Source organism: Nitrospirillum amazonense (assembly GCF_029594735.1).
Classification (GTDB): domain Bacteria; phylum Pseudomonadota; class Alphaproteobacteria; order Azospirillales; family Azospirillaceae; genus Nitrospirillum; species Nitrospirillum amazonense.
The window spans coordinates 1,941,825-1,996,186 of sequence record NZ_JARPAF010000002.1 but is presented as its reverse complement, the minus strand read 5'-3'; the positions used below and the strand labels follow the sequence as shown (position 1 = coordinate 1,996,186).

General features: G+C 67.9%; 56 protein-coding genes (2 of these 56 cut by a window edge). 29 read left to right on the top strand and 27 right to left on the bottom strand.

Annotated elements, in window-relative coordinates; translation table 11 throughout:
* A protein-coding gene (locus tag P5F91_RS15170; RefSeq protein ID WP_145609178.1) for a methyl-accepting chemotaxis protein crosses the window boundary here: on the bottom strand, positions 1–1,376 show its 5' portion. The gene continues 310 nt to the left of window position 1, outside the view; only the first 1,376 of its 1,686 coding nucleotides appear in the window; its start codon is at positions 1,374–1,376; its stop codon lies off the left edge, out of view.
* A 139-nt stretch (positions 1,377–1,515) separates the two neighbouring features.
* Complete coding sequence (locus tag P5F91_RS15165) at positions 1,516–2,001, bottom strand: GNAT family N-acetyltransferase (RefSeq protein WP_277907540.1); 486 nt, start codon at positions 1,999–2,001, stop codon at positions 1,516–1,518.
* A 284-nt stretch (positions 2,002–2,285) separates the two neighbouring features.
* Between P5F91_RS15165 and P5F91_RS15160 the strand changes: the two genes are divergently transcribed.
* The 8 genes from P5F91_RS15160 (at position 2,286) to P5F91_RS15125 (ending at position 11,436) form a co-directional block, all read left to right on the top strand.
* Positions 2,286–2,567 (top strand): hypothetical protein, encoded by a 282-nt coding sequence (locus P5F91_RS15160; RefSeq protein WP_186454573.1) that lies wholly within the window; start codon positions 2,286–2,288, stop codon positions 2,565–2,567.
* A 14-nt stretch (positions 2,568–2,581) separates the two neighbouring features.
* On the top strand, positions 2,582–3,754 hold the full coding sequence (locus P5F91_RS15155) for a glutathionylspermidine synthase family protein (protein WP_277907538.1): 1,173 nt from the start codon (positions 2,582–2,584) through the stop codon (positions 3,752–3,754).
* Positions 3,755–3,872: 118 nt separating this feature from the next.
* Positions 3,873–5,696, top strand: a complete 1,824-nt coding sequence (locus P5F91_RS15150; protein WP_277907537.1) for a monovalent cation:proton antiporter-2 (CPA2) family protein — start codon at positions 3,873–3,875, stop codon at positions 5,694–5,696.
* A 205-nt stretch (positions 5,697–5,901) separates the two neighbouring features.
* Complete coding sequence (locus P5F91_RS15145) at positions 5,902–6,984, top strand: polyamine ABC transporter substrate-binding protein (protein WP_145609183.1); 1,083 nt, start codon at positions 5,902–5,904, stop codon at positions 6,982–6,984.
* Between the two features lie 363 nt (positions 6,985–7,347).
* Positions 7,348–8,475 (top strand): ABC transporter ATP-binding protein, encoded by a 1,128-nt coding sequence (locus P5F91_RS15140; RefSeq protein WP_145609752.1) that lies wholly within the window; start codon positions 7,348–7,350, stop codon positions 8,473–8,475.
* A gap of 97 nt (positions 8,476–8,572) precedes the next feature.
* Positions 8,573–9,484 carry an ABC transporter permease subunit gene (locus P5F91_RS15135; RefSeq protein WP_277907884.1) on the top strand — a complete coding sequence of 304 codons (912 nt, stop codon included), beginning with the start codon at positions 8,573–8,575 and terminating at the stop codon, positions 9,482–9,484.
* Positions 9,481–10,311, top strand: a complete 831-nt coding sequence (locus tag P5F91_RS15130) for an ABC transporter permease subunit (protein ID WP_277907536.1) — start codon at positions 9,481–9,483, stop codon at positions 10,309–10,311. The genes P5F91_RS15135 and P5F91_RS15130 overlap by 4 nt, the downstream gene beginning before the upstream one ends.
* 96 nt (positions 10,312–10,407) lie before the next feature.
* On the top strand, positions 10,408–11,436 hold the full coding sequence (locus tag P5F91_RS15125; RefSeq protein WP_277907535.1) for an agmatine deiminase family protein: 1,029 nt from the start codon (positions 10,408–10,410) through the stop codon (positions 11,434–11,436).
* Positions 11,437–11,472: 36 nt separating this feature from the next.
* Here the strand turns inward: P5F91_RS15125 and P5F91_RS15120 are convergent, their stop codons facing one another.
* Positions 11,473–11,802, bottom strand: coding sequence for a hypothetical protein (locus P5F91_RS15120; RefSeq protein ID WP_145609185.1), 330 nt, complete (start codon positions 11,800–11,802; stop codon positions 11,473–11,475).
* 332 nt (positions 11,803–12,134) lie between these two features.
* Between P5F91_RS15120 and P5F91_RS15115 the strand changes: the two genes are divergently transcribed.
* Positions 12,135–13,067 (top strand): bestrophin family protein, encoded by a 933-nt coding sequence (locus tag P5F91_RS15115; RefSeq protein ID WP_277907534.1) that lies wholly within the window; start codon positions 12,135–12,137, stop codon positions 13,065–13,067.
* Between the two features lie 50 nt (positions 13,068–13,117).
* Here P5F91_RS15115 and P5F91_RS15110 read toward each other — a convergent pair whose 3' ends face one another.
* The 11 genes from P5F91_RS15110 to P5F91_RS15060 form a co-directional block, all read right to left on the bottom strand.
* A complete protein-coding gene (locus P5F91_RS15110) occupies positions 13,118–13,462 on the bottom strand; it encodes a hypothetical protein (protein ID WP_277907533.1) in 345 nt (114 codons plus the stop codon).
* 100 nt (positions 13,463–13,562) lie between these two features.
* Positions 13,563–13,922, bottom strand: coding sequence for a hypothetical protein (locus P5F91_RS15105; protein WP_277907532.1), 360 nt, complete (start codon positions 13,920–13,922; stop codon positions 13,563–13,565).
* Between the two features lie 138 nt (positions 13,923–14,060).
* Positions 14,061–14,399 (bottom strand): ArsR/SmtB family transcription factor, encoded by a 339-nt coding sequence (locus P5F91_RS15100; protein ID WP_277907531.1) that lies wholly within the window; start codon positions 14,397–14,399, stop codon positions 14,061–14,063.
* Positions 14,392–14,850 carry an SRPBCC family protein gene (locus P5F91_RS15095; protein ID WP_145609190.1) on the bottom strand — a complete coding sequence of 153 codons (459 nt, stop codon included), beginning with the start codon at positions 14,848–14,850 and terminating at the stop codon, positions 14,392–14,394. Before P5F91_RS15095 ends, P5F91_RS15100 begins: the two co-directional genes overlap by 8 nt.
* A 136-nt stretch (positions 14,851–14,986) precedes the next feature.
* Entirely contained in the window at positions 14,987–15,799 is an 813-nt protein-coding gene (locus P5F91_RS15090; protein ID WP_145609191.1) for an anti-sigma factor family protein, read from the bottom strand.
* The gene (locus P5F91_RS15085) at positions 15,796–16,362 is read right to left on the bottom strand and encodes a sigma-70 family RNA polymerase sigma factor (protein WP_277907529.1); all 567 of its coding nucleotides are present in this window, start codon (positions 16,360–16,362) and stop codon (positions 15,796–15,798) included. Before P5F91_RS15085 ends, P5F91_RS15090 begins: the two co-directional genes overlap by 4 nt.
* Before the next feature lie 30 nt (positions 16,363–16,392).
* Positions 16,393–16,932 carry a cytochrome b gene (locus P5F91_RS15080; RefSeq protein WP_277907528.1) on the bottom strand — a complete coding sequence of 180 codons (540 nt, stop codon included), beginning with the start codon at positions 16,930–16,932 and terminating at the stop codon, positions 16,393–16,395.
* Positions 16,929–18,056, bottom strand: a complete 1,128-nt coding sequence (locus P5F91_RS15075) for a catalase family peroxidase (RefSeq protein ID WP_277907527.1) — start codon at positions 18,054–18,056, stop codon at positions 16,929–16,931. The genes P5F91_RS15080 and P5F91_RS15075 overlap by 4 nt, the downstream gene beginning before the upstream one ends.
* A gap of 115 nt (positions 18,057–18,171) precedes the next feature.
* The gene (locus tag P5F91_RS15070; RefSeq protein WP_145609195.1) at positions 18,172–19,371 is read right to left on the bottom strand and encodes an MFS transporter; all 1,200 of its coding nucleotides are present in this window, start codon (positions 19,369–19,371) and stop codon (positions 18,172–18,174) included.
* A 136-nt stretch (positions 19,372–19,507) separates the two neighbouring features.
* Complete coding sequence (locus tag P5F91_RS15065; protein WP_277907526.1) at positions 19,508–20,242, bottom strand: hypothetical protein; 735 nt, start codon at positions 20,240–20,242, stop codon at positions 19,508–19,510.
* 114 nt (positions 20,243–20,356) lie between these two features.
* The gene (locus P5F91_RS15060) at positions 20,357–20,992 is read right to left on the bottom strand and encodes an ATP-dependent Clp protease proteolytic subunit (RefSeq protein ID WP_416235224.1); all 636 of its coding nucleotides are present in this window, start codon (positions 20,990–20,992) and stop codon (positions 20,357–20,359) included.
* 210 nt (positions 20,993–21,202) lie between these two features.
* Between P5F91_RS15060 and P5F91_RS15055 the strand changes: the two genes are divergently transcribed.
* Together P5F91_RS15055 and P5F91_RS15050 are read left to right on the top strand one after the other, a co-directional pair.
* The gene (locus P5F91_RS15055; protein ID WP_145609197.1) at positions 21,203–22,012 is read left to right on the top strand and encodes an ABC transporter ATP-binding protein; all 810 of its coding nucleotides are present in this window, start codon (positions 21,203–21,205) and stop codon (positions 22,010–22,012) included.
* Positions 22,009–22,788, top strand: coding sequence for an ABC transporter permease (locus P5F91_RS15050; RefSeq protein ID WP_277907525.1), 780 nt, complete (start codon positions 22,009–22,011; stop codon positions 22,786–22,788). Before P5F91_RS15055 ends, P5F91_RS15050 begins: the two co-directional genes overlap by 4 nt.
* Before the next feature lie 162 nt (positions 22,789–22,950).
* Here P5F91_RS15050 and P5F91_RS15045 read toward each other — a convergent pair whose 3' ends face one another.
* Positions 22,951–23,466 (bottom strand): adenine phosphoribosyltransferase, encoded by a 516-nt coding sequence (locus P5F91_RS15045; RefSeq protein WP_145730052.1) that lies wholly within the window; start codon positions 23,464–23,466, stop codon positions 22,951–22,953.
* 220 nt (positions 23,467–23,686) lie between these two features.
* On the opposite strand from P5F91_RS15045, the gene P5F91_RS15040 reads away from it, so the two are divergent.
* The 7 genes from P5F91_RS15040 (at position 23,687) to bla (ending at position 30,521) form a co-directional block, all read left to right on the top strand.
* Positions 23,687–24,826 carry an MlaE family lipid ABC transporter permease subunit gene (locus tag P5F91_RS15040; protein ID WP_145609200.1) on the top strand — a complete coding sequence of 380 codons (1,140 nt, stop codon included), beginning with the start codon at positions 23,687–23,689 and terminating at the stop codon, positions 24,824–24,826.
* 9 nt (positions 24,827–24,835) lie between these two features.
* Positions 24,836–25,648, top strand: a complete 813-nt coding sequence (locus P5F91_RS15035; RefSeq protein WP_479684992.1) for an ABC transporter ATP-binding protein — start codon at positions 24,836–24,838, stop codon at positions 25,646–25,648.
* 21 nt (positions 25,649–25,669) lie between these two features.
* Complete coding sequence (locus tag P5F91_RS15030; protein WP_040846323.1) at positions 25,670–26,638, top strand: MlaD family protein; 969 nt, start codon at positions 25,670–25,672, stop codon at positions 26,636–26,638.
* The gene (locus P5F91_RS15025) at positions 26,635–27,297 is read left to right on the top strand and encodes an ABC-type transport auxiliary lipoprotein family protein (RefSeq protein WP_145609202.1); all 663 of its coding nucleotides are present in this window, start codon (positions 26,635–26,637) and stop codon (positions 27,295–27,297) included. Before P5F91_RS15030 ends, P5F91_RS15025 begins: the two co-directional genes overlap by 4 nt.
* 15 nt (positions 27,298–27,312) lie before the next feature.
* Complete coding sequence (locus tag P5F91_RS15020) at positions 27,313–28,092, top strand: DUF6969 family protein (protein WP_145609203.1); 780 nt, start codon at positions 27,313–27,315, stop codon at positions 28,090–28,092.
* 215 nt (positions 28,093–28,307) lie between these two features.
* Complete coding sequence (gene spbR / locus P5F91_RS15015) at positions 28,308–29,414, top strand: SpbR family protein (protein WP_145609204.1); 1,107 nt, start codon at positions 28,308–28,310, stop codon at positions 29,412–29,414.
* 99 nt (positions 29,415–29,513) lie between these two features.
* Positions 29,514–30,521: a class A beta-lactamase gene (gene bla / locus P5F91_RS15010; RefSeq protein WP_277907524.1), complete on the top strand. Its 1,008-nt coding sequence runs from the start codon at positions 29,514–29,516 to the stop codon at positions 30,519–30,521.
* Between the two features lie 42 nt (positions 30,522–30,563).
* Here bla and hrpB read toward each other — a convergent pair whose 3' ends face one another.
* Positions 30,564–33,071 (bottom strand): ATP-dependent helicase HrpB, encoded by a 2,508-nt coding sequence (gene hrpB / locus P5F91_RS15005; RefSeq protein ID WP_277907883.1) that lies wholly within the window; start codon positions 33,069–33,071, stop codon positions 30,564–30,566.
* A 159-nt stretch (positions 33,072–33,230) separates the two neighbouring features.
* Here hrpB and P5F91_RS15000 point away from each other — a divergent pair, with 159 nt between their 5' ends.
* Positions 33,231–33,587: a DUF1428 domain-containing protein gene (locus P5F91_RS15000; RefSeq protein WP_145609206.1), complete on the top strand. Its 357-nt coding sequence runs from the start codon at positions 33,231–33,233 to the stop codon at positions 33,585–33,587.
* A 1-nt stretch (position 33,588) separates the two neighbouring features.
* On the opposite strand, the gene P5F91_RS14995 is transcribed toward P5F91_RS15000, so the two are convergent.
* Positions 33,589–34,011: a response regulator gene (locus P5F91_RS14995; protein ID WP_145616127.1), complete on the bottom strand. Its 423-nt coding sequence runs from the start codon at positions 34,009–34,011 to the stop codon at positions 33,589–33,591.
* 357 nt (positions 34,012–34,368) lie between these two features.
* Between P5F91_RS14995 and P5F91_RS14990 the strand changes: the two genes are divergently transcribed.
* Both P5F91_RS14990 and pssA read left to right on the top strand, forming a co-directional pair.
* Entirely contained in the window at positions 34,369–35,061 is a 693-nt protein-coding gene (locus P5F91_RS14990) for a phosphatidylserine decarboxylase (protein WP_145609208.1), read from the top strand.
* Entirely contained in the window at positions 35,061–36,014 is a 954-nt protein-coding gene (gene pssA / locus P5F91_RS14985) for a CDP-diacylglycerol--serine O-phosphatidyltransferase (protein WP_145609209.1), read from the top strand. The genes P5F91_RS14990 and pssA overlap by 1 nt, the downstream gene beginning before the upstream one ends.
* A gap of 7 nt (positions 36,015–36,021) precedes the next feature.
* Here pssA and P5F91_RS14980 read toward each other — a convergent pair whose 3' ends face one another.
* The 3 genes from P5F91_RS14980 to P5F91_RS14970 all read right to left on the bottom strand — a co-directional run bounded on the left by P5F91_RS14980 (position 36,022) and on the right by P5F91_RS14970 (position 37,632).
* Entirely contained in the window at positions 36,022–36,759 is a 738-nt protein-coding gene (locus P5F91_RS14980; protein ID WP_145609757.1) for a class I SAM-dependent methyltransferase, read from the bottom strand.
* A 101-nt stretch (positions 36,760–36,860) separates the two neighbouring features.
* Positions 36,861–37,178, bottom strand: a complete 318-nt coding sequence (locus P5F91_RS14975) for a hypothetical protein (RefSeq protein WP_145609210.1) — start codon at positions 37,176–37,178, stop codon at positions 36,861–36,863.
* 115 nt (positions 37,179–37,293) lie between these two features.
* The gene (locus tag P5F91_RS14970) at positions 37,294–37,632 is read right to left on the bottom strand and encodes a hypothetical protein (protein ID WP_145609211.1); all 339 of its coding nucleotides are present in this window, start codon (positions 37,630–37,632) and stop codon (positions 37,294–37,296) included.
* 263 nt (positions 37,633–37,895) lie between these two features.
* Between P5F91_RS14970 and P5F91_RS14965 the strand changes: the two genes are divergently transcribed.
* Together P5F91_RS14965 and P5F91_RS14960 are read left to right on the top strand one after the other, a co-directional pair.
* Positions 37,896–38,573 (top strand): response regulator, encoded by a 678-nt coding sequence (locus tag P5F91_RS14965; protein ID WP_186454578.1) that lies wholly within the window; start codon positions 37,896–37,898, stop codon positions 38,571–38,573.
* Positions 38,574–38,655: 82 nt separating this feature from the next.
* Complete coding sequence (locus tag P5F91_RS14960; RefSeq protein ID WP_145609213.1) at positions 38,656–39,186, top strand: hypothetical protein; 531 nt, start codon at positions 38,656–38,658, stop codon at positions 39,184–39,186.
* Positions 39,187–39,275: 89 nt separating this feature from the next.
* Here the strand turns inward: P5F91_RS14960 and P5F91_RS14955 are convergent, their stop codons facing one another.
* Positions 39,276–41,723, bottom strand: coding sequence for a Tex family protein (locus tag P5F91_RS14955; protein ID WP_145609214.1), 2,448 nt, complete (start codon positions 41,721–41,723; stop codon positions 39,276–39,278).
* Positions 41,724–42,260: 537 nt separating this feature from the next.
* Here P5F91_RS14955 and P5F91_RS14950 point away from each other — a divergent pair.
* The 4 genes from P5F91_RS14950 to P5F91_RS14935 all read left to right on the top strand — a co-directional run bounded on the left by P5F91_RS14950 (position 42,261) and on the right by P5F91_RS14935 (position 47,166).
* Positions 42,261–42,917: a tetratricopeptide repeat protein gene (locus tag P5F91_RS14950; protein ID WP_186454579.1), complete on the top strand. Its 657-nt coding sequence runs from the start codon at positions 42,261–42,263 to the stop codon at positions 42,915–42,917.
* A complete protein-coding gene (locus P5F91_RS14945) occupies positions 42,914–44,344 on the top strand; it encodes an outer membrane protein assembly factor BamB family protein (RefSeq protein WP_246134238.1) in 1,431 nt (476 codons plus the stop codon). Before P5F91_RS14950 ends, P5F91_RS14945 begins: the two co-directional genes overlap by 4 nt.
* Positions 44,345–44,356: 12 nt before the next feature.
* Positions 44,357–45,745 (top strand): ribosome biogenesis GTPase Der, encoded by a 1,389-nt coding sequence (gene der, locus P5F91_RS14940; protein WP_145609216.1) that lies wholly within the window; start codon positions 44,357–44,359, stop codon positions 45,743–45,745.
* Between the two features lie 212 nt (positions 45,746–45,957).
* Entirely contained in the window at positions 45,958–47,166 is a 1,209-nt protein-coding gene (locus P5F91_RS14935) for a hypothetical protein (RefSeq protein WP_145609217.1), read from the top strand.
* Positions 47,167–47,214: 48 nt separating this feature from the next.
* On the opposite strand, the gene sciP is transcribed toward P5F91_RS14935, so the two are convergent.
* From sciP to P5F91_RS14905, 6 genes are all read right to left on the bottom strand, one after another.
* Positions 47,215–47,571, bottom strand: coding sequence for a CtrA inhibitor SciP (sciP, locus tag P5F91_RS14930; protein WP_425465725.1), 357 nt, complete (start codon positions 47,569–47,571; stop codon positions 47,215–47,217).
* A 120-nt stretch (positions 47,572–47,691) separates the two neighbouring features.
* A complete protein-coding gene (locus P5F91_RS14925; RefSeq protein ID WP_145609218.1) occupies positions 47,692–48,384 on the bottom strand; it encodes a flagellar hook capping FlgD N-terminal domain-containing protein in 693 nt (230 codons plus the stop codon).
* A 25-nt stretch (positions 48,385–48,409) separates the two neighbouring features.
* Positions 48,410–50,614, bottom strand: coding sequence for a flagellar hook-length control protein FliK (locus tag P5F91_RS14920; RefSeq protein WP_186454580.1), 2,205 nt, complete (start codon positions 50,612–50,614; stop codon positions 48,410–48,412).
* A 302-nt stretch (positions 50,615–50,916) separates the two neighbouring features.
* Entirely contained in the window at positions 50,917–51,411 is a 495-nt protein-coding gene (locus P5F91_RS14915) for a flagellar protein FlgN (protein WP_145609220.1), read from the bottom strand.
* Complete coding sequence (locus P5F91_RS14910) at positions 51,408–51,923, bottom strand: rod-binding protein (protein ID WP_145609221.1); 516 nt, start codon at positions 51,921–51,923, stop codon at positions 51,408–51,410. The genes P5F91_RS14915 and P5F91_RS14910 overlap by 4 nt, the downstream gene beginning before the upstream one ends.
* The gene (locus tag P5F91_RS14905) at positions 51,923–53,080 is read right to left on the bottom strand and encodes a flagellar basal body P-ring protein FlgI (RefSeq protein WP_338424076.1); all 1,158 of its coding nucleotides are present in this window, start codon (positions 53,078–53,080) and stop codon (positions 51,923–51,925) included. The genes P5F91_RS14910 and P5F91_RS14905 overlap by 1 nt, the downstream gene beginning before the upstream one ends.
* Before the next feature lie 319 nt (positions 53,081–53,399).
* Here P5F91_RS14905 and P5F91_RS14900 point away from each other — a divergent pair, with 319 nt between their 5' ends.
* Both P5F91_RS14900 and dksA read left to right on the top strand, forming a co-directional pair.
* Positions 53,400–53,822, top strand: coding sequence for a flagellar assembly protein FliX (locus P5F91_RS14900; RefSeq protein WP_145609222.1), 423 nt, complete (start codon positions 53,400–53,402; stop codon positions 53,820–53,822).
* A 245-nt stretch (positions 53,823–54,067) separates the two neighbouring features.
* On the top strand, positions 54,068–54,362 hold the 5' portion of the coding sequence (dksA, locus tag P5F91_RS14895) for an RNA polymerase-binding protein DksA (RefSeq protein ID WP_004272667.1). Its footprint extends 125 nt past the window's final position; the window shows 295 of its 420 coding nt (coding positions 1–295); it begins with the start codon at positions 54,068–54,070; its stop codon lies off the right edge, out of view.

Genomic DNA, 54,362 nt, shown 5'->3' with positions numbered 1-54,362 from the left:
TGGATTTCCGCCACCTTGGCCTGGATCTCCTCCGTCGCCTTGGCGGTTTGGGTCGCGAGGTTCTTCACCTCCGACGCCACTACCGCGAAGCCCTTGCCGGCCTCACCCGCCCGTGCCGCCTCAATGGTGGCGTTCAGCGCCAGCAGGTTGGTCTGCCCGGCGATGCCGGTGATCAGCGCCACGATGTCGCCCACCCGCGCGGCCGAGGCCGCCAGGTCGCCCATGGCGGTGCTGGTGCGGCCGACTTCGGCCACGGCGCCGGCCGCGATCTCCGACGACTGGGTGATCTGGCGGGCGATCTCATGGATGGAGGCGCTCAGCTCATCCGTCGCGGCGGCCACGGTGGCCACGTTGGCGCTGGTCTGCTCCGCGGCCGCGGCGGCCGAGGTGGTCTGGTCTTCCGCCCGGGCGGCGGCCGTGGTGGCGGCGTCTGCGCTGGCCGCCATCTCGGTCGTGGCGGCGGCGATGCCGTCCACCACCGTCTTCACGCTGCCCTCGAACTCGTCGGCCAGGCGGGCCAGGGCGGCCTTGCGCTCCCGCTCCGCCTCTTCCTTCATCCCTTCCTGGCGCTCGCGCAGGTGCACGGCCTCCGCCGAGCGGTCGCGCAGCACATTGACCGCCTGGGCCAGGGTGCCGATCTCATCCGTGCGGCTGGTGCCCGGCACGGTGACGCTGAGATCGCCGTCGGCCAGGCGGTTGGTGGTATTGGTCAGGCGCAGCAGGGGGCCGGTGATGCCCCGGCTGAGCCACAGGGCCAGGCCGAAGGTCGCCAGCGCCAGCAGCCCCACCGTGCCGGCGGTGCGATAGCCGCTGGCCCGGGCGGCCGCGTCCACGTCGTCGATGTAGATGCCGGAGGACACGACCCAGCCCCAGCCGCTGGTCAGCTTGTTGTAGGTGGCCTTGGGCGCCGGCGGCGCGCCCGTCTTGGGCGGCCAAACGTAATAGCTGAAGCCGCCACCCTCCTTGGCGCGCTGCAGCTGGTCCTGGGCATAGTGGACGCCGTTGGCGTCGACGCTGTCCATGTTGCGCTTGCCCTCCAGTGTGCGGCTTTGCCCGCTGGCCAGCGTCAGGCCCGTGTCATCGTGGATGATCAGGTAGTGGTCGCCGTCGTAGCGGAAGGCGCGGGCCAGGTCCAAGGCCAGCTCCTTGGCCTTGTCCTCCGGCATTTCACCCGCCTTCGCCTTGGCTTCCAGCGTCTGGATTTGCGATATCGCCGCCTCCACCGCCACGCGGGCGCGCGCCTGCCGCTCCTCCATCAGGGTCCGGCTGGAGGTGACGACGGTGACGGCGCCCAGCGCCGCCAGCGCGATTACGGCCAGCAGCGGAATGAGCAGGATGCGGCCGCTGATGCCGCGCAGCGCGTTCAGGAATGACATCGGTTACCACCAACCAGAAAGGGGCCCAGAAAAAGGGTGCGGCTTAACGCCGCCGCTCTAACAGCTGGCTATACCCGGACCTTGGACAAGGCACCGTTGCTATATTGACATCGTTGCCATCACGTTATGGGCGAAAGGTTTAAAGAACCCGTCGCATATAAGTGGCATCCGAGCCGTACGACGACACGTCCACTTGTTCATCCGGCGCGGGGCTGAAACCGCGCCGCCGCCAAAAGGCCCCGGAATTATTGACGGACAGCAGCCGCATCTCGCGGAAGCCGGCACTCCGCGCGTGCGCCGCCAACAAGTCCACCGCCATCTCGGCGTGACCCTTGCCGCGCGCGGCGGCGTCGATGGCGATGTCGTGGATGTAGTAGATGTCGGCGTCCGCCGGCAGGCCGCCCAGCAGGTGGTTCAGCTTGGGCACGCGGCCCCGCGCATAGGGGTGGCTGACCGCGTAGCCGGAAATACCGCCATTGGCCGTCTCCAACGTCAGGCAGCCGGCGGGGTAGGCCGCCAGCTTGTCGGCCATGATGTCCAGCGCCTCGAAGAAGTCGACATGGATGGGGCAGGCCAGGGTGAAGGCGGGGGGCAGGTCGGCCGCCGTCATGGGACGCCAAGGCATGGGATGGGCACCGGGTTGGACGGGGAGTGGCGAAGCCATGTGCGCCATGGGCGTCACGGCGTCAAGGGGGGCGTCAAGGGGGGATGGGCGCACCACCCGGCATGCGCGTCCAAACCGCTGTCTCGCACAATTATGCAGGACCTGACATGTCGCGGTGCCATTGGTGCCGGGACCGGCGCCGGCGCACCCTTCGCTGCGCGGGGATGCCCCGTTAAGCAGGGGCTTTCAGTGTGAGCCGACTGATCGGGTGCACCCCCGGTGCCAACCCTTTGGGAACCAAATCCATGAAACGCAGCCACCACATCACGTTGGCGGCCCTGGCCGCCGCGACGACGCTGTCGTTGAGCGGATGTGATTCAAAGCATGATCAGGATTGCAAGGCGGACCAGCAGGCGGACTGCCGTTCCGGCGGCGGTGGCCATGGCGGGGGCGCGAGCTATGTCGCCGGGTCCAAGTCCGGCGGCGTTGAAACCGGTGGTTTCGGCGAAAGCGCCGCCGCCCACGGCGGGGGTGGCGGTGAGGGAGGTGGCGGCCACGGCGGCGGTGGCGGTGGCGGTGGCGAGTAGGGAGGCCCGCGATCATGGAACGCGTTCGCTTCACCCCCCGGGCCGACTGGATCGCCCGTATCGAATCCCAGGGCCTGACCTATCACTCTCTGGGCCTGCCGCCCGGCAGTGAGGCCGACGGCCTGTGGTGGGATGAATCCGCCGCCTACGCCTTCACCGCCGGGGAGGTCGACAGGCTGGAGGCCGCGACCAACACGCTGCACCAGCTATGCCTGCAGGCGGTGGCGGCCGTGGTGGCGACGCCGCGCCTGATGGACCGCTTCGGCCTCAGCCCGGCCTACCGTGCCTATGTCATCGACAGCTGGCGGCGGGACGACCCCGCCCTCTATGGCCGCTTCGATTTGGCCTTCAACCCGGACCGGGAGGAACTGGCCGAACCCAAGATGCTGGAATACAACGCCGACACGCCCACCACCCTGATCGAATCGGCGGTGGTGCAATGGTTCTGGCTGCGCGACGTCCTGCCCGATGCCGACCAGTTCAATTCCATCCATGAGCGGCTGATCGCCCGCTGGCGGGAAATCGGCCGGCGCCAGCCATCCGGCGCCCTTGTCCACCTGTCGTCCTACGCCGACTATGAGGAGGAGTTGCGGACGGTGGAGTACCTGGTGGACACGGCGCGTCAGGCAGGGCTGAACGCCGCCCACCTGCCCATCACCCAGGTGGGCTGGGACAAGGACAAGACGCGCTTCGTTGACGCGGCGGGCCGGCCGCTGGCGCTGTGGTTCAAGCTCTATCCCTGGGAATGGCTGGCGGCGGAGCGCTTCGGCGTCCACCTCCCGACCGCCAACCTGACGGTGGTGGAGCCGCCGTGGAAGATGCTGCTGTCGCACAAGGCCATCCTGACCGTGCTGTGGGACCTGTTCCCCGACCATCCCAACCTGCTGCCCGCCGGCTTCACCGCCGAGGCCGTGGGGCCGGACTGGATCGCCAAGCCCATGCAGGCGCGCGAGGGCGCCAACATCCGCCTGGTGCGGGACGGCCGGGAGGTAGTGCGCACCCCCGGCGCCTACGGCCAGGGGCCCGTGGTTTACCAGCGTGCGGTGGACTTGGCCCGTGATGACGGCCGGCATGTGGTGCTGGGCGCCTGGGTGGTGGGGGACGAGGCCGCCGGCCTGTGCGTGCGCGAGGATCCAGGGCCCATCATCACCGGTACCTCACGCTTCTTACCGCATTACTTCCGCTAATCGGATGCGATGGCCGGGGCCGCCTTGCTCCGGTCATCGCATCCTTGTTAGGGTCCAGCCCATCGGGCCCCGAACCATTCGGGCGGGGACCATTGGGGCAAGCTTGGGGGTATCCCGCGTGACCGACACGTCGTCCGGCGTCGACCTGATGCAGATCGTGGCCGTGCTGGGCGCCGGCGTCGTGGCCGCCCCGCTGTTCAAGCGGCTGGGTTTCGGGGCCATCCTGGGGTATCTGGCCGCCGGCTTGGCCATCGGCCCCTTCGGCTTCCGCATCCTGGCCGATCCGGCGGCGGTGCTGCATTTCGCCGAGCTGGGCGTCGTCATGTTCCTGTTCCTCATCGGGCTGGAGATGCGGCCGGCCAAGCTGTGGACCCTGCGGCGCCAGATCTTCGGCCTGGGCGTGGCGCAGGCGGCCGTCTGCGGCGCGCTCATGACCATCGCCGGCGTGCTGGCCGGCTTTCCGCCCGCCGTGGCCTTCGTCGCCGCCATGGGCTTCGCCCAATCCTCCACCGCCGCCATCATCCAGACTCTGGAGGAGAAGGGGGAGATGTCGACCCCCTTCGGTCAGCGCGCGATGTCCATCCTGCTGCTGGAGGATTTGTCGGTGGTGCCCCTGCTGGCCGTCGTTGCGCTGCTGGCGCCGGAGGCTAGCCACGATCTGCGCGGCAGCTGGGTGGGTGTGGCCGTGGCCGCCGCCGCCGTGGCCGTGGTCATCGTGGCCGGGCGCTGGGTGCTGAACCCGCTGTTCGGCCTGCTGGCCGGGTCCCGGGTGCGTGAGGCCATGACGGCGGCGGCGCTGGCCGTGGTGCTGGGGGCGGCCCTGCTGATGGAAAGCAGCGGCCTGTCCATGGCCATGGGCGCTTTCCTGGCCGGGGTGCTGCTGTCCGGCTCCGGCTTCCGCCACCAGCTGGAGGCGGATATCGAGCCCTTCCGCGGTCTGCTGTTGGGCCTGTTCTTCATGGCGGTGGGCATGTCGCTGGACCTGTCGGTGGTGGCGGCGGAGTGGCGCATGGTGCTGCTGGTGCTGGCGGGCTGCGTCGTCACCAAGGCGGCCGGCATCTATGCCGTGGCCCGCATCTCCGGCGCCGATGGTCGGGAGTCCATCCAGCGCACCACCCTGTTTGCCCAGGGGGGCGAGTTCGCCTTCGTGCTTTATGGCGCCGGCATGGGCGTCGGCGTGCTAGATGGGCAGGTCAACGCCGTCATGACGGCCACCGTCATCCTGTCCATGGTGCTGACGCCCATGACCGTGCGCCTGGTGTGGAGCCTGCTGCCCGAACCGGCGCCGGACACCGCCGGCCTGGCGCGGCCGGATGGCCTCGACGGCGCGGTGCTGATCATCGGCTTCGGCCGTTTCGGCCAGGTGGTCAGCCAGACGCTGCTGGCGCGCGGACTGGATGTCACCATCATCGACACGGATGTGGAGATGATCCAGGCGGCCGCCAGCTTCGGCTTCCAGATCTATTACGGCGACGGCACCAACCTGGACGTGCTGCATGCGTCCGGCGCCGGGCGGGCCCGGGCGGTGGCGGTGTGCGTGGACGGCAAGGATACCGCCAACAAGATCGTGGATCTGGTGAAGTCCAGCTTCCCCCACGCCGGCCTGCTGGTGCGCGCCTACGACCGCCGCCACACCCTGCACCTGATCGCGGCGGGCGTGGACCTGCAGGTGCGCGAAACCCTGGAATCGGCATTGGCCTTCGGCCAGGGCGCGCTGGAATTCCTGGGGTTGTCCGAGGAAGAGGCGCGCGAGACGGCGGATGAGGTGCGGCGGCGTGATCAGGAGCGTGTGGCCTTGGAACAGGCCAGCGGCAAACTGACCGGCTTCAACCAGTTCCGGCCCAAGGAGCCCAAGCCCATGCCCCTGTTCCAGGCCGGCAAGGAGGCGCGGCCGCTCACACCGGAGACGCGGGAGATCGCGGCGCGGGGCACGCCGACCTGATGCCGGGCGGGTGGGCAAAGGTGCCAGTATTTTCCGCAGCTTGTCCCACAGGGCGCGGACCTGCGCGCAGGGTGTAGTACAAATAGGCGACAGGCCGTCCCCGCTGCTTGACAGGGCCTGTCGCATGGGGTGCAAATGCCGCCGACCAGGGCCTGCTACGGGATGCCCGATGGGGCCCGGCCAATTTCCAAGAACGGGGAAGTGGATGAAAAAGAAGCTGGTGCCGCTGCTGGCGGGATTGGTGGTGGCGGTGGCCGGTGCCGCCTGGGCGCAGAGCAAGACGGTCCACGTCTATAACTGGACCGACTACATCGGCGAGACCACGCTGGCCGATTTCACCAAGGCCACCGGCATCCAGACCAAGTACGACGTCTACACCGACCTGGAAACCCTGGAAGCTAAGCTGCTGACGGGCAATTCCGGCTACGACGTCATCGTCCCCACGGCCCAGCCCACCCTGCGCAAGTTCATCCAGGCGCAAGCGGTGCAGAAGCTGGACAAGTCCAAGATCCCCAACCTGAAGAACCTGGACCCCGTCCTGATGGCCCGCCTGGCGGAGGTGGATCCGGGCAACGAATACGCCGCCATCTACCAGTGGGGCACCGTCGGCATCGGCTACAACCCGGACAAGGTGAAGGCGGCGCTGGGCACCGCCACCATCGACAGCTGGAAGCAGGTGTTCGATCCGGAAAGCGCCAAGAAGCTGGCCAGCTGCGGCATCGTCGTGCTGGACAGCCCGGCTGACATCCTACCCTCCGTCCTCAACTATCTGGGCTTGCCGCCCAGCAGCGAGAAGTCGGACGACGTGAAGAAGGCGGGCGAGCTGATGTCCAGCATCCGCCCCTACATCAAGACCTTCGTCCCGTCCGTCATCGACCCGCTGGCCAGCGGCGACGCCTGTGTCGCCATCGGCTATTCCGGCGACGTGCTGCAGGCGCAGGCCCGCTCCGGCGGCAAGGTCAAGATCGACTACGCCATCCCGAAGGAAGGCGCCCAGCTGTGGTTCGACACCCTGGCCATCCCGGCCGGGGCGCCGAACGTGGCCGAGGCCTACGCCTACATCAACTATATGCTGGACCCCAAGGTGATGGCCGGCATCAGCAACGCCGTCTCCTACGCCAACGCCGTGCCGGCCTCGCTGCCCCTGCTGAAGCCGGAGATCAAGGACAACCCGCGCATCTATCCGCCCAAGGACGTGATGGACAAGCTGTTCACCATCAAGCAGTTGGCCCAGCGGGCAGAGCAGGAGCGCAACCGCACCTGGACCCGCATCAAGACCGGCCGTTAGGCCGCCCGGCTGGGGTCAGGGAACAGGGGCGCCGCCTGCCGGGGCGCCCTTTTTCTTGAGCCTTGGCCGCCCCACATTCCTGGCATTTTTGCGCGAAATCGCACCTGCGAAAAAACGCGCGGCCCAGGGCCGCAGACCCCATAGTTCCTGTGGACAGCGGGGGCGCGCCCTGGCATTCAGCAGGTTCGGAACGCTATTCCGGGCAGGCGGTTCCCTCATTCAGGAAGCGCCCATCGGACGTCCGCCATCGGGCCCACTTCCAACATCGTGATCCGCCGCCTCATGTCCGACGCCCCCGACCCTCGTCCCCGGCCGGCCGCCACCGGTCCCATTGGCAAATCGCCGGCCGCCAAATCACCGGCCGTGAAGTTCGAGCCCTGGCATGATCCGGCCGCCAAGCCGTACATCCGGATCGAGAAGGTGACGAAGCGCTTCGGCGACTTCACGGCCGTGGACAATGTCAGCCTGTCGATCTACCGGGGCGAATTCTTCTCGCTGCTGGGCGGGTCGGGATCGGGCAAGACGACGCTGCTGCGCATGCTGGCGGGGTTCGAGCAGCCGACCGAGGGCCGCATCTTCATCGACGGCGTCGACATGGCGGGCATCCCGCCCTACGACCGGCCGGTCAACATGATGTTCCAGTCCTACGCCCTGTTCCCCCACATGACGGTGGAGAACAACGTGGCCTTCGGCCTGCGCCAGGACGGCGTGCCCAAGGATGAAATCCGCACCCGCGTGGCGGAGATGCTGGAACTGGTGAAGCTCACCCCCTTTGCCAAACGCAAGCCGCACCAGCTGTCCGGCGGCCAGCGGCAGCGCGTGGCGCTGGCCCGCTCCCTGGTCAAGAAGCCCAAGCTGCTGCTGCTGGATGAGCCGCTGGGCGCCCTGGACAAGCGCCTGCGCGAGCAGACCCAGTTCGAGCTGGTGAACATCCAGGAAAAGCTGGGCGTCACCTTCGTGGTCGTGACCCACGACCAGGAGGAGGCCATGACCATGTCCACCCGCATCGCGGTCATGGACCATGGCGCCATCGCCCAGGTGGGCACGCCCACCGAGATCTACGAATACCCCAACAGCCGCTTCACGGCGGAGTTCATCGGGTCGGTGAACATGTTCGAGGGCAACATCGTGGAATCGGAGCCCGACCACTCCCTCATCCGCTCGGTGGAGGCCGGCTGCGACCTCTATGTCACGCACACCGCCCATCTGGCGGCGGGCAGCCACTGCTGGGTCGCCATCCGGCCGGAGAAGGTCAGCATCACCAAGGAAAAGCCGGCGGAGGCCGACGGTGGCCGGAACGTGACGCGCGGCGTGGTGCGCGAGATCGCCTATCTGGGCGACATTTCCATTTACCAGATCGACCTGGCCTCCGGTAAGCGCGTGCGGGCGACGGCGCCCAACGTGACCCGGCGGACCGAGCTGCCCATCACCTGGGACGATGAGGTCTGGCTGAGCTGGCGCCCGTTCGCCGGCGTCGTCCTGACGGACTGAGGGAAGGGGACCCGCCTTGGCCGTACCGTCGCCTTCCGCCGCACCGCAGCCGTCCGGCATCCTGCCGCCTGTGGCGCCGCGCACCCTCAAGGACCGCGTGCTGCGCGTCACCCGACGCCTGGGCCTCACCGGCCGGGGGGGCGTGATCCTGGGCCCCTACGCCTGGCTGGTCCTGTTCTTCTTCATCCCCTTCCTGATCGTGCTCAAGATCAGCGTGGCGGAGCCGGCGGTGGGCATCCCGCCCTTCACCAAGCTGATCGAGTGGGTGGACGGCGGGCTGGACGTGCACGTCCGCTTCAGCGGTTTCCAGGCGCTGTTCGATGACGACCTGTACCTGCTGGCCTATTTGAACTCGCTGAAGATCGCCTTCGTCTCGACGCTGTGCTGCCTTTTCATCGGCTACCCCATGGCCTACGCCATCGCCACGGCGCCGGAAAAACGGCGCGGGCCGCTGCTGATGCTGATCATCCTGCCGTTCTGGACCAGCTTCCTCATCCGCGTCTACGCGTGGATGAGCATCCTGAAGGACGAGGGGCTGCTGAACAACCTGCTGCTCAGCCTCGGCATCATCCATGAGCCGCTGAAGATCCTGTACACGGACCTCGCGGTTTATATCGGCATCACCTATTCCTACCTGCCCTTCATGATCCTGCCGCTGTACGCGACGCTGGAGAAGATGGACCACACGCTGCTGGAGGCGGCGGCGGACCTGGGCGCCCGGCCGTGGAAGTCCTTCCTGACCATCACCCTGCCGCTGTCGCTGCCGGGCATCGTCGCGGGCTCGCTGCTGGTGTTCATCCCGGCGGTGGGTGAGTTCGTCATCCCCTCGCTGCTGGGCGGATCCGATACGCTGATGATCGGGCGTGAGCTGTGGAACCTGTTCTTCAACAGCCGTGACTGGCCCTCGGCTTCCGCCGTCGCCATCGCCCTGCTGGCCTTCCTGGTGGGCCCCATCATGATCTTCCAGCACTTCCAGGGCCGCGACCAGGACAAGGGGGCCGCCCGATGAAAAAGTCCCGCCTGCCGATGGTCTTGCTGGGCGTGGGCCTGGCCTTCCTGTACCTGCCCATCGTGCTTCTCGTGGTCTATTCCTTCAACGACAACCGCTCGCTGACCGTCTGGACCGGCGCTTCGCTGCGCTGGTACCACGAGCTGATCGAGGACGGGCAGATGCTGGAGGCGGCGTGGCTGTCGCTGCGCATCGCCTTCGCCACCGCCTGCGGGGCCGTGGTGCTGGGCACGGTGGCCGGCCTGATGCTGGCCCGCTTCGGTGCCTTCCGCGGCCGGGCCCTGTTCGCCGGCATGATCTCCGCCCCCCTGGTCATGCCCGAGGTCATCATGGGCCTGGCGCTGCTGCTGCTGTTCGTCAGCGCGGAACAGCTGATCGGCTGGCCGGCGGGACGTGGGGTGCTGACCATCATCCTGGCGCACATCACCTTCACCATGTCCTTCGTGGCCGTGGTCATCCAGTCGCGCCTGGTCAGCATGGACGCCTCGCTGGAGGAGGCGGCGATGGACCTGGGCGCGCGTCCGGCCAAGGTGTTCTTCGTCATCACCCTGCCCATCATCGCCCCGGCCATCGTTTCGGGCTGGCTGCTGGCCTTCACCCTGTCGCTGGACGATCTGGTCATCACCAGCTTCGTCTCCGGCCCGGGTTCCACCACCCTGCCGATGATCGTCTTCTCCTCCATCCGTCTGGGCCTGAAGCCGGAGATCAACGCGCTGGCCACCATCGTGGTGGCGGTGGTCGCCACCGGCATCGGCCTGGCGGGTTTTCTGGAGGCCCGCCGCGCCCGCATCCGCGAGCGTGAGGAATGCCAGGCGGGACGGGTCTAACCCTCTCATCCAAAGCGCTGATTGCCAGCCTGTAGCACAGGCGGAATACTATTCTTTGCAACCGCCCCGATCCGGGGCGGTGGAGGATCGGACGCCATGACCTACACCCCCGGTTCCCCCGCTGCGGCGGGCTTTGTCATGCCCGGTGAGTGGCACCCGCACGACCGCTGCTGGATGGCCTGGCCCAACCGGGCGGAGACCTTCCCCAACGGGCTGGACGCCGCCCGCCGGGCCTATGCCGCCGTGGCTAAGGCCATCGCGCAGTTCGAGCCGGTGACCATCGTGGCCCCGCCGGGGGAGGTGGCCGACTCCTCCATCCTGTGCTCAGGCGCGCCGGTCAGCGTCATCCCCGTGCCCCTGTCCGACAGCTGGATCCGCGACAACGGCCCCAGCTTCGTCATCGACGGCAAGGGCGGCATCGGCGGGGTGGACTGGGACTTCAATGCCTGGGGCCGCAACTACGATGATTTCGAGGCCGACACCCAAGTGGCGGCGGAAATCCTGAAGGGCCTGGATGTTCCCCGCTTCAAGGCGCCGCTGATCATGGAGGGCGGTTCCTTCCATGTGGATGGCGAGGGCACGCTGATCACCACCGAGGAATGCCTGCTGAACCCCAACCGCAACCCCGGCCTGACGCGGGGGGAGATCGAGGGGCACTTGCGCGACTTCTTAGGGATCCGCCAGATCATCTGGCTGGGCAGGGGGTATGAGCAGGACGAAACCGACGGCCACATCGACGAGATCGCCTGCTTCATCCGCCCGGGCCTGGTGTTGGCCATGACGACGGACGATCCCGACGATCCCAACTTCGACACCTTCCAGGACAATATCGAGCGGCTGTCCATGGCGACTGACGCCCAGGGCCGGGAACTGGACATCGTCACCCTGCGCACGCCGGCGCGCCAGGAACAGGCGGGCGTGCGCCTGACCCTGTCCTACACCAACTTCTACTTGGCCAACGGCGGCGTGGTCCTGCCCGCCTTCGAGGACCCCATGGATGCGGAGGCGGCCAAGCTGTTCAGCCGCCTCTATCCCGACCGCCAGATCGTGCAGGTCCCGGCGCTGGACATCGTGCGCGGCGGCGGCGGCATCCATTGCATCACCCAGCAGCAGCCTCGCCCCTGAGAGTGGCGCGGCTGCTGCGTGGGCAGGCGTCGTTCATCAGTTCACCGTCGTCTGGGCCTGCTGCAGCGCGCCGCTCAGGTTGGTGACGCAGCGGTCGTAGATCTCGGTGCCCGCGGTCAGGCCGGCTTCGGCGCAGGCGGTTTTGCTGCGTTGCTCATGCATCTTCTTGGTCATGGACAGCGTCTCCTTCAGGCTGGCGACGCAGGCGGCGTACTGGGTGTCGGCGGGGCTGACGTGCAAGGCGTCCTGGCAGGCGCGGTCGATCGACGGGTGCACGGTGACGGTCGGCATTGCGTCGGCGGCCAGGACCGGCTGGGCGCCCAGGGCAAATAGGGTGGCGATGACGGCGGCGGAAGACTTCAACATAGCATGATCTCCTTCAAGGGCCGGCGTGCCAAGTGTCCGGCACGCTATCGGTGTGTGGGTGTTTTATAAGGGTGGGGGCATCTACTGGATTGGACAATTCAGTTGTTTATGGAACAATCACTGATGTTATTTTTATGAATATTTGTACAATTCAACCTTCTTTTTATATTTTCACCAGTTTGGGTGCAGTTAAAGGCGCACTGCTAAGGAAACGGATGGCAGCCGCCTGATTTTGCGTTTGGATTCGGGGCGACGGTGGGTGCATCGTCCGAAAAAGCCGCCGGTCGCCATCACCCCGAAGGCCGCGGTCCTTGTCAGACGGAAGCTCCACCATGATCGTCCGGGACCGGCCCGGCCTGTTGCGGCTGTTCTTCATCCTGCGCGGCTCCATCGTTCTGCGCATCCTGCCCCAGGTGCTGGTCATCTTCGTGTTGTCAGCGGGCGTGGTATGGGCGCGCGCCACCCATCCGGGCTGGGTGCCCGCCTTCAATGGCGCGCCTTTCGCCTTATTGGGCATCGCCCTGTCGGTGTTCTTGGGCTTCCGCAACAACGCCTGCTACGACCGCTGGTGGGAGGCGCGCAAGGACTGGGGCCAGCTGCTCTACACCGTGCGCGACCTGGGCCGGCAGACGCTGGTGCTGGACCGGGAGGGCCAGGGCGGGAAGGAGCCCAAGGCCGCGCGCCGCCAGCTGCTGCGCCTGGCCATGGCCTTTGGCCACGCCTTGGTCTGCCACCTGCGGCCCGGCGGCGACGCCACCAAGCCGCGCCGCTTCCTGTCGGCTGGCCAGCTGGCGGGCTTCGAGGCCAGCCGCAACCGCCCGGATTTCCTGCTGCGCCAGATGGGCCAAGTCCTGGCAGAGCTGCTGGCCGGCGGCTATGTCAGCGACATCCAGTACACGGTGCTGGAGAGCACGCTGGGCCGCATGTCGGCCGTCCTGGCGGCGTGCGAGCGCATTCGCAACACGCCGGTGCCCTTCGGCTACACCCTGTTGCTGCATCGCACGGCCTATCTATTCTGTTTCCTGCTGCCCTTCGGCTTCGCCGACGTCCTGCACTGGGGCACGCCCTTCATCACCGGGCTGGTGGCCTACACCTTCTTCGGCCTGGACGCCCTGGGGGACGAATTGGAGGAGCCGTTCGGCACCCGGCTCAACGCCCTACCGATCGAGGCGCTGGCCGACACCATGGAGATCAATTTGCGCGAGACGCTGGGGGAGACGGACCTGCCATCCCTGCCGCAGCCCAAGGGCCACGTGCTGATGTGATCGCCGGCGGCCCGCGCCCTGGGACAGGGCGCGGGGCCGAAAGGGGGCGGTCAGTTCGGGGCCAGCAGCACCTGGTTCAACGCGCCGTCCAGGTTGGCGACGCAGCGTTCGAATCCGTTGGTGCCAGGCGTAAGCCCCACCTCGGCGCAAGCGTTGCCGGTGGGTGCCGGGCGATGATTCTGGGGTTGGGCGGCGGCAACGGCCTGGTTCAGGGTGGCGACGCAGGCGGCATAATCGGTGTTGTTGACGGTCAGTCCCAAGGTCGACTGGCAGGCATGCTGGACAGTGGCGGTGCCGGGGGCCGTGACGGTGACCGTCAGCGGGGCGGCCGCGAAGGCCGGGGCGGCGACACTGGCACCCAGCAGGGCGGCGACGACGCCGGTTTTAATAAGCATCGGCAAAGTCCGGGTGTTCATGGCCTTTACTCCATGTTGAGAAGGTCGGTTTTTAAGAGCGGATTTTTAAAGGATGCCCGCTTCGAGAGCGGGCGGAGGCTCAGTTCGCGGACAACTGGGCCTGGGTCAGGGCGCCATCCAGGTTGGCGACGCAGCGGCCATAGTCGGCGGTGCCGGGGGCCAGACCCGCGTCGGCGCACGCGGTGTTGGCAGGCGTCTGCGGCTGGGTGCCAGCGGCGCGGACCCCAGCGGCGTGCGCCTGGGCCAGCGTGGCGACGCAGGCCGCGTAGCCACTGTCGTTGACGGTCAGGCCCAGGGTCTGTTCGCAGGTGTGCTGGATGGTGGTGGCCTCGGGGGCGGCGACCGGGGCGGCAAATGCCGGGGCGGCGAGGGCGGCGGCGCCCGTCAAGGCGGCGGCGACGGTGATCCTGATCGATGCAGACAGAGTCCGGGTGTTCATGGCCTAAGCTCCTTTAATTTGACATCGCGTTGAGGGGGTTTTGTTTTTCCCGCGCTGGGGATGCCAATAAGACGCCGGCCAGATCGCTTTATTCCCGGGCACGAAAATTTTTTTGAATTTTTTTGAGAGGCGGAAAACTCAGCCTTCCACGAAGGCGCGCAGGCGGGAAAGGGCGTCTTCCCATTGTGCCGATACGGTGTCGAGATAGCCGCGCGCCGCCGCCACCGGTTCCGGCTGGAAGGCGAAGCGGCTTTCCCGGCCCACCCGCACACAGGCCACCAGGCCGGCATCCTGCAGCACGTGCAGATGCTTGGTCACCGCCTGGCGGGTCAGGGTGGTGTCGGCCGACAGGGCGGCGATGGACCGCGCGTGCCCATCGCTGAGGCGGGACAGCAGGGACAGGCGGGTGGAATCGCCCAGGGCGGCGAAGACCGTGGCGGGGTTGGCGGCGGGGTTGGCCGCGACGGCCTCAGTCATTCATCGGCCCCTCGATATGGGCGCGGATGTTGTGCGCCTGGGCTGTCCACCCGCCCTCGTTCATGCGCAGCGCCTCGACCCGGCGATGGTCGGGCAGGGTGTCGAAGCCGCTTTCGGTGATGGTCAGCAGGGTGCCACCGTCCCGCTCCTCCAGCTTGAATTCCACCAGGGTCGGTGTTTCGCTGGAATAATCCTTCTCCGGATCCACGGCGTAGGGATGCCAGGTGTAAGAGAACAGGTGCGGTTCCTCCATCCGCACCACGGTGGCCCGCCACTTCACATGCTCATAGCCCGGGTGGGTGATGCGGCCGGTCGCGTCCTGCCCCGGGACGAAGGGCCCGTCCAGCTTGACCCTGAACCAGGTGCCGAATTCCTCATGGTCGGTCAGGGCGCGCCACACCCGGGAGATGGGGGCCTTCAACTCGATATATTTGCGAATATGATCGGACATTTTGCGCAACCTCCTGGTTGCCGTTTTATAGCCTGCCCAAACAAAAACGGCAACCTAGTGGTTGCCGTTTTAATCCAGTAACCGATCTGTACAAGCGCGGGGACGACGTTTGGTTCGCCGCCATGCCCGCGAAAGCTCAAATCTTCGTGCGCAGCTGCCGACGCGCCTCGTCCGCCAAGGGGTGCAGCGCCTGGGCCGAGGCGTCGGCCACCAAGCTGTAGCCCATACCGCGGTTGCACCAGGTGACGCCGCCGACATCGTCCTTCTGGTGCTCGGTCATGGGGGCGTCGCCGTCCTGCTTCATGGGCCGCACCAGCATGGCGATGCGGTTGCCGCTGCTGTCGTCGTAGAAGAACATGGCGCCCGGGCCGTGGGCGGTGGCGACCAGGCGCCCGCCCATGAACCGGTAGCCGGAGGCCGACAGGTCGGGCACCGCCACCTTGCGGTCCAGCCGCTGCGACACCCAGCGCAGCAGCTGCTCCTGCTCGCCCGCGTGCATTTCCACCGGCCGCACGGCGTCGGCGGCGTAGACGCGGTAATTGTCCATGGCCTCCTGAGTCAGCATGCTCTCAGGGTTCATCGACGCCTTGCCGGCGGTGATGCCGTGCATGGACCAGCCGCCGGCCCCGCCGATCAGCACCAGGGCCACGGCGGCGGCGATGTTGCGCCAGAGGCCGGCCCCCGGAGCAGAGAGCCACGAGTGCGCCTGGCGGTGTTGCCGCGCCTCGATCAGGCGGGCCAGGTTCAGGCGGTCGGGCACCGGCTCTTCCGCGATGGGGGCCAGGGCGGCGCGCAAGGCCTGACGCTGGGCGGCGTAGGCGGCCACCCGCCGGGCGGCGTCGGGGTGGGTGGACAGGTACTCCTCAACCTCCTCTTGGCGCCGCTCGTCCAGGGCGTGGTCGACGTAGGCCTGGAAGTCTTCTTCGGTGATGGGGCGGCCGGGGTTCATTTCACTCTCCTGAAAATTCCAGCGCCGAAAACGGGGCGATGGATGGTGGCGCCGCCCTTCGCAGCCTCCTGCGCGGGGGCGCCCTCCATCTTCTGCAACAGCTTTTCCCGCGCCCGGGCCAGGCGGGACATGACGGTGCCGATGGGGATGTCCAGAACCCGCGCGGCCTCGGCATAGGTCAGGTCTTCCACCGATACCAGCAACAGCACGCTGCGCTGGTCCTCCGGCAGGCTTTGCAGGGCCTGCATCACATCGGCGTGGTGCAGCGCGTCCTCCTGCGTCGCCGGCCGGGCGATCATGGCCTCGTCCACACCGTCGTCCAGGGTGACATGGCTGCCGCGCCGCCGGTTTTGGCGCATATGGCTGACGGCCAGGTTGTGCAGGATGGTGAACAGCCAGGTGCGGGCGTCACCGTCCTGCCGCCGCTGGTGCCAGCGGGTGATGGCCCGCTCCAGACAATCCTGCACCAGATCGTCCGCCGTGGCGTGATCCTTCACCAGCGCCCGGGCATAACGGCGCAGTGGAGGAATCAGCGGCTCGACCAGCAGCATCATGTCGTTCATGGCACGCATCCCTCGGTCCGGGGTCCACCGTCAGCGACGGGTGCGCCAGGCCGCCATGCTCTGGAACACGCCATCCTTGAAAATGAGGCCATGCATCAGGGCGGCGGACAAGTGGGCGATCACCGTGAGGAACAAAGCGTACGCCAGATAGGTGTGCAGGTGGCGCAGGGATGCGTACAGCCCCCTGTCCGGCGACAGCAGCGGCGGGAGGTGCACAGCACCCCAGACGGTGATGGGGTAGCCGCCGGCCGACAGCATGGACCAGCCCACCAGCGGCAGGGCGATCATCAAGGCGTACAGCACCAGGTGTGACAGGTGGGCGACGGCCTTCTGCGGCGCCGGCATGTCCGCCGGCAGCGGCGGCGTGCCCTTGGCGGCACGCACGGCCAGGCGGATCAGCACCAGCAGCAGCAGGGTGACGCCCACCGACTTGTGCAGCGGCACCAGCCAGTTGTGGCTGGCCCCGACGGTGGAGACCATGCCCACGCCGATGAACAGCATGGCGATGATCAGAACGGCCATCAGCCAATGCAGCAGCCGGGCGGCGCCGCTGAACGTGGTCGATTTCATTGCGCGGACTCCTTGGCGGCGGGCTGGCTGGAAGCGGGGGCGGGGAAGGCCTTGTCGGCCGCCAGCGCGCTGGCAGCCGCGGGTTCACCTGTGCGGCGGGTGTAGCCCACGGCGTAGACGGAGGAACGCGCGGCCAGCAGCGGATCGTCGGAGGGCGACACGCCGGCGGGCAGGATGGTGGGGTCGAAGTTCACGTCGCGACAGGGGCCGTCATCCTCGGCCACCGCGCGGTCGATGGTCAGCATGCCGACCTCCACCCGCTGCCGGTCGTCCGGCCAGGGCTTAGTGGCGTCGTCGGTGGGATCGCCGGCGTTGGGCAGGATGACGGACAGATGCCAAACCAGCGGGCCCTGGGCGAGGCGGCCCGCGACCTCATCGAACAGGAAGTCGCGCGGCCGGTCGGCCAGCGTCGCCTTGTCCAGCTCCTCGAACGGCGCCTCGGGAGTGAAGATCCAGCGCACCACCCGGGTCTGGCCCCGGTCGTTGGTGAAGCGGAAGGCGTTGACGCTGTTGTAGTTGGCGTTGGCGAAACTGCTGGGCAGGGGCGCCTTGGCCATATAGTCGGCAAAGGCCTTGGTTTCCGGATGCTGCGCCATGTAGGCCTGCACCTTGGCCGGATCTGGCTTACCCGTTGCGGGGTCGGGCGTGGTCGCCAGCTGGAAGTCGAGGAATGCCTGCGGCGTGGCCACGGGGAACACGGGCACGTGGTTCAGCGCCATGCGCCATTGTTCGCCCTGCGGCAGGTCGAACTTCAGTGCCAGGCTGTGGAAGGTGACGCGGCCGTCACCGGCGTTGGGCACGCCGCCGGCCAGCGAGAAGCGGCCGATGACCGGGGTGGTGGCCTGGCGGAACAGGCTGGCCTTGCTGAGGGCCAGGCCCTGGCCGTTGCCGTCGAAATGGCCGACCACGCATAGCCCCTTGGCATGGGCGCGACGGAAGCCGTCATGTTTGCCGTCATGGCCCTCCAGCGCGTTCACGATCTGGGTCGGCTGCAGCCGGCCGGGCGATAGCCAGCCGCCGGCATAGGCGAAGGCGGCGGTGGCCCCGCCCGCGACGGCGGCGATGGCCAGCAGCGACACCAGGCTGCGGCGGCTGAGGATATCCTGAACTCGATAGCCAGGCATGGGCGGGGTCCCTTTCGGCCTTGGAAACGGGCCCCCAAGGGGGCCGCACCCCCCATTGACGCCGCCGCCGGCGGATTATTCCAGACGGGGCGAAATTTTTTCTATTGAAGCGACGTCAATGCGCGAAGCCGGGGCAAGCGTCGTCGTCCTGCACGCCATCCGCCTGCGTGCCGCCCTTGTCCGTGGCGGCGGCGATGGCGGTCAGGCTGAGGGCGCAGACGGCCAGGCCTGCGCCCAGCCAGGGCAAATTCCCGTAGGCTACGCCATGGTCGATGGCGATGCCGCCGAACCAGGCGCCGAGCGCGTTGCCCATGTTGAAGGCGCCCTGATTCAGGGTGGAGGCGAGGTTGGGCGCGCCGCGCGCCTGGTCCACCACCCGCATCTGCAAGGGGGAGCCGACGGAGAAGGCGGCGATGCCCCAGAGCACCAGCGTGGGCACGACGCCCAGGGGCGTGGCGCTGGTCCATACCAAGGCCACCAGGATCAGGGTGATGATGCCGAAGGTGGTCATGACCACGGGCATCATCTTCCAGTCGGCCAGGCGCCCACCCACCAGGTTGCCCACCGTCAACCCCACGCCGAACAACAGCAGGACGTAGGTGACCTGATCGGGGGTGAAGCCGGTGACACGCTCCAGCAGCGGGGTGATGTAGGTTAGCACGCTGAACAGGCTGGCGGAGGAGATGACGCTGATCATCATGGCCATGGCGACCTGGGGGCGGCCCAGCACGCGGAACTCGCCCAGCAGGCTGCCGCCGCTGCTGCCCGGCAAGCCGCGCGGCAGCCACAGGGTCAGGGCGGCGGCGGCGATGACGCCAATGGCGACCACGGCCCAGAAGGTGGCGCGCCAGCCCAGCTCATGCCCCAGCGCCGTACCCAGGGGCACGCCCAGCACGTTGGCCAGCGTCAGGCCGGAAAACATCAGGGATATGGCCTGGCCCCGCTTGTGCCGCGGCACTAGGCCAGCCGCCACCACGGCGCCAATGCCGAAGAAGGTGCCGTGCGACAGGGCGGTGACGATGCGCGCCGCCATCAGCAGCCCGTACGTGGGCGCCACCGCGCAGCAGAAGTTGCCGAAGATGAAGATGCCCATCAGACCGATCAGCGCGCTTTTGCGCGGCAGCCGCGCGGTCGATACCGCCAGGATGGGGGCGCCCACCACCACGCTCAAGGCATAGGCGGTGACCAGCATGCCGGCCTGCGGGATGGTGACGCGCAGATCCTGCGCCAGATCCGGCAGCATGCCCATGATCACAAACTCGGTCGTGCCAATACCGAAGGAGGCGATGGCGAGGGCGAGCAGGGGCAATGGCACTGGAATCACTCCGGAATCGGCGACGCTATCGTGGATGCCCTTAGCATCGCCGAAAATAGGTAAGCGCTGTCATGCTGCGTTGCAGCAGGAGGCATGACGCTACGGGATGGCGGTCTGGGAACTTTGTGAAGGTCGCTTATTCGGGCGCGCGCAGCCAGCGCTCGGCCGCCGCCGCCGCCCGTTCCGCATAGCCGGGCTGGTCCGGACCCAGCAGGGGCAGGCCCCATTCCGCCACCACGCGGGCGATGCCGGCCGCGTCCACGGGCAGGCCCAGTTCCTTCAGGCGCCAGGCCATGTTCATCTCCTGGCCCCAGAAATAGATCCGGGTGGCGCCGGTGTTGGCGGCCATGGTCCGCACCTGGGCCTCACGGCCCAGGCCGTGCAGTGGCAGCCAGATGTCGGCCAGCAGGGTGTCGAAGGGCTGGCCGTCCACCGGCGTCCAGGTGTAGGCGTCGCCCTGGTGGATGGTGATCTTGGCGGCGGCCTCGGACGGCAACTGGCGGAAGATGCCGGACTGTTCCACCGCCGCCAGCACTTCCGGATCGAACTCCACCACGGTGACGGCGGTGACGGCGGGGTTCAGGGCGGCGTTGGCCACGGCCCAGCCCATGCCCATGCCCATCACCACCGTACGGCCACTGGCCAGCTGACAGCCGATCTCCTGGCTTTCCGTTTCCATGGGCGTCATCGACATCCAGGCGCGGGTGTTGCCGCTGTCGTGGCGGATCAGCGCCGCCATGTTTTCCACCATGCGCGGCCCGGACCAATAGCCGGGACAGATGACCAGGGCCGCCAGCCGCATCTCCCACCGTTCCCCCATGAAGGGCTGGTAGGTGGGGTAGAACAGGGGGAAGGCGGCGGTGTCGGGCATGCGGAACTCCGGACCAGAAGGGGCGATCGGGGCCAAGAAAAAAGCCGCCGGCGCCGGGGGCGCGGGCGGCTTTGATCGACGTATCAAGGCATCGGGTCTCTGAAGCTCAAGGGTTTACTTCAGGTCATCGGCCTTGCTGATGATGTGGGTGACGATGCCGTAATCCTTGGCCTCTTCCGCCGACATCCAGAAGTTACGGTCCGTGTCCTGCTCGATCTTCTCAAGCGGCTGGCCGGTCTCACGGGCGATGATGCTGTTCAGACGCTTGCGCATCTTCACGATCTCGCGCGCCTCGATGGCGATGTCGGTGGCCTGGCCGCCGGTGCCGCCCATCGGCTGGTGGATCAGGAAGCGGGTGTTGGGCAGGCAGTAGCGGTTTTCCTTGGCCGCACCCAGGAAGATGTGCGCGCCGGCGCTGGCCACCCAGCCGGTGCCCAGGACCAGGACGCGCGGGCGGATAAACTGCAGCACGTCGTGGATGCTGTCGCCGCTTTCGACATGGCCGCCTTGGGAGTTGATCACCAGGCGGATGGGGTCGTCGCTCTCGGCCGCCATGGCGAGCAGCTGGGCGACCGTGCTCTCGGCGATCTTCTGGTTGATCTCACCGAAAAGCAGGATGGTGCGGCTCTTGAACAGGCTTTGGGCCACGGGGGAGAAGGGCGCGCCTTTGGACTTCTCCTCCTTGCCGCCTTCCGGAGCGGACTCGGGGGCGTCGGGTTCTTCGTCGTCGAAGCGGATCGGCAGGGTCACCAGGATCTCCTTGGGAACGAACAAGGCGGGGGCCAGACCGGCGGCCCATCCGCGCACCCTTATCAGGTAGCGGGATTCGCCGCCCCATTCAACCCGCCCGTGACAGAAGGCTTTTACCATGATCGGCTACCCCGGCCGGTCTAGCAAGGGTGGCGCGCCGCTCTCGGCATCGGTAAAGGTTAAGGCCGCATCGGCTGGAGACGGGATCACATGATGGGGCAGGGGCCGGCACCCTTCCTGGAATTGCAGGGCGTGACCAAGCGCTATCCCAACGGGACGCTGGCGCTGACCGACATCTCGCTGGCGGTGGGCGCGGGGGAGTTCCTGGCCATCGTCGGCGCCAGCGGCTGCGGCAAGAGCACCATCCTGCGCCATGTCGCCGGCCTGGTGGCACCCACGTCCGGCCGCATCGCCTGGGCCCAGCCGGCCGCCACCGGCGGTATCGGCCCAGGTGGGATAGGCATGGTCTTTCAAGAGCCGACACTCATGCCCTGGGCCCGCATCCAGGACAATGTCCGCCTGCCGCTGGACCTGGCCAAGGTGCCGCGCGCCGAAGCCGACGCCCGCGTCAGCGCCCTGCTGGCCCAGGTGGGGTTGGCCGATTTCGCCCGGGCCTATCCGCGTGAGCTGTCGGGCGGCATGAAGATGCGCGCCTCCATCGCCCGCGCCCTGGTCACCCGGCCGCGCCTGCTGCTGATGGATGAGCCGTTCGCGGCGTTGGATGAGATCACGCGGCAGAAGCTGAACGACGACCTGCTCGCCCTGTGGCGGGAGCAGCGCTTCACCGCCATGTTCGTGACCCACAGCGTCTATGAGGGCGTGTACCTGGCCAATCGCGCCATCGTCATGGCCCCCCGGCCGGGACGCATCCATGCCGACATCCCGCTGGATCTGCCCTATCCCCGGGACGAGGCCCTGCGCACCGACGCCCGATACGCCGCCGCGTGCCGCACGGTTTCCTTGGCTCTGGCGGAGGCTATGCGGCCACCGGGGCGGCCATCGGGGGAGAGTGCGGCATGAACACGGTGCGTCGCGTGGCCCCCGTCATCCTGGGCGGGATCGTCCTGGCGGCTTGGGAGGGACTGGTGCGCCTGTTGGCCGTGCCTGCCTTCGTCCTGCCGCCGCCCAGCGCGGTGGTGGCGGCCCTGCTGGCCGATCCCAACACGCTGGGCCTGTCGCTTTGGTTCACGCTGACCGTGACCTTGCAGGCCTTCGCCCTGGCGGTGGTGGGCGGGGTGGCGCTGGCCATCCTGTTCACCCGGTCGCCGCTGCTGGCCTCCGCCCTCTATCCCTACGCCGTCATTCTGCAGGTGACGCCGGTAATGGCCATAGCGCCCCTGCTGCTGGTCTGGGTGGGGTATGAGCGGGTGGATCTGGCGCAGCTGATCCTGGCCTGGATCGTCGCCTTCTTCCCCATCCTGGGCAACACCACCCTGGGCTTGCGCTCGGCCGACGCGGGTCTGCGCGACCTGTTCCGCCTCTATGGCGCCAGCAAGTGGCAGGTGCTGTGGCGGCTGGAACTGCCCTCGGCCTTGCCCTACCTGCTGGCGGGCATGAAGATCTCGGGCGGCCTGGCGCTGATCGGCGCCGTGGTGGCGGAGTTCGTGGCAGGGTCAGGGACGGGCAGCGGCCTGGCCTGGCGCATCGTCGACGCCAGCAACCGCCTGAACACGCCCCGCATGTTCGCGGCCCTGGCGCTGCTTTCCCTGCTGGGCATCACCATCTTCGCGCTGCTGTCTCTGGTGCAGCGCCTGGCGCTCCGGCGGTGGCACGACAGCGAGGCAAGCCGCTCGTGATGTACCAAGGGCATGAGGAGGAGCCTCATGCCCTGGTAGGCCACGGCCCTGTTTACGTAAATGGGGGGCCGCCGGAGCGTTTTGGGGAGCGTAGCGGACTGAAACGCGAGGATAAGCCCAAGGGCGCGGATGCGCCCGCCCGGCGTCTGAGGGTCTGCTGACCTACTTGTCGTAGTTCAGCAGCGACAGCACCGGCACATCCAGCTTCTTGCGGCCTTCCAGGAAGTCCAGCTCGATCAGGAAGGCGGCGGCGCGCACGTCGGCGCCGACGTCGCGCAACAGCTTGATGGCGGCGGTCATGGTGCCGCCGGTGGCCAGCAGGTCGTCCACCACCACCACGCGCTGGCCGGGTTTCACCAGGTCGGCCTGGATCTCCACCGTGTCGCTGCCGTACTCCAGATCATAGGAGTGGCGCACCACGTCGCCCGGCAGCTTGCCCTTCTTGCGCACCATGGCGAAGCCCAGGCCCAACTTCAGCGCCAGGGGGGCGGCCATCAGGAAGCCGCGGGACTCGATGCCCACGATGAAATCGACGCCCGTTTCCTGGATCAGTCGGGCCATGCGGCCCATGGCGACGGCCCAGGCGTCGGCGTGCGCCAGCAGCGGCGAGATGTCGTAGAACAGGATGCCGGGCTTGGGATAGTCCGGGACGCCGCGGATGTGGCTCTTCAGGTCCATGGGGAAAGGCCTCGGGGGAAACGGAAACGCCCCGGTCCCGGGGCGCGAAATCATAGGGGAGGCTGGTCCGGCATGCCAGCGCCAAGCCGTGCCGCAACCGCCCAATGGACACCTCGCGGCCGCTGCTGTTGACCCGCAGCGGGCCTTTCTGTCAAGTGAAGGACGAGCAAGGCCGCCCGGCGCCCCCGTCAGGAGGGGGCGGGGACGGCGAAGGGGCGAGATGGCGGCGGCAGGCAGCGGCGTGATCAAGACGGCATGGGACGGCGACCATTGGTTGCTGGCCGCACTGGGCCGTTGGGATCTGGCGGGGGCGGAGCATCTGGACACGGCGCTGACCCGCCTGAAGCCGGAGCGCAAGCCGGGCCAGGTGCTGCTGGACCTGTCCGGCCTGTCGGGCATGGACACCGCCGGCGCCCTGGTGCTGGACCGCCTGATCGAGCGCCTGCGGGCGGAGGGGGAAACGGTAGCCGTGGTCGGCGCGACGCCGGCCCAGTGCACCCTGCTGCGCGACGTGCGTCGCGCCGTGGTGCGCCATCCCGAGGTCACCACGCCGCACCGGCCCTTTCACGACCTGCTGGAGCGGGTGGGCAAGGGTGCCTTCAGCTTGGCGCAGGACGCGTTCCAGTTGCTGAGCTTCTTCGGGCTGGTGTTCATCACCATCGCCCGCGTAGCCCGCAATCCGCGCCGTTTCCGCTGGACGGCCTTCTTCTTCCACCTGGAACAGGTGGGCCTGAACGCCCTGCCCATCATCGGCCTGCTGACCTTCCTGATCGGCGTGGTGCTGGCCTATCAGAGTGCTGATCAGCTGCGGCGATTCGGCGCCGAAATCTTTGTCGTCAACCTGCTGGGCATCGGCATCCTGCGCGAACTGGGGGTGCTGATCACCTCCATCATCGTCGCCGGCCGCTCCGGTTCCGCCTTCACCGCGCAGATCGGCACCATGAAGGTGAACCAGGAGGTGGACGCCATGCAGGTGCTGGGGCTGGACCCCATCGAGATGCTGGTGCTGCCCCGCCTGGCCGCCCTGTTCGTGGCCCTGCCGTTGGTCAGCTTCTACGCCGACGTGGTGGGGCTGTTCGGCGGCGCGGTCATGTCCTACGGCACGCTGGACATCACGCTGGGCCAGTTCCTGCGGCAGTTGCAGGTGGCGGTCAGCCCGACCACCATGCTGGTGGGCCTGATCAAGGCGCCGGTCTTCGCCATGGTCATCTCGCTGGTCGGCTGCTTCGAGGGCCTGAACGTGACCGGCAGCGCCGAAAGCGTGGGCAAGCTGACCACCCGGTCGGTGGTCGAATCCATCTTCCTGGTGATCGTGCTCGACGCGCTGTTCTCCATCCTTTTCTCCTATCTCAAGATCTGAGGGACGCCGATGAGCCTTGGCAACTCAGAGGGGGGCAACCTGGTGGGAGACCCGGTGGGAGACAACATGACGCCGGTCATCCAGGTGCGCGGCCTGGTCACCCGCTTCGGCCGCCAGACGGTGCATGACGGGGTAGATCTGGATGTGCGCCGGGGCGAGGTGATGGGCGTGGTCGGCGGGTCCGGCACGGGCAAGTCCGTGCTGCTGAAGGAGATCATCGGCCTGTTGCGCCCCACCGCCGGCCGGGTGGAGGTGCTGGGCACCAACATGTGGACGGCCGACAGCGCCGCCCGTCGCACTATCCAGAGCCGCTGGGGCGTGCTGTTCCAGGACGGCGCCCTGTTCAGCTCCATGACCGTGGCGGAGAACGTCATGGTGGCGCTGAAGGAGCACACGGATCTTGAGGACTGTCTGATCCAGGAACTGGCCCGCATCAAGATTTCCATGGTGGGCCTGCCGCCGGACAGCTGCTCCAAATACCCGTCCCAGCTGTCGGGCGGCATGCGCAAGCGCGCCGGCCTGGCCCGCGCCCTGGCGCTGGATCCGGAAATCCTGTTTCTGGATGAGCCGACGGCCGGCCTGGACCCCATCGGTGCCGCCGCTTTCGATGAGCTGATTGGGACATTACAGCGCAGCTTGGGCCTGACCGTCGTCATGGTTACCCATGATTTGGACAGCCTTTATGCCATTTGCGATCGCATCGCGGTGCTGGTCGACCGTAAGATGAGGGTGGGAACCATTGACATGTTGCTGGCGGACACGCATCCCTGGATCCATGACTACTTCCATGGACCGCGCGGCCGCGCGGCCGTGAAGAGCTGAGCAGTTAGGGGCTGAATTCACATGGAAACGCGCGCCAGCTACGCGCTCGTCGGCGGGTTCATCCTGGCACTGACGGCGGCCCTGTTCATCGCCATCGTCTGGCTGGCCAAGGTCCAGTTCGACAAGGCGTCGACCCCTTACCGCATCTATTTCTCAGGCTCCGTCACCGGCCTGGTGGCGGGCAGCCCCGTGCGCTATCGCGGCGTGGCCGTGGGCCGCGTCACCGACATCCGCATCGATCCCGGCAACGTGGAACGCATCGAGGTGAAGGTGGAGGTGCCCAAGGACACCCCCATCAAGTCCGACGCCGTGGCCTCGCTGGAGCCGGTGGGCGTTACCGGCGGCGTCTATGTCGAGATCGCCGGCGGCAGCCAGGAGGCGCCGCTGCTGCGCGAGACGCAGAACGACGTCGACGTGCCCGTCATCCCCTCGCGCCCCAGCAACATCGCCTCACTGCTGCAGGAGGCGCCCCACCTGCTGGAAAACCTGATCAAGCTGTCTGACAGCCTGGCGGGTTTCATGACGCCGGACAACCAGAAGGCCTTCGCCTCCATGTTGGCCAACCTGGCGTCCACCGCCGGGGCCGCCAACGGCACGGTGCAGGACGCAGGCCATCTTGTGAACGAGCTGCGCGGCAGTGTGCGCGAGATCAGCAAGCAGACCGAGGCGCTGCTGGTCGATACCCGCACCACCGTGAACACGGTGGGCAGCGACGCCAAGCGCATCAGCGGCAACCTGAACCAGTCGGCGGAGGACGTGAAGGTCCTGACCCGCAACCTGAACCAGACCGTGGAGCAGCTGCGCGGCATGGTGGAGGAGAATCGCGGGCCCATCCGCGACTTCACCTCCAGCGGCCTTTATGACCTGACCCAGCTGATCGGTGACCTGCGCACGCTCAGCAACAACCTGTCGCGGGTGACCAACCGTATCGAGAACGATCCGTCCGGCTTCTTGTTCGGTGGCCGGCAGCGTGGGGTGGAGGTGAAATGAGGGGGGCCCACAAGGGTACGATGAGCCGGCGCCGCCTGCTGGCGCGCGGGATGGGGGTGATGGGCGGCGGCCTGGCGCTGGGGGCGCTGCCCGCCTGTTCCGTGTTCGACAGCCCGCCGCACGTGGTGCGGCTGACGGCCGCGCGCGAGTTCTCGCCGGCCCCGCCCGTGGGCTGGCAGCTGCTGGTGGGCGTGCCCACCACCACCTCGGTGCTGAACACCACGCGAATCGCATTGCGCCGCCTGGAGGGGGACTTCGGTTATTTTGATGCCGAGTGGCAGGACCCGATGCCGGAGATGGTGCAGGGCCTGCTGATCGAGTCCTTCGAATATTCCGGCCGTATCTCGGGTGTGGGACGCGAGGGGTCGGGCCTGCGCGCCGACTATGTCCTGCTGACCGATATCCGCGATTTCCAGGCGGAATATCCCCACGCGACGGTGGAGGACGTGCCCACCGTGCATGTCCGTGTCCAGTGCAAGATGGTGACGCTGCCCCGCCGCACCATCCAGGAAAGCCAGGGCTTCGAAATCCGGGTGCCGGCCAAGTCCACGGGCTTCCCCGCCGTGCTGGCGGCTTATGACGAGGCCTTCCACACGCTGGCCCGGCAGGTGGCCGAATGGGCCTTGCAGCCCGGGCGGCGCGCCGGCGGCGGCGTCTAAGGGAAGGGAACGGCCATGCCCTTCCTCCGGGGCCCCGCGCGCGGCAGTTCCGTTGTCGATGGCCTGCCATACGAGACCCTGACCCGGCTGGTGGAGGCCGCGCGCGAAGTCAGCCTATGCACGCGGGTGCTGGCCAAGACCGGCGACACTGTGCTGAGCGAGGTCTTGCGCGACGTGGTGCCGCCGCTGGACCCCTGGCACCATCATCCGCCGGGGGATGTCTACGACAGCGAATACCACGCCCAATACTACTTCCACGCCCACCCGGAGTCGGAACTGGTTGGTGAGGAGATGGGGCATTTTCACACCTTCATGAGGCCCCTGGGCATGCCGGATGGGGTGGCGCCGGCGCCCTTGCCCGATCTCCAGCCCGACTCCGACGGCAACGCCGCGCTCAGCCACCTGGTGGGGATTTCCATCGACGGCATGGGCCGGGTGACACGGTTGTTCACCACCAACCGCTGGGTGACAGGGGAAACCTGGTACGCGGCGGCCGACGTGGTGCGGATGCTGGAAGGCTTCCAGATCGACCACGCCCGGCCGTCCTGGCCGCTGAACCGCTGGATCACCGCGGTCGTTAATCTGTACCGCTATGAAATTATTGAGCTTTTGCAAGAAAGAGATGCAACTGTCGGTCGCTGGCAGGCGGAACGCCCCGGCAGTTACGTCTATGAGGACCGCGATCTCGAAGTGACATCGGAACGGCTGGTGGACGTGGACGGCCGCATCCAGGAGCTGGAGCGCGCGCTGCGTCGGCGCAACCGTCAGCAATCCCCTATGGCGGATCCCGCGTAGCAGCCCCTGGGCATAGGCGGGGAATATCACCCAAATGGCGTTGGCCAAGACGGGGAAGGCTGTATTATTACTGGGCAATGGTTACCCGGCGTGCATCGGGAACCTTAATGGTGGTGAAGCCTGGTACCCCCGGTCCGGCCGCGCATGACGGCCGAGGGGTGGGGATGGAAAGCCAGGTGGCCGGTCGGTAGCGAAGGGAGCGGGTTGCCCTGCCAATGTCCGAGACCTTGACGCATCAGGATGTGCAACGGCTTCTGGCCGATCCATCCGCCACGACCCGGGCCGAAATGGCCACCAAGGTTGCCGCCCAGTTCGGCGCGGATCAGCTTTCCCCTTCCGAACGGGCCTTGGCCGAGGACATCGTCCGCCTGATGGCGCGCGACGCCGCCGTGCGCGTCCGTTCCGCCCTGTCGGAGAGCCTGAAGACCTACCCCGCGATTCCCCGCGACGTCGCCCTGCAACTGGCGCGCGACGTGGAAGAGGTGTCGCTGCCCTTCATCGAACTGTCGTCGGTGTTGACCGACGCCGACCTGATCGAACTGATCAAGACCGGTTCGGAAGCCAAACAATCGGCCGTGGCCAAGCGTCCCGACGTGTCTGAGGGCGTGGCCGACGCGCTGGTGGACAATGGCGCCGAGACCGCCGTCGCCACCCTGATGGCCAACGAGGCCGCCAAGGTGAATGAGGCGGCGCTGACCCGCGTGCTGAACCGCTTCCCCAAGAGCGACGCCGTCCACGCCCCGATGATCGAGCGGGGCAGCCTGCCCGTCACCATTGCCGAGCGCCTGGTGACCATGGTGTCGGAACAGTTGCGCGAGCGGCTGGTGGAACGGCATGAACTGCCGGCCGACGTCGCCAGCGACATCGTCCTGCAGGGGCGCGAAAAGGCGACCTATGAGCTGGTGGGGGTCGCCACCGACGCCCAGCTGGAAACGCTGGTGGAACAGCTGTACCGCAACGGCCGCCTGTCGCCGTCGCTGCTGCTGCGGTCGCTGTGCATGGGCGACGTGGCCTTCTTCGAGGTGGCGCTGGCCCAGCTGGCCCGCATCCCCACGCCCAACGCCCGCATGCTGATCCACGATGCCGGCAAGCTGGGCATGAAGGCGCTGTTCGATCGCACCGGCATGCCGCAGTCGATCTACCCGGCCATCAAGGTGGCGCTGGACGTCGCCAACGAGACGGAGTTCGACGGCGGCGAGCATGACCTGGAGCGCCATCGCCGCAAGATGCTGGAACGCATCCTCACCCAGTTCGAGGAAATGGCCAGCGACGATCTGGACTATCTGCTGAGCAAGCTGACCGACCTGACCACCAAGGTCTGATGCTGGTCGGCTTGGCCGCCACGCTTCCACCATAGTTTCCGGGCACTCCTCCGTGGCCGCCGATCTTCGGCAGGCCCGAGAGGGATGGGGACCTTTCCAATGCTGACATCGACGCTGCGCGCGGCCTGCGCCGCCGCCGCCCTGTGCTTTGCCGTCGCAGAACCCGCCGGCGCCGGTTCCCTGGACATGCCGGTGCTGCAGGCTCGCCTGGACCGGCTGGCCCACGAATTCCCCGGCCGGGCGGGCATCGCTGTGCGCGATGGGCTCACCGGTGCCGAGGCAGGGGTGAAGGCGCGGGAGCGCTTTCCCGAGCAGAGCGTGTTCAAGCTGACGGTGGCCATCGCGCTGTTGGATCTGGTGGATCACGGCCGCATGGACCTGGCGCAAAAGGTCACGCTCTACCCCCGGGACCGTTCCGTCTATTGGCAGCCGCTGGCCAAGAACATTACCCCCGCCGGTTGGACCACCACGCTGGACGATCTGATGGCGCGCATGGTGGCGGACAGCGACAACATCGCCGCCGACACCGTGCTGCGCCTGATCGGCGGGCCGGCGGTGGTGCAGGCCGCGCTGACGGCCCGGGGGCTGGACGGCATCCGCGTGGACCGCGATGAGCGCCACCTGCAAAGCGACATCCTGGGCCTGACCTGGAAGGACGCCTATGTCGAGCCGGCGGCGTTCAAGGCCGCGGCCGACGCCGTGCCAGTCGCCACCCGCCTGGCCAAGCGTGAGGCCTATCTCAGCGACCCGCGCGACACGGCCCAGCCGGCCACCATGGCCCTGCTGCTTGAGCGGCTGGACAAGGGCGAGCTGCTGAGCCCGGCCAGCACCCGGCGCCTGCTGGACATCCTGGACCACACCACCACCCAGCCCAACCGTCTGAAGGCCGGCCTGGCGGCAGGCTGGACCGTGGCGCACAAGCCGGGAGCAGGGCCTTCTGTCGAAGGCGTGACCCTGGCCAACAACGACGTGGGCCTGATGACGGCGCCGGATGGCCACCGTTACGCCGTGGCGGTTTACGTCGCCAGTGTGCAAGGCCCACGGGAGCGGGCGGATGCCTTCATCGCCAGCGTGGCGCGGGCGGTGGTCGAAAGCTGGAAGCCGTAAGCGGCGAAGGCGCGGTCGGGCCGGCGTTTGAGGGTGCTGAAACTAAGTCCCGCGTCGCTTGGCCCTGGCCGTCGGCTCCGCCTCCAGCGGGTTGTCGGGCCAATAGTGGCGGGGGTAGCGGCCCGCCAGATCCTTCTTCACGTCACGGTAGGTGTTGGCCCAGAAGGAGGCCAGGTCGCGGGTGACCTGGATGGGGCGGTGGGCGGGCGACAGCAGGTGCAGCAGCACGGGCACGCCCGCCACCGTCGGCGTCTGCGGCAGGCCGAACAGCTCCTGCAGGCGCACGGCCAGGGTGGGGATCTCACCGGAATAGTCGATGGGCAGCCGCGACCCGCTGGGCACGTCGATATGGGTGGGCGCCTGACGCTCCAGCTCCTGGCCCTGAGCCCAGTCCAGCATGCCGGTCAGCGCGCTGTGCAGGTCCAGGCGCGGCAAATGGCTGACGCGGCTGATGCCCGGCAGGTAGGGGGCCAGCCAGGTCTCCATGGTGGCCAGCAGCGCCTCGTCCGACAGGTCGGGCCAAGTGTCGGCGCCGCCCGAGCGGTGCAGGAAGCGCACGCGCTCCCGCCAGGCCTCCAGCGCCTTGGTCCATGGCAGCGCCGTCAGGCCCATCTCGCGGATGCCGGCCATCATGGCGGCGGCCATGGCCTCGGCCGAGGGTTGGCTCAGCGCCTCGTCTTTCAGAACCAGGCCGAACAGGCGGCGGCGACGGCGGGCCAGCACCGCCTGTTCGCGCCCGTCCCAGCTCACCAGCTCTTCCGTCACGATGCGGTCGGCGTAGACCTCCTCGATCTCTTCCCGCGTGACGGGGGCCGCCAGGTAGATGCGGGCCTCGCGTGCGTCGCCGTCCAGGTCGCCCACCGCCAGCCAATCCTGGCGGGACAGGGCGTCGGCGCTGTCCAGCACCGCGCCCTTGCCATTGGCCAGGCGGTATTGGCCCTGGCCGCCGGGGCGCTTCTGCGCCAGGCGGTCGGGATAGGCCAACGCCAGCAGGCGGCCGGCATCCTCCCCCGTGAACGACCGGTCGGTGATGCGCAACTGGCGCATGGTCTGGCGGGCACTTTCCCGGATCTGGCGCAGGGCGTTGCGATCAGCGGCGCCACCGTCCTGGCCGGACAGCAGATCCAGCCGGCGGCGCAGGTCGGCATCCCGCGAAATGCCGCGCAGGGGATCGCGCTCCTCCAATAGGGCCGCCAGGTGGGCGGCGGCCGCGCCCAGGCCCAGATCCATGCCCACCAGCACCATGTGGGCCAGGCGGGGATGCATGCCCAGCGTGGCCATGCGTCGGCCGTGGGGGGTGATCCTGGCCGCGTCGTCCAGGGCGCCCAACTGGCTCAGCAGCGTACGGGCCTGAGCCAGGGGGGCCGCCGGCGGCAGGTCCAGCCAGGGCAGGGCGGTCACGTCATCGATCCCCCAGGCCGCCAACTCCAGCGCCAGGGGGGCCAGGTCGGCCCGCAGGATTTCCGGTGGGGCATAGGGCGTCAGCGCACGGTCAGCCTGTTCGCTCCACAGCCGATAGCAGACGCCCGGTTGCAAGCGGCCGGCGCGTCCCCGGCGCTGGTCGGCGGAGGCGCGGGAGGCGCGGGCCGTTTCCAGCCGGTTCATGCCGCTGCCGGGATCGAAGCGGCCCAGGCGGGCCTGGCCGGCGTCGACGACGATGCGGATGCCGTCGATGGTCAGGCTGGTTTCAGCGATGGCGGTGGCCAGCACCACCTTGCGCTGGCCGGCCGGCGCCGGTCGGATGGCCGCCTCCTGCTGGTCCAGCGCCAGGTTGCCATAGAGCGGGGCGACCACCGCGTCGCGGGGCAGGCCCAGATCGGCCAGGGCCTTTTCCGTCCGCCGGATTTCGCCTGTTCCGGGCAGGAAGACCAGGGCGCTGCCCGGCTCCTCCATCAGCGCACGCTTGACCACGCGGGCCACGGCCGTCTCCAGCCGGTCGGTGGGCGCGGGCTCCACCCAGCGCGTTTCCACCGGAAAGGCGCGGCCCTCGCTGGTCACCATAGGGGCCGCGTCCTGTCCCCCGTTAGCCAACAGTCTGGCTACGGCGGCGCCATCCAGAGTGGCGGACATGACCAGCAGGCGCAGATCCTCGCGCAACAGGCCCTGGGCCTGCAGACAAAAGGCCAGGGCGAGGTCGGCGTCCAGGCTGCGTTCATGGAATTCGTCGAACAGCACGGCACCCACGCCATCCAGCGACGGGTCGCCCTGCAACTGGCGCAGGAACAGGCCCTCCGTCACGACTTCGATGCGGGTCGCCGGCCCGACGCGCGTGTCCAGGCGGACCCGGTATCCCACCGTCCCGCCCACGGCCTCGCCCAGGGTGTCGGCCATGCGCTTGGCGGCGGCGCGGGCGGCCAGGCGCCGGGGTTCCAGCATGATGATCTTCCGGCCAGCCAGCCAGGGCTGGTCCAGCAGGGCCAGGGGCACGCGCGTGGTCTTGCCGGCGCCGGGGGCGGCCTGCAGCACGGCGTTGGGCGTGCCGGCCAGAACCCGCAACAAGTCCGGCAGCACGGCATCGATGGGAAGGTCGGTCTGGTCGATGGGCGGCATGGTGCCGTCATAGCGCGCGGCCGTGCCCGCTGCCACCCCTATAGCCGAGGTTGCCCGTGCGCGGCGTCGCGCCAAAGGTGATTCCCCCTCTGGGCGATCCGCGCCGGCGGCGTTCTGGTATCATGCGAACCCACGCGTCATCCAAAGGGGGGCTGGGTCATGTATATCGTCGGGGTCGTCATTCCCGTGCCGGGGGACAAGAAGGACGCCTATCGCGCCTGGTCGAAAAACAGCGCCGTGCTGTTCAAGGAATTTGGCTGCCTGGAAATCGTCGAGTCCTGGGAGGACCACGTCCCGGACGGCAAGCAGACCGACATGCGCCGGGCGGTGGCGGCCCAGCCGGGGGAGAAGATTGTCTTTTCCTGGCAGGTGTGGCCGGACAAGGAGACGCTGGACGCGGCCGAGGAGAAGATGCGCGACGATACGCGCTTCAATATTCCTGGTGACATCCCGTTCGATGCGAAGCGGCTGATCTACGGCTGTTTCAGCCCGCTGCATGTCATGGGGCGCGAATAACTCAGGCCAGGCTCAGGGCTTCCAGGCTGCGCTGGAAGTCCTCCGCCCGATAGGGCTTGGTGATGAAGCCCAGGGAGATGGAATGGGTGCGGTTGCGCAGGATGTTGGCATCGACGGCGCTGGTGAACAGGCTGCGGATGCCGAAGCGCTTCCAGATGCGCTCCGCCGCTTCAATGCCGTCGTCACGCCCCCGCAGCATCACGTCCATCAGCACCAGGTCGGGACGATGATGGTCCACCGCCTCGACCGCCTCTTCCACTGACGCGGCGACGGCGCAGACCTCGTGGCCCTGCTGCAACAGGATTTGCTGGAGGCCGAGGGCGATCAGCGCCTCATCCTCAACGACCACGATGCGATAACGGGGATGACGGGCCGTGGAGGACCGCTGGGTCAGTTCCCGATCGATTGTCTGTTCGGCACGCACAGCGCAGCAACCTGTCAACGTCGCAAGAAACACCAGGGCGCGCCGTTGCCAGAGGCTGACCCAGATTGACTACATTTTTCCGCAAAACGATGTGAAAGGGTATCCGCCTTTGCGGAAGAGACCGGTAGGCAACCTGTCATAGTTCACAGGGTGGAGCGCAGTGTGCAGCTGCCGACCTTGGCGTATGGCCAAAAAAGGCCTTGAACAGCTGGAACGGCTTTTCCGTTAACCCGAACGATATGCATTGACACTTAAAATCCGGACCGGCCCTGTCTACACTGCGCCGGTCTACCCATCTCCCTGGGGCCCGCCCATATCCCTCGGACCCATCCCCGGGGCCGCCTTTGGAAAGTGCAAATGTCCGCTCTCAGCACCGTCATCGTGCCGATCAACCGCGCCGGTTGGCCCTTCATCCTGGCCTTCGCCGTGGTCACCCTCATCCTGTTCTGGCTCTCCACCTTCCTGGGCTGGATCGGGGTGATCCTGACGGCATGGTGCGCCTACTTCTTCCGCGATCCCGACCGTGTGGTGCCCACCCGCCCCGGCCTGATGGTCAGCCCGGCCGACGGCCTGGTGCAGATGATCACCAAGGCGGTGCCGCCGCCGGAGCTGGGCATGGGGCCGGAGCCGCTGACCCGCATCAGCATTTTCCTGAACGTGTTCAACGTGCACATCAACCGCACCCCCATCGAGGGCACGGTGACACGCGCTGAATACCACCCGGGCAAGTTCCTGAACGCCGCCCTGGACAAGGCCAGCGACCTGAACGAGCGCATGAGCATCCGCCTGGCCATGCCCGACGGGCGCGAGATCGCCTTTGTGCAGATCGCCGGCCTGGTGGCCCGCCGCATCATCTGTACCCTGAAGCCGGGGCAGAGCGTGTCCACTGGTGAGCGCTACGGCCTGATCCGCTTCGGCAGCCGCACCGACGTCTACCTGCCGGATGGCGTGCAGCCCCTGGTGGTCGTGGGACAGAAGGCCCTGGGCGGCGAAACCATCCTGGCCGACCTGGCCAGCGCCGAGCCGCAGCGTCAGGGCGTGGTGCGCTGATGGTGCAACGTCCCCCGAGGACAGGCGGGGGCGCGCTGGGACGGCGGCGCCGGGCCATCCGGCCGCCGCGCCTGGGTGGCCTCACCATCAACAAGCTCTTGCCCAACATGCTGACGGTGCTGGCCCTGTCGGCCGGCATGACGGGCATCCGCTTCGCCACCGAGCAGCGCTGGGAACACGCGGTCGTCGCCATCGTGGTCGCGGCCGTGCTGGACGCGCTGGACGGCCGCATCGCCCGCCTGCTGAACGCGCAGAGCAAGTTCGGGGCGGAGCTGGACAGCCTGTCCGACGTGGTCAGCTTCGGCGTGGCCCCGGCCATGATCCTGTACATGTGGGGCCTGAACGAGGCGCGCAGCTTCGGCTGGATCGCTTGCCTGCTGTTCGGGGCCTGCGCCGCCTTGCGCCTGGCGCGTTTCAACACCGCCCTGGGGTCGGCCGCGCAGAAGCCGGTGTGGGCCTACAACTACTTCACCGGCGTGCCGGCCCCGGCCGGCGCCGGTCTGGCCCTGTTGCCCATCGTCGCCAGTTTCGAGATGGGGAGGACGGTCGTGGGCCACCCGGCCTTCGTCGTGGTGTGGACCGTGGGCATGGCGGCGCTGATGATCAGCGCCATCCCCACCTTTTCCCTGAAGGGGCTGCGCATCCACCCGCGCTATGTCGTCTTCATTTTCCTGGGCCTGGTGCTGCTGGCGGCCGGTGTCGTCAGCGCGCCATGGACCACCCTGCTGATCCTGGGCGTGGGCTACCTCGTCACGCTGCCCTTCAGCGTGCGCCAGTACCAACGCCTGATGACGCAGGCGGAATCGCTGGTCGGTGCGGAGCCGGAAGGGCCAGAGGGCGTAATGACGGAGGGTACGATGACGGAGGGCGCCATGGCGTCGGAAAGCGTGGTGAACCCGGTGGCCGGCCAACCGCCGGTGCCGCCAACCGACGGGACGCCGCCGCAGCCCTGACCAACCCCTACTTGTGAGCCACCAGCAGCCGGGCGTGGAGATGGACGGGTATTTTCCCGTCCATTTTCGTTTCCAGCGCCACCGCGGCGGTGATGCGATCTTCCACCGCCGCGCGCGCTTCGGCCGACATCCGTGCCAAGGCGGGGGTGAAGGCCATGTCCAGGGTGGGGCGCCAGAAGGGCTTGGCGGCGTCGGCCAGGGCTGACTGCTCCAGCGCGGTTTCCGACACGGTGTCGAAGCCCGCCTCCAGGAACAGGCGGCCCAGCGTGCCCTCTTCGGCGAAGCGGAACAGCACGGCCAACTCCGGCACGCCGCCCAGTGCCTCATCCAGAAGGCGGAACAGCGTATTGCCGGCCTTCGGGCCCCAGCACAGCAAGGCCGCGATGCCGCCCGGCCGCAGGACGCGATGCATCTCGGCCACGGCGGCGGCCGCATCCGGGACGAACATCAGGCCAAAGCGGCAGCTGATCCGGTCCACGCTGGCCGGGGCCAAGGGCAGGGCGGTCATGTCGGCCGCCAGGAAGGAAAGGGTGGCGACGCCGGCCCCACGCCGGCGGGCACCGGCCAGCATGGCGGGCACGAGGTCGCTGGCCAGCACGCGTCCCCCCTGTGCCGGATTCATGCCCTTGGCCGCGGTGATCGCCGGTTCACCGGCGCCGCTGGCCAAATCCAGAAGGGTGTGGTGCGGCTGCAGGGCCAGTGCGGCCAGCAGCGGCTGGTTCAGGCGGGCGGCGGGATCCGCCATGCTGTCGGCCCAGCGGTCCCACGCCTGGCCGCTGTCGTGCCAGCGGCGAATCTCCCGTTCGCGAACGGGATGCGGGTCAGCGGCCGGAGGGCCGCCGGCGCTCAATGCAGGACCCGGGGGTAATGATCCTGTGGCTCATAGCCACCATCGGCCAGACGGTGACGCAGCATGTCCACCTCTTCCGTGAGGCGCTGGTTGAACTCGCCCAGCCGCTCGACCTGGCCGGCCAGGTCGGTCAGGTCGCGCTGCAGCCGCGTCAGGTGGTCCGAGGCCGTGCGGGCCAGGTTCGACTGGCGCACGGCCAGGCGGCCCAGCCGGCGCCAGACATAGCCGATGGTCATGCCGGCAGCGGCCAGAACGGCCGCGCAGGCGAAGACCAGGAACAGGGCGGGGTGGGCGTTGTCCAACTGCGAAAACATGTGCGTTCAACCATGGCGGCCGCGGGTTCAGGGGCGGCGGTCGAAGGGGGCGGTGACCTCTTCTACAAATAAGCGTGGCACCGTCTGGTGAAAAGGCCGCGTGTGCGGCCGCGCCTCATGACAGGCTGGTCGTGGGCTCGGCCACGGTTTCCGACGTCAGGGCGGCCAGCTTGTCACCGAAGGCGCGCAGAACCGGCAGGAAGCGGTCGATCTGGTCGCGGGTGACGTGGGCGTCCGTACGCAGAATGATGTCGGGTGCCGCCTGCAGCAGCTGAGTCATGCGAAAAGGACCGATCTGGTCATCCAGGAACATGGACAGTCCCATCAGCATGCCCAGGGTCACGTCGTCCGGCGCGCTGGGGGTGTTCAGCACATCGTGCAGCTGTTCCATCAGCGTGTAGGTCAGGACGGACGTGCGTTCGATGAGGTTGTTCTGGGGGATAGGCCGGGACATGGGACTGGCGCTCCTTATCAACACCTGCCCGGTACCAGGACCCACGTGCGGCGGATCCATCCGGGGATGAGCGAACCATAGGCCGCCGCTCGTCACCAAACCGTTAACTGCGCGAGAACGACGCGCATGCCGCACTGTGCGAGGGGATAGGGTGAAGATTGGATGCGGCGCGCAGTATGGTTCCTGCCGCATTAACCCCGCGCGCGAGACAAAGGAAGGGGCTACACTGCCGGCCACACAGGGGTCGGCTGGCATCAGGCGATATGGCATCAGCAAAGTCCGGAAAATACTACCGCCTGGACGGCTTGAGCGTTCTGGTGGCCGACGACAACCGCTTCGTGCGCACCATTCTGGTCACGGTGTTGCGGGGCCTGGGCGTCGGCCGCGTGCTGCAGGCGGAGAATGGCGAGGAGGCGACCGCCATCCTGGACGTGTCGACGCAAATCCAGGGGGCCAGCGACATCGACATCGTCTTCGCCGATCATCTCATGGCGCCGGTGGATGGGCTGGAGTTGCTGAAGTGGGTGCGTGAGCACGACCACGACAAGCTGAAGTTCATGCCCTACATCATGATGAGTGGCGAGGCGGATGAGAACGCCGTGCGCATGGCGCGCGACGGCGGAGTCACTGAATACCTGGCCAAGCCCATGTCGGTGGCCAATGTCGCCTCGCGCCTGGTGGCCATCGTCGACAAGCCGCGGCCCTTCATTCGCGCGCCGGGCTATATCGGGCCTGACCGGCGGCGGCAGACCTTGCCCTATGCGGGGGAGGATCGCCGCGTGATGACCGGCCACCGCGTGACGCTGGACGGGGCCCAGGCGCCCATCGAGGATGAGGCGCTGCCGCCCGTCGGCCAGGCTGTGCCCGAGGTGGCCGCCCAGGAGGTGGGCAGGGCTGTCGGGGCGGAGGCGGCTCCCCCCTCGTCGGAAACTGTGGACTAACACCGATGGTGGGACAGGCTGACCGGCTTTTGGAAAGTTGTGACCCCTTATAGGAGGGGCGGGCCTTATGGGAGGGACGGGTATGACGGACAAGTCCGATAAAGGCCTGCCCGGGAAAGGCACCCGGGTGGTGGAGATCATCGAGTTGCCGAACAAGCTGCGCGCCAAGGTAGGCGGGGCCGTGGGCAAGCCCGGGCAGATCGATCCTGCGGCCATCGATCGCGCGAGCCGCCACGTGGCCCGCATGGCGGAGGCGCACCAGGCCCAGACCCGCATCGACCTGACCACGCTGCAGGCCGCCTTCGAACAGGCCAAGCGCGATGTGGAGCATCGCGTCCAGCATTTGCGCAAGGTCTACAAGATTTCCGACGGCATCATGACCCTGGGCCGGACCTTCGGCTATAACCTGCTGTCCGATTTCGCCAATTCCATGAACCATTTCCTGGTGGATCTGGAAAACCCCACCGATGCCCTGCTGACGGTGGTGGGCCTGCACATCGACGCCATGCATGTCGTGGTGCGCGACGACATCAAGGGCGACGGCGGCGAGCTGGGGCAGGCCCTGACCAAATCGCTGGCCCTGGCCCGCGCCAAGCTGATTCATAAGCGGTAACGGGGCCCGCTCGGGCGCCCGGCGGACGCAGCCGCATCCTACAGCCGCATGAGGATTGGCCTCATGCGGCTGTAGGCGTTCTTGCCTGATTACTTGTCCTTGCGGGCGCGGGCGAAGGCGTCGGCCAGGGCGCCGCCGAAGGCGTTGCCGAAGCTGCCGCCGCGCGATTCCTGGGTCTTGCCGACGCTGCCCTGGTTGGGGCGGGGGCCGCCGCCCGGCTTGCGGTCGCCTTGGCCGCCCTGGGGACGGTCATTCTTGGGACCGTTCTGGGACCGGCTGCCGCCGGGGGCGCGGTTGTCATTGCGGTGCCCCGGTCGGCCGTCGTCCTGGCGGGGACCGCTGGCCGGACGCGCGGCCTGTTCCTCCAGCCGCATGGTCAGGGCGACGCGGCGGCGCTTCAGGTCCACCTCCAGCACCTTGACCTTGACGATGTCGCCGGCGGTGACGACGGCGTGCGGGTCCTTCACGAACTTGCCGGCCAGCTGGCTGATGTGCACCAGGCCGTCCTGGTGAACGCCCACATCGACGAAGGCGCCGAAGGCGGTGACGTTGGTGACCACGCCTTCCAGCACCATGCCGGGCTGGAGATCCTTCAGTTCCTCCACACCGTCCTTGAAGGCGGCGGTCTTGAACTCGGGGCGTGGGTCGCGGCCGGGCTTCTCCAGTTCCTTGAGGATATCCTCAACCGTTGGGATACCGAAACGATCATCGGCGTAATCGGCCGGGTCCAGGCTGCGCAGGAAGGGCACGTCGCCGATGAGGGTCGCCAGGGTGCGCCCGGTCTTGGCCAGGATGCGCTCCACCACGGCGTAGGACTCGGGGTGCACGGCAGACCCGTCCAGGGCGGTGTCGCCGTCGCGGATGCGCAGGAAGCCGGCCGCCTGTTCGAAGGCCTTGGGGCCCAGGCGCGACACGTCCAGCAACTGGCGGCGGTTGCGGAAGGCGCCGTGCGCATCACGGTAGTCGACGATGTTGCGGGCGATGCTGTCGCTCAGGCCCGACACCCGGGCCAGCAGGGGCACCGAGGCGGTGTTGAGGTCCACGCCCACGCCGTTCACGCAATCCTCGACCACGGCGTCCAGGGTGCGGGCCAGCTTGGTGGGGCTGACGTCATGCTGGTATTGGCCGACGCCGATGGACTTGGGGTCGATCTTCACCAGCTCGGCCAGCGGGTCCTGCAGGCGGCGCGCGATGGAGACGGCGCCGCGCAGGCTGACGTCCAGGTTGGGGAATTCCTTGGCCGCCACTTCCGAGGCGGAATAGACCGAGGCACCAGCCTCCGACACCATGATCTTGGTCAGTTTCAGCTGGGGGAACTGGGCCATGACGTCGGCGGCCAGCTTGTCCGTCTCGCGCGACGCCGTGCCGTTGCCGATGGCGATCAGGCCGACATTGTGCCGGCCGGCCAGGGCCGCCAGCGTGGCGACCGAGCCCGCCCAGTCGCGGCGCGGCTCGTGCGGGTAAATGGTTGTGGTCTCCAGCAGCTTGCCGGTGGCGTCCACCACGGCGACCTTCACACCGGTGCGGATTCCGGGATCCAGCCCCAGGGTGGCGCGCTGGCCGGCGGGCGGCGCCAGCAGCAGGCCCTTCAGGTTGCGGCCGAAGACGGCGATGGCCTCATCCTCCGCCCGGTCGCGCACCGTGCCCATCAGATCCAGTTCCAGATGCAGCGCGATCTTGGTGCGCCAGGCCCAGCGGCAGGTGTCCAGCAGCCAGCGGTCGGCGGCCCGGCCCCGGTCCTGGATGCCGAATCGGTTGGCGATGGCCGCCTCGCAGGGGTGCTGCTGGCCGGGAGCGGGATCCTCGCCTACCTTCATGGCCAGGTCCAGGATGCCGCCGGCGCGGCCGCGGAACAGGGCCAGGGCGCGGTGCGAGGGCAGGTTGGCCAGGGGCTCCGCCTTGTCGAAATAGTCGGAGAACTTAGCGCCCTCCTCGGCCTTGCCCTCCACGACGGTGGAGACGATGCGGCCGTGTTCCTGGCAATAGCCGCGCAGGAAGCCCAGCAGCTCGGCGTTTTCGCCCATGCGCTCCACCAGGATGGCGCGGGCGCCGTCCAGGGCCGCCTTGGCGTCGGCCACGCCCTTCTCGGCATCGACGTAGGGGGCGGCGCTGGTTTCCGGATCGTAAGTCGGGTCGTTCAGCAGCAGGTCGGCCAAAGGCTCCAGCCCCGCTTCCCGCGCGATCATGGCCTTGGTCCGGCGCTTGGGCTTGTAAGGCAGATACAGATCCTCCAGCCGCGTCTTGGTGTCGGCGGTGGCGATCTGGGTCTGCAATTCGGGCGTCAGCTTGCCCTGCTCCTCAATGGATTTGAGGATGGCGGCGCGCCGCTCCTCCATCTCGCGCAGGTAGCGCAGACGTTCATCCAGGGTGCGCAGCTGCGTGTCATCCAAGCCGCCGGTCGCCTCCTTGCGGTAGCGGGCGATGAAGGGCACGGTCGAGCCTTCGTCCAGCAGGGCGACCGCCGCTGCCACCTGTTCGGGGCGGGCGGATAGTTCGGTGGCGATAAGGCCGACGATGCGGCGCGCGGTATCGGTCATGGCGGCTTTGAATCAGGCGTGGTGGCAGCGGCAGGTGTCCCCGGACGGGGGCCCAGGCTCATTACCGCGCCGCGGCGGCGACCGCCAGTCTTTGCTGCGCCTATTCCCTTGGGCGGGGCTTATCCACCTTTCGGGCAGGGGAATCGGGCCGGTCGCCCTCGCGCTACCCGTGGCCGTTTCAAGCCACCCGCCACTATTCCTGGGGCACCGTCCCGTCAGGCCTTTCTCTTTTGGGCAGGGGAGGAACGTTTTTCCGTGGGTCGCTCCACAGACTTATCCACAGGGGCGGATTATTTCGCGAAGCAAAAACAACGGACCGATAGGAAATGCCCTCTCCGCCCGTGCCAAGGGCGACTGATTTAATCTATGCTGCCCGCCCGGCCGCGATTGGCGGGGCGCCGCCACTGGCCTTCAGGGGACGGCGGGCAGGGGGATTGGGGGACATTCGACCCGGACTTTCCTTGACCGTCACGCGCCCCTCTGGTATCGGCGCGGATTGCTGTTATGGTGCCGGCCTCGGTGTCGAAGAGTGAGCTGATGAGCGATATTTTTCGCGAGGTCGATGACGACCTTCGCCGTGAACGACTGGAAAAACTGTGGCGCCAGGTGGGCCCTTACCTGCTGGCGGGGGCCGTGGCCATCCTGGCGGGCACGGCCGCCTATGTGGCCTGGGACCAGTACCGCACCCGCCAGGCGATCGAGCGCACCAGCGCCCTGATATCCGCCACGGAGAAGGTGGCCCCCGCGATTGAGAGCGGCAACGCCAAGGACGCGCTGGCCGCCCTGGCGGCGGTGACGCCTAAGCTGGGGGGCGCGCCGGCCACGCTGGCCCGCCTGCAGGAGGCTGGGCTGAAGGCCGCCAGCGGCGACGCCGCCGGCGCCATCGCCATCTATGACCAGATTGCCGGCAGCGCCGACAACGATCCGTTGTTCCGCGACCTGGCGCAGATCCTGGCCGTGATGCAGCAGGTGGACACCGGCAACCCCGCGCAGTTGCAGTCCCGCATCTCGGGCCTGACCAAGGGGCCGTGGCGCTACACCGCGCAGGAGCTGTCGGGCCTGCTGTATCTGCGTGCCAACGACCTGGCCAAGGCCAGGGAGATTTTCCAGTCCCTGTCCGTCGATCCGGCCGCACCCCAGGGCGTCCGCGCCCGCGCCGCCGATCTCGTCGCCCTCTACGCCGAGCAGAAATGACCAACAAGAACGCCGTCACCGGCCTGCCCTCCACCGAGGCCTTCGCCCGTGCCCCCGCCGCCCGGTCGCCGTCCGCCCGCCCCATGCGGGTCCGCCGCGCCGTCGGCCTCAGCACCGCGCTGGTTGCCTGCATGCTGCTGACCGGCTGCGGCATGTTCGATTGGCTGGGTTTCGGCGATGACAACAAGCCGAAGGAAAAGCTGGCGGGCAATCGCATCTCGGTCTTGCAGTTGGACCAGCAGATCGAGCCGGACAGCCAGGCCCAGGCCAAGCAGGTGACCCTGCCGGACGCGGTGACCAACACCGACTGGGCCCAGCCTGGCGGCAACGCGGCCCATAATCCGGGTCACGTCACGCTGCCCAAGACCCTGAAAGAGGCCTGGAAGGTCAGCATCGAGGGCTCCTCCAGCGACAACCGGCTGCTGGACGGTCCGGTCGTTTCCGAGGGCAAGGTCTATCTGTTGGACACCGACTTCGTGCTGCATGCCTTCGATGAGGCCACCGGCAAGAAGATCTGGGACAGCGAGATGAAGCGGCCGGAGCAGGAAGGCTCCGCGATGGGCGGCGGCGTCGCGGTTGGCGACGGCGCGGTGTTCGTCACCACCGGCTACGGCGAGGCCATCAAGGTCGATCCCAAGGACGGCAAGGTCACGTGGCGGCAGCGCATCGCCGCCCCCATCCGCTCTGGCCCCACGGTGGCCGGCGGCCGTGTGTTCGTCGTGACCATCGACAACCAGTGCATCGTCCTGGCCTCCAACAACCGCGTGCTGCAGTGGACGCACGCCGGTTTCCCGGAGCCGGCGGCCCTGCTGGGCGGTGCCAGCGCCGCGGTCGAGAATGACGTCACCATCATCCCCTATTCCTCGGGTGAGCTGTACGCCCTGCGTGTCGACAACGGCCATCCGGCATGGAGCGACAACCTGGCGTCCTCGCGCCGGGGCGCCAACCTGGCCAACCTGGCGGACATCAAGGGCCTGCCCGTGGTGGATCGCGGGCTTGTCTATGCCATCAGCTATTCCGGCCGCATGGTGGCCATCGACCAGCGCACCGGCCAGCACGTCTGGGAACAGGACGTGGGCGGCCAGAACCAGCCGGCGGTGGTCGGCGACTGGGTGTTCGTCGTGAACAACGAGGCCCAGCTGGTCGCGCTGACGCGCGACACCGGCCGTGTCCGCTGGATCAAGCAACTGGAACGCTGGGAGAATCCGGAGAAGCGCAAGGATCCGATTAACTGGGTTGGTCCTATTGCAGCCGGTGGACGCTTGATTATGGCCAACAGCCTGGGGCAGGTTGTGGAAGCGTCGCCCACCAACGGCGACATCCTCAACAAGATGGAGTTCGACGACCCGATCAGCGTTGCCCCCATTGTGGTCAACAACACCCTGTTTGTGCTGACGGACGACGGCGATCTCTTCGCGTATCGATAAGGCGTTTTAGTTATGGCGAGTCCCCGCCGCTTGACGGTCGCTATCATCGGCCGGCCCAATGTCGGCAAGTCGACTCTGTTCAATCGACTTGCCGGTAAGAAGCTGGCCATTGTCGACGATACCCCGGGCGTCACCCGGGACTGGCGATCCGCCGACGGCTACCTCGCCGGCATCGAGCTGACGGTGGTGGACACCGCCGGCCTGGAAGAGGCGTTCGACGACAGCCTGGAGGCGCGCATGCGCCGCCAGACGGAACGTGCGATCGAACGGGCCGACGTCGGCCTGTTCATCGTGGACGCCCGGGCCGGCATCACGCCCCTGGACCGCCACTTCGCCGCCTGGCTGCGCAAGGGCAAAACGCCCATCATCCTGGTGGCCAACAAGTGCGAAGGCAACGCCGGTAAGCCCGGGCTCATGGAGTGCTATGAGCTGGGTCTGGGCGATCCGGTGCCCCTGTCCGCCGAGCATGGCGAGGGCATGGCCGACCTAGTGGACGCCCTGACCCCCTACCTGCCTCCCGATGAGCCGGAGGAAGAGGAGGAGGAGGCCGAGGGCCCCCTGGACGACGAGGCGGCCGAGGCCCGGGACAATGCCAAGCCCTTGCAACTGGCCATCGTCGGCCGGCCCAACGTGGGCAAGTCCACCCTGCTGAACAGCCTGCTGGGCGAGGAGCGCGTGCTGACCGGCCCCGAGGCAGGCATGACCCGCGACGCCATCGCAGCGGAGTGGACCTGGCGTGATCGGCCGGTGAAGCTGGTCGATACCGCCGGCCTGCGTCGCCGCGCCCGCGTGGAAGACAAGCTGGAAAAGCTGGCGGTGGCCGACACCCTGCGGGTCGTGCGCATGGCCCATGTGGTGGTGCTGGTGTTGGATGCCGACGCCATTCTGGACAAGCAGGACCTGACCATCGCCCGCCAGGTGATCGAGGAAGGCCGCGGCCTGGTCATCGCCGTCAACAAGTGGGACGCCGTGGCCAACCGGGCCGAGGCCCTGCAGCAGCTGAGCGACCGGCTGGAGACGTCGCTGCCGCAGGTGCGGGGCATCCCCACCATCACCATCTCCGCCCTGAAGCAGCAAAAGCTGGACGTCCTGCTGGACGCGGCGTTCGAGGTCTACCGCCTGTGGAACCGCCGCATCCCGACGGCCCAGCTGAACCGCTGGCTGCAGGGCATGCTCGAATCGCACCCGCCGCCCCTGGTGGACGGCCGCCGCTTGAAGATCCGCTATATGACCCAGGTGAAGGCCCGCCCGCCGACCTTCGCCTTGTTCAGCAGCCGCCCGGTGGAAATTCCGGAACATTACACGCGCTATCTGATCAACGGCCTGCGCGAGACGTTCAAGCTGCCGGCTGTTCCCTTACGCTTCCTGCTGCGCAAGGGCAGCGACAACCCGTTCGACTGAACGGGCGGGAGCCAGGTCTTATGGCCCGGTTATTGGGATTGATTGCCTATCGCAAAAGGGGAAGCGGTCATTCGCTTCCCCTTTTTTGTTCGAATATCCGGAAGGCGGGGGCTTTTCTATTTTCTTCTGGGGATGGGGGCGATCGCCTATAGTGTTACTGGAAGTCGAATCCGGGCCGCCGGGTCGCGAGGCTGGGGACGCAGGGCTGGGACATGGGATTGAAATTCCGCAGCTGCAAGTTTGAGCTGCTGGGCCTGGAAGAGGGCCGCTGGACCATCCTTTTCATTGGCGACACCGAGGAAATGGCGGTGACCGAGGCCAACCGCCGCCTGGCCCAGGGCAAGCTGAAGGCCGTGCGCGTCATGGCCGTGCGCACGGTCATGAACGCCTTCCCCACCGGCACCCTGGTGTTCGAGAAGACCGCGCCCGAGGTGGTGAAGCCCACCGTGCTGCGGGAGGCGCCGGATGGCACACCGCTCTGCTCTTCGCCGGAGGACCTGTACGGACGCCAGTCGCGCCGGGCCATCGCGCTGATCTTGAGGGATTACCTGACGCGCCAGCAGATAAGCCCGACAGAGCTGTTGCACGGGGCCACCCACCTCCGCCGGTTGCAGGATACCGGCGCCATGCTGCAGGCGGCCCTGCACAAGGCCGCCACGGTGCAGTCCAAGGTGACGGGCCAGAATACCCGCGCCCGTATCGCCGACCTGGACCGGTATGTCGATGTCGTCGCCCAGAAGGCCCGCGACTTCCAGGCGAACAGCCGCAAATGGTCCGTCCCCCTGAACGGCGATGCGGCGGAGCTCAGCGCCGCGGTGGAACGGCTGGTGGGGCCGGAAGGCCATGACCATGCCTTTTACAGCCTGTTGACCGTGCGCCTGGCGGGAATCCGCACCCTGGGTGGCAAGCTGGAGGAGGTGATGCGGCTGGCCACGCCGGAAACGCCTTGGCGGCTGCAGGAAATGCTGGGCGGCATCGCCGCCGACCTCCTGCGTTTTTCCGACGTCATCCAGGACCTGTTCGGCAACCAGCGCTGCCTGTCCGATTTTCTGATCGCGCTGATCGACCTGTTGCGCGACCCGGCGGCCGTGGCGGCCAAGGCCGAGGCTGAAAGCAAGGTGCCCACGGCCATGGGCATGCTGGCCCTGCTGCTGGCCGGTGACCGACTGCCGGAGGGGCGGGAAGTGTTGCTGGAATGGCTGACCACGGAGCTGGCCAGCGAGCATCCGTTGAACCGTCACGACCCCAAGAGCGAAGGCAGCGAGCTTACCCGCGTCGCTGTGGCGCTGACGGCCGATGGCGCCATTGTCGGGGGGGAGGTCGTGGAACAAGCGCTGGCGGCGCGCCGCCTGATCCAGCGCCAGCAGACCCTGCGCGGCGAGGGCCTGCATATGATCGCCGATAGCCTCAAGCCGAACTGACGCAGGCAGCCGAAAGGCGCCCAGGAGAGGCGCCTTCGGGAAGGGCGCTCAGCCCACGGCCGCCAGGGGATCCTGGTCGTCGGCGCCGCCCATGCTGCGGCGGTAATCCTGCAGGCGGGTGGTGCGCAGGGCCCTGGGGCCGTGGGCGTCGATCAGCCGCTGCCACGACAGGAACTCTTCCTCCGACAAGGTATAACGCGCGCAGGCCTCCTGCATGGTCAGCAGGCCGCTGCGCACCCCGTCCACCACCTGCGCCTTGCGCCGCATCACCCATCGCTTGGTGTCGGGCGGCGGAAGGTCGTCCAGGGTCAAGCCGGCGCCTTGCGCGGCGGCTTTGGCCGCATTACGACCCATCCCCCCGTTCAACAGCGCGCGGGGGCCGCGTCCGGCGTCCTGTGCCGACATGCCTTACCTCATACAGTGCCTATGCGCCCTGGACTCCACCAGGGCCTGCAGCACCATAAGGGCGGGGACGTTAAGAAGAACTGAACGTCCTATTACTTTCAGGCAGGTGCCCCTTCGCGCTTACGCGCCGGCGAGCACGCTGGTGACGTCGCTCATGTTCACGGTCATGTCGCCCATCTGCAGCGTCGGGGTGGCGCCGGACATGTCGACGCCGGTCACCTTGCCCGCCACCTTCACGGTGGTGTTCACCGGCTTGCCGCTGCTGTCGGTGGCGGTGACCTTCACGCTGTAGGTGCCGTCGGGCAGCACCTTGCCGGAGCTGTCCTTGCCGTCCCAGGAATAGTTGTGGGTGCCGGCGGCGCCGGAAACGTCGGTGGTGCTGACCAGGGCGCCGGTGCTGTCATAGACCGACATGGTGGCGGAGGCGGCGGTGCCGCCATAGGTTACGGAGACGTTCGCCGTGCTGTTCTGCAGCGGGAACTGGTCACCCTGCATCTCCACATATTTGCCCAGGTAGTTCAGTGCCTGGCTGGACTGACCCCCGGCCAGCGTCGACTGGATGGACTTCAGCTGGTTGTTGGCTTCGATCTGCTGTTCGACCGAGCTCATCTGCACCAGCTGCTGGGTCATCTGGTTGGTATCCATGGGCGACGTCGGATCCTGGTTCTTCAGCTGCGTGGTCAGCAGCGTCAGGAACGTCGTGTAGTTGTTCGTCAGGTCGCTCAGCGGGTTGCTGGCCGGCGTGTTGCTGCCCGACGAACCGCTGGGGTTGACGTTGTTGGTGTTGCTGGAACCGCTGACGGCATCGGTCATGATCGCTACTCCCTCAAATCTATCGTCAGATCCGCACGTCGACGCGGCCGAGCGATGGGATGATGGTGTCTTCTGACGCGGCCTCCTCGGGGGCGGCCGTGTCGTCCATGGAGAATTGGGCGCCGTTCTGCCCGCCGCGGCGTTCCTGCTGCTGCTGGGCCTGGCTGTCGTCCTTCAGGTTGAAGGACAGGCTGTCGTTGTCCGTCTGCAAGCCGGCATCCTGAAGGGCGGTCTTCAGGTCGTCGGAGTTGCGCTGCAGCAGGTCCAGCGTCTTGGCGTTGTCCGCCGTCACGCTGGCCCGCACCTTGCCGTCCTTGTGGAAGTCCAGCTTCACGTCGATGCTGCCCATGTCGTCCGGGGTCAGCTGGATGGTGACGCTGTCCATGCCGTTGCTGGCGGCTTTCTGAAAGCCCATCGTGACCTGCTGCAGCACCGGCGGGTACTGCGCCGGGCGGGCCGCCTGGGCCGTGCCGGCCATCTGGGCGGCGAAGCCCGTGGGGAAGGTGTGCTGGCCATCGACCAGGCCCATGAACCCGCTGGCGTTCAGTGCCGCGTCGCTGGCCGAGGCCGAGCCGCTGGTGCCGTCCGTGGCGGCGGGCAGCAGGCCGTTCTCCGTCGTGGCCAGCAGGCCGTTGCTGGCGGTGTTGGTCCGCCCGGCCTGCTGCTGTTGCAGCAGCGCCTGCAAGGTGGCCTGGGCCGAGGTCGCGGTGTTGGCGGCCGCGTTGCCGTTGCCGGCCGCGTTGGCCAATGCCGCCATGGGCGCAGTCGCCGCCGGCGTGGCCGCGTCGCCCACCTTGGCCAGGGGGGCCGCGGCGGCATGGGCGTCGGCGTAGATCATGCCGTTGTCGGCAGGTGCCGCCAGAACGCCGTTGCTGCTGCTGTCGTCGGTGGCGCTGTCGGCCGTCTGTTGCCGGGCCTGGTCCGCGGTGGTGGCCCCGGACTTCTGGTCGGGCAGGGTCGTGGCGGTCACGGTGGCACCCTGCGGCTTCCCCATGTCGCCCTTGGCACCCTTGGGCGCGCCGGTCTTGAGGCCGGAGCCCGAGGCGGCGACGCCGTCGGCCTTGCCCGTCTTGGTGGCGCCGTCAGTCGCCGTAGCGGCGGCCGTGGCGGCCAGCGCGGTGGCATCGGCCACGGTGCCGGTCTGGGCCTTGGCCGCCTGGGTCTGGGCCGCCTGGGTTTGGACGGCCTGTACCTGGGCTGATTGGACTTGGGTGGGGGCGCCGTTGGCGGGCGGAGCGGCGGTGGATGCGCGGCTGGTGACCGGCGGGGTGCCGGCGGCCAGCGCCGCAGCCTTCTGGTCGGCCACGGCCAGGCTGGAGGCAGCCGCGGAGGCGGCGCTGCCTTTGGCGGTCTGGGCTGGGCTGGGCTGTATGGCCTGGGCCGCCAGCGCCGCGTCGGCGGCGGTGGGCTCGGCCACCGGCGTCATGCCCGGGAGTGCCATGCCGGCCTGGGACGCGCCCATCTGCATCGCACCCGTCTGAGACGCACCCGCCTGGGGTGCGCCGATCTGGACCGCATCGGTTTTGGCGGTGTTGGCCTGGATCGCGTCCGCCTGGGCGGTACCGGCCTGGGCGACCGTTTGACCGGCAACGGCCTGGCTCGCGGCCGTCGCGTCCGTGGCGGCATCTGCCTTGATGGCGTCCGACGGCATCTGGCCGGCCGCGGTCTGCGCGGCCGGAACGGGAGGGGTGGGCTGCTGCTGTCCGCCCATGGCGGTGGCCAGTGCCGCCAGCGTGGTGTCGGTGGCGGTGCTGTCCTGCGTATCGGTGGCGGTCTGCCCGTCGGTGGCGCCGTCGGCCACATCGGCCATGACGGTCTTGGCCGACCAGTGGGTTTGCGTCCAGCCAGTGGCCGGCTGCAGGGCGGACGGTGTGTTGGCGGTGATGCCGGTCATCAGGGCGGTCACGGCCGTGCCCGTGGTGGTGCTCGCCGGAACCGGGCCGCCCTTGGCCTGCACGCCGCCCTTGCCTAGGGCGAAGGGAATGGTGGACGGCGTGAAGGGCGAGGTGGTCGCCGCGCCGTTGGCGCCGCCCGTGCCCTGACCGGCAGTGAGAAAGGCGCCGCTCTGGCCCGCTGACTGGCTGTTGACGGTGCTGGCGTCGACCATGCCGCTCAGCAACTGGGTGAACAGGTCCGCCGCCTCGCCGCCCGCCGCCGTGCCGCCCAGCAGACCGGACGCGGTGGTCCCCTGGGTGGGGAACAGGCTTTGAACGGACTGGAAACCGGTCATGTGTCGCTTCCTCGGGCCTGGGCGTGTCCATCGCCGGATGGCGGGGACGGTGGCGGGCAAAACGCCCACCGCCTGGGAAAGCAATCGACGTGCCAGGCGTCGGAAAGGTCCCAGCCAAGGTTTTCCAAGGGTTTCAGGGGTGGAACAGCCGGGCGGCTGGGAAAAGGTCTGCCGGGGATGGGAGCTTCTTGCCGCATGGGGCAGAATCTGCCGCCCCGTGGGCGCCCCCATGCGCCAGCGCCCGCCGCCGGCGCAGCGGCCGGGGCGGGTGGGAGCGCACGCCGGGGATGTGGCGGATCAGGTCAGAGGCACTGGTTCACGGCCAGGGGCGGGATGCCGGCCCGGCGATAGCCCGCCGGACGGGCGGCGCCGTGCTTGGCGACGTAGCCTTGTTCCTGGTTGCGCTGCTTGTTGATGGTGTTGACCATGATGTTGACCACCGACTGCGCCACGGCCGCCGCGGCGCGCAGCGTGGTCGCGTTCTCCATGGATTCCTTGTGGAACAGCTCGGCCAGGCTTTTCATGCGCGCCTTCAGTTCCGGATTGAGGGCGCGCAAGCCCACCATGTCCAGGCTGATGATGCGCACCGCATCCTCATAGCTTTTGGTCAGCAGGTGCTTGCGTTCCACCAGGGCCAGCATGGCCTTGATGTCGCGCTTTTTCAGCAGCGCCGTCTCTTCCTGGTACAGCGCCATCAGCCGCTCCATGGCGGCGATCAGCGACAGGGCGCGGGCTTCGGCCGGGCTGGCCATGGCCGGGGCGGGCGGGGGCAGGGTGGGGGCGTCGCTGGGGGTCATGGCGTGTCATCCGATGCGGCGTCGGAACTGATGGGGGGGCTGGCGGCGGCGTCCAGCGGCAGGTGCTGGGCCAGCGTGGCCTGCGCCTGGGCATAGGCGTTCTTGGGGGCGTTCTTGGGCGCCGCGGCCCCTGAGGCGGCGTTCTGGGGGCGGTGCAGCGGGTCGGCGCCGGCCGCCTTCTCCTGCATGCGCATCATTTCCTTCTTGATCTCGTCGGCGATGCCCAGGCCGCCACCTTTGGTGATGGCTTTGGCCTGCTCCTCGATCATCATGCCGCGGAACATCTCTTCCGCATGGCCGCCGCCGAAGTTCTCGTCGACCTTCACGCCTTCCCACATGTGCTGCAGCATCTGGCTGATGAAGACGGACTCGAACTCCTTGGCCGCCTTCTCGATGGCCGCGTCGTCCTTCATGCCGTTTCCGGAGCCGGCCTGCGGCTTGGGCGTTCCCTTTGCGTCCATCAGCGCCTTGGCGTCGTAGCCGGGGGGCGACAGCTTCATGTCGTCGCTCATCACATCACCTTCAGTTCGGCCTGCAGGGCGCCGGCGGCCTTGATCGACTGCAGGATGGAGATCATGTCGCGGGGACTGACGCCCAGGGCGTTCAGGCTCTGCACCAGATCCTGCAGGGACACGCCGGAGGGCAGGATGGCCAGCTTCTTACCCTGTCCGTCATCCACCTGGATGTTGGTACGGGGCACGGTGGTGGTGGTACCGTTGCTCAAGGGGCCGGGCTGGGACACTTGCGGTGTCTCCGTGATCTTGATGGTCAGGTTGCCCTGGGCGATGGCGACCGTGTTGATGCGCACGTTCTCACCCATCACGATCACGCCCGAGGCCTCATCGATGACCACGGTGGCCGGGTTGTCGGGGGCCACCTTCAGCTGCTCGATGTCGCGCATGAAGCCCACCAGGTCGGCCTTGCGGCCGGCCGGAACGTTCACCGTCACGTTGGACGGGTCCATGGCCATGGCCGTGCCCATGCCGATGGCGGCGTTGATGGCGTCGGCGATGCGCTTGGCGGTGGTGAAGTCGGGATTGTGCAGGGCCAGGTGCAGGGCCTGCATGTCGGACATCCGGAAGTCCACGGTGCGTTCCACCAGGGCGCCCGCGGCGATGCGGCCGGCGGTAGGAACGCCGCGCGTCACGCTGGCGGCGGCACCCTGCGCGGTGAAGCCGGAAATGGCCACGGGGCCCTGAGCCACCGCGTAGACGTCGCCGTCGGGCGCCAGCAGCGGCGTGCCCACCAGGATGCCGCCCTGCAGGCTCTTGGCGTCACCCAGCGTGCCGACCTGAACGTCGATGCGCGTCCCTTGCGCCGCGAAGGGGGGCAGGGTGGCGGTGACCATGACGGCCGCCACGTTCTTGGTGGTCAGCGTGGTGCCGCGGATGTTCACGCCCAGGCGTTCCAGCATGCCGTACAGGCTCTGCTGCGTGAAAGGGGCGTTGTTGATGGTGTCGCCGGTGCCGTTCAGGCCGACGACCAGGCCGTAGCCCACCAGGACGTTGTCGCGCACGCCCTCCACATCCACGATGTCCTTCAGGCGCGACTGCGCGCCGGCCGGCTGGGCGGCACCCAGGACCAGGACGGCGGCGGCCAGCACGATGGCGGCGCGCTTGAGGGCGCGACCCAGGGTGGTGGCGGAACGGATGCGGGCGTTCGTGAACACGGGGGGATACTCCCTGAATCAGATGCCGCTCCCCAAGCGAACTTCATGCCAACCGCAGCATGCGCCCAAATCCGGCGGTTTCCCAGGGGCAGCCGCCGGAACCAGGGCCGCCAGCCCCCGGTTATGACCGGAAGCGGCCGAATATCCCCGGCAAAAATTGCCCTATGCGCGTCTTCCCTGCGGGTGGTAACAATAAGACAGGCCGCAGGCCCGCCAAACCGGCGGAATCGCCCCCTTTTTCCGGCCCTGTCGGGGGAGGAACGGGTGATGAGGTCCGGGTGTACCGGGCGGCTGGCCCAGATTGCGGTGGCGGCACGACATGAAGATCCAAGGTCCCGGTTCCTCCCTTCCCTCCAGCCAGACGCGCAAAACGCAACGGGCCGGCGGCGACAGCTTCCGCACCCAGGTATCCGAAGGCGACGGTGATGAGGGCGTGAAGTCCATGACCGGCGCGCAGACCGCGATGGCCATCACGCCGCTGCTGGCCCTGCAAGAGGTCGACGACGCGCTGAACTCCAAGCGCAAGGCCCGCCAGCGGGCGGAAAATCTGTTGGACAAGCTGGACGAGCTGCGGCTGGGCCTGCTGGCCGGCACCTTCCCGCGCGAACGGCTGCAGGATCTGGTGCGCATGGTGCAGAGCCGGCGCGAGACGGTGGCCGACCCCCGCCTGCAGGAAGTGCTGGATGAGATCGACCTGCGCGCGCAGGTGGAACTGGCCAAGTTCGAATCGGCGTCGCGCTGAGGCGCGGGGGAGAGGGGTGGCGCAACGCGGCCGCCCGCGGACGGAGAGCCGTCCTATTCTTATACGCTTATACCTGTAATCCGAATGGCCGGCCGCCTTCTCGCTTTGGGCGGGAGTGGGCACAATTCCCATCCATTTCAGTGGCTTAAACATCGCATCCCGATGCTGCGCGCAGTATTGCGGGTTGCGTTGCGTCTCCCTATACTCCGCGCCGTCTCGATCACACTGGATTCGGACCAAAACATATGTCGTCTCCGATACTTCCCCCGGATTACCGCCCGTCCGAGGATGAGCCGTACATGAGCCCCGTGATGACGGAGTACTTCCGTCAGAAGCTGCTGCAATGGCGTGCGGAGCTTTTGAAGGAGTCCACCGAAACCCTGGTCAATCTCCAGGATGGCGGCATTCAGGAACCGGACATCGCCGACCGCGCCTCGGCGGAAACCGACCGGTCCCTGGAACTGCGCACCCGGGACCGGGAGCGCAAGCTGATCAGCAAGATCGATGAGGCCATCGAACGAATCGAACTGGGCGAATACG

What these genes read in the sequence shown, in the direction of transcription:
- P5F91_RS15165 (WP_277907540.1), bottom strand. Translation starts at nt 2,001, where the DNA reads ATGCCTTGGCGTCCCATGACGGCGGCCGACCTGCCCCCCGCCTTCACC.
- P5F91_RS15160 (WP_186454573.1), top strand. Translation starts at nt 2,286, where the DNA reads ATGAAACGCAGCCACCACATCACGTTGGCGGCCCTGGCCGCCGCGACG.
- P5F91_RS15155 (WP_277907538.1), top strand. Translation starts at nt 2,582, where the DNA reads ATGGAACGCGTTCGCTTCACCCCCCGGGCCGACTGGATCGCCCGTATC.
- P5F91_RS15145 (WP_145609183.1), top strand. Translation starts at nt 5,902, where the DNA reads ATGAAAAAGAAGCTGGTGCCGCTGCTGGCGGGATTGGTGGTGGCGGTG.
- P5F91_RS15130 (WP_277907536.1), top strand. Translation starts at nt 9,481, where the DNA reads ATGAAAAAGTCCCGCCTGCCGATGGTCTTGCTGGGCGTGGGCCTGGCC.
- P5F91_RS15125 (WP_277907535.1), top strand. Translation starts at nt 10,408, where the DNA reads ATGACCTACACCCCCGGTTCCCCCGCTGCGGCGGGCTTTGTCATGCCC.
- P5F91_RS15120 (WP_145609185.1), bottom strand. Translation starts at nt 11,802, where the DNA reads ATGTTGAAGTCTTCCGCCGCCGTCATCGCCACCCTATTTGCCCTGGGC.
- P5F91_RS15115 (WP_277907534.1), top strand. Translation starts at nt 12,135, where the DNA reads ATGATCGTCCGGGACCGGCCCGGCCTGTTGCGGCTGTTCTTCATCCTG.
- P5F91_RS15110 (WP_277907533.1), bottom strand. Translation starts at nt 13,462, where the DNA reads ATGCTTATTAAAACCGGCGTCGTCGCCGCCCTGCTGGGTGCCAGTGTC.
- P5F91_RS15105 (WP_277907532.1), bottom strand. Translation starts at nt 13,922, where the DNA reads ATGAACACCCGGACTCTGTCTGCATCGATCAGGATCACCGTCGCCGCC.
- P5F91_RS15100 (WP_277907531.1), bottom strand. Translation starts at nt 14,399, where the DNA reads ATGACTGAGGCCGTCGCGGCCAACCCCGCCGCCAACCCCGCCACGGTC.
- P5F91_RS15095 (WP_145609190.1), bottom strand. Translation starts at nt 14,850, where the DNA reads ATGTCCGATCATATTCGCAAATATATCGAGTTGAAGGCCCCCATCTCC.
- P5F91_RS15090 (WP_145609191.1), bottom strand. Translation starts at nt 15,799, where the DNA reads ATGAACCCCGGCCGCCCCATCACCGAAGAAGACTTCCAGGCCTACGTC.
- P5F91_RS15085 (WP_277907529.1), bottom strand. Translation starts at nt 16,362, where the DNA reads ATGAACGACATGATGCTGCTGGTCGAGCCGCTGATTCCTCCACTGCGC.
- P5F91_RS15080 (WP_277907528.1), bottom strand. Translation starts at nt 16,932, where the DNA reads ATGAAATCGACCACGTTCAGCGGCGCCGCCCGGCTGCTGCATTGGCTG.
- P5F91_RS15075 (WP_277907527.1), bottom strand. Translation starts at nt 18,056, where the DNA reads ATGCCTGGCTATCGAGTTCAGGATATCCTCAGCCGCCGCAGCCTGGTG.
- P5F91_RS15065 (WP_277907526.1), bottom strand. Translation starts at nt 20,242, where the DNA reads ATGCCCGACACCGCCGCCTTCCCCCTGTTCTACCCCACCTACCAGCCC.
- P5F91_RS15055 (WP_145609197.1), top strand. Translation starts at nt 21,203, where the DNA reads ATGATGGGGCAGGGGCCGGCACCCTTCCTGGAATTGCAGGGCGTGACC.
- P5F91_RS15050 (WP_277907525.1), top strand. Translation starts at nt 22,009, where the DNA reads ATGAACACGGTGCGTCGCGTGGCCCCCGTCATCCTGGGCGGGATCGTC.
- P5F91_RS15045 (WP_145730052.1), bottom strand. Translation starts at nt 23,466, where the DNA reads ATGGACCTGAAGAGCCACATCCGCGGCGTCCCGGACTATCCCAAGCCC.
- P5F91_RS15040 (WP_145609200.1), top strand. Translation starts at nt 23,687, where the DNA reads ATGGCGGCGGCAGGCAGCGGCGTGATCAAGACGGCATGGGACGGCGAC.
- P5F91_RS15035 (WP_479684992.1), top strand. Translation starts at nt 24,836, where the DNA reads ATGAGCCTTGGCAACTCAGAGGGGGGCAACCTGGTGGGAGACCCGGTG.
- P5F91_RS15030 (WP_040846323.1), top strand. Translation starts at nt 25,670, where the DNA reads ATGGAAACGCGCGCCAGCTACGCGCTCGTCGGCGGGTTCATCCTGGCA.
- P5F91_RS15025 (WP_145609202.1), top strand. Translation starts at nt 26,635, where the DNA reads ATGAGGGGGGCCCACAAGGGTACGATGAGCCGGCGCCGCCTGCTGGCG.
- P5F91_RS15020 (WP_145609203.1), top strand. Translation starts at nt 27,313, where the DNA reads ATGCCCTTCCTCCGGGGCCCCGCGCGCGGCAGTTCCGTTGTCGATGGC.
- spbR (WP_145609204.1), top strand. Translation starts at nt 28,308, where the DNA reads ATGTCCGAGACCTTGACGCATCAGGATGTGCAACGGCTTCTGGCCGAT.
- bla (WP_277907524.1), top strand. Translation starts at nt 29,514, where the DNA reads ATGCTGACATCGACGCTGCGCGCGGCCTGCGCCGCCGCCGCCCTGTGC.
- hrpB (WP_277907883.1), bottom strand. Translation starts at nt 33,071, where the DNA reads ATGCCGCCCATCGACCAGACCGACCTTCCCATCGATGCCGTGCTGCCG.
- P5F91_RS15000 (WP_145609206.1), top strand. Translation starts at nt 33,231, where the DNA reads ATGTATATCGTCGGGGTCGTCATTCCCGTGCCGGGGGACAAGAAGGAC.
- P5F91_RS14990 (WP_145609208.1), top strand. Translation starts at nt 34,369, where the DNA reads ATGTCCGCTCTCAGCACCGTCATCGTGCCGATCAACCGCGCCGGTTGG.
- pssA (WP_145609209.1), top strand. Translation starts at nt 35,061, where the DNA reads ATGGTGCAACGTCCCCCGAGGACAGGCGGGGGCGCGCTGGGACGGCGG.
- P5F91_RS14980 (WP_145609757.1), bottom strand. Translation starts at nt 36,759, where the DNA reads ATGGCGGATCCCGCCGCCCGCCTGAACCAGCCGCTGCTGGCCGCACTG.
- P5F91_RS14975 (WP_145609210.1), bottom strand. Translation starts at nt 37,178, where the DNA reads ATGTTTTCGCAGTTGGACAACGCCCACCCCGCCCTGTTCCTGGTCTTC.
- P5F91_RS14970 (WP_145609211.1), bottom strand. Translation starts at nt 37,632, where the DNA reads ATGTCCCGGCCTATCCCCCAGAACAACCTCATCGAACGCACGTCCGTC.
- P5F91_RS14965 (WP_186454578.1), top strand. Translation starts at nt 37,896, where the DNA reads ATGGCATCAGCAAAGTCCGGAAAATACTACCGCCTGGACGGCTTGAGC.
- P5F91_RS14960 (WP_145609213.1), top strand. Translation starts at nt 38,656, where the DNA reads ATGACGGACAAGTCCGATAAAGGCCTGCCCGGGAAAGGCACCCGGGTG.
- P5F91_RS14955 (WP_145609214.1), bottom strand. Translation starts at nt 41,723, where the DNA reads ATGACCGATACCGCGCGCCGCATCGTCGGCCTTATCGCCACCGAACTA.
- P5F91_RS14950 (WP_186454579.1), top strand. Translation starts at nt 42,261, where the DNA reads ATGAGCGATATTTTTCGCGAGGTCGATGACGACCTTCGCCGTGAACGA.
- P5F91_RS14945 (WP_246134238.1), top strand. Translation starts at nt 42,914, where the DNA reads ATGACCAACAAGAACGCCGTCACCGGCCTGCCCTCCACCGAGGCCTTC.
- der (WP_145609216.1), top strand. Translation starts at nt 44,357, where the DNA reads ATGGCGAGTCCCCGCCGCTTGACGGTCGCTATCATCGGCCGGCCCAAT.
- P5F91_RS14935 (WP_145609217.1), top strand. Translation starts at nt 45,958, where the DNA reads ATGGGATTGAAATTCCGCAGCTGCAAGTTTGAGCTGCTGGGCCTGGAA.
- sciP (WP_425465725.1), bottom strand. Translation starts at nt 47,571, where the DNA reads ATGTCGGCACAGGACGCCGGACGCGGCCCCCGCGCGCTGTTGAACGGG.
- P5F91_RS14925 (WP_145609218.1), bottom strand. Translation starts at nt 48,384, where the DNA reads ATGACCGATGCCGTCAGCGGTTCCAGCAACACCAACAACGTCAACCCC.
- P5F91_RS14920 (WP_186454580.1), bottom strand. Translation starts at nt 50,614, where the DNA reads ATGACCGGTTTCCAGTCCGTTCAAAGCCTGTTCCCCACCCAGGGGACC.
- P5F91_RS14915 (WP_145609220.1), bottom strand. Translation starts at nt 51,411, where the DNA reads ATGACCCCCAGCGACGCCCCCACCCTGCCCCCGCCCGCCCCGGCCATG.
- P5F91_RS14910 (WP_145609221.1), bottom strand. Translation starts at nt 51,923, where the DNA reads ATGAGCGACGACATGAAGCTGTCGCCCCCCGGCTACGACGCCAAGGCG.
- P5F91_RS14900 (WP_145609222.1), top strand. Translation starts at nt 53,400, where the DNA reads ATGAAGATCCAAGGTCCCGGTTCCTCCCTTCCCTCCAGCCAGACGCGC.